This is a genomic window from Thermomonas sp., from assembly GCF_047606765.1.
Classification (GTDB): domain Bacteria; phylum Pseudomonadota; class Gammaproteobacteria; order Xanthomonadales; family Xanthomonadaceae; genus Thermomonas.
In genome coordinates this window covers 1-41,166 of record NZ_JASGED010000101.1, presented here as the reverse complement: position 1 = coordinate 41,166, position 41,166 = coordinate 1, and the positions used below count along the sequence as shown (strand labels likewise).

Genomic DNA, 41,166 nt, shown 5'->3' with positions numbered 1-41,166 from the left:
GGGCTATGGAGCAAATTGTAACGCTGAACTTGATTCCGGATGAACACTGCGCCGAAGCGTTGTGTTCATTCGTCTTCTGGCTAAGGCGCGGCGGCGAAGACAGTACAAGCGTACGGCAAGCCGTCGCGCCAACGCCAGAAGGCGAAGGAATCAGCGCTTCGAGAACTGCGTGGCGCGACGTGCCTTGTGCAGACCCACCTTCTTGCGCTCGACCTCGCGGGCGTCGCGGGTCATGAAACCGGCCTTGCGCAGTTCGGACTTCAGGGTTTCGTCGTACTCCACCAGCGCGCGGGCGATGCCGAGGCGGATGGCACCGGCCTGACCGGTGGTGCCACCGCCGGTGGTGGTAACCACGATGTCGAAGTTGTCGGTGTTCCTGGTCAGCTCAAGCGGCTGGCGCACGATCATGCGCGCGGTTTCGCGACCGAAGAACTCGTCCAGCGGACGGTCGTTGACGGTGATGTTGCCGCTGCCCTTGCGCAGGAACACGCGGGCGGTGGAGGACTTGCGGCGACCGGTGCTGTAATTCTGGGAAATAGCCATGGTATTCGTGCCTTAGAGTTCGAGCGGCTGCGGCTGCTGGGCGGCGTGCGGATGTTCCGTGCCGGCATAGACCTTGAGCTTGCGGTACATCGCGCGGCCCAGCGGGCCCTTCGGCAGCATGCCCTTGACCGCGATCTCGATCACGCGCTCCGGGTGGCGATCCAGCGCCTGCTGCAGGGATTCCGTCTTCAGGTTGCCGACGTAGCCGGTGAAGCGGTGGTACATCTTGTCCTGCAACTTCTTGCCGGTCACCGCGATCTTGTCGGCATTGATGACGACCAGATAGTCGCCGGTGTCAACGTGCGGGGTATAGACGGGCTTGTGCTTGCCGCGCAGGCGGTAGGCCAGTGCTGCGGCCAGGCGACCAAGGGTCTTGCCCTCGGCATCAACGACGTACCAGTCGCGCTGGACGGTCTCGTTCTTTGCAATGAAAGTCTTCATGACGAACTCTTCGGGGTGCATGGTCGGGCTGGTTCCGGCACCCCTTTGCAGGATGGGGAACGTCGCCTCGCGTTGTATCGCAACGGGCAAACCCGGCGCGAAAGAAGCGGGATGATAGCCCGCCCGCCCGCCCCGTGCAAGCCGCAGGCCCATCTACTGCCGCAGGCCTAGAATGCGCGGATGAACGCGACCCGCCATCTGACCGCGCTGGACCGGCTGCTGGATTCGGCCCAGAACGCCCTCGACACCGTGCTTGGCAGTCCGCGCGCAGAGCGCCGCAACCCCGGGCAGGACGTGCCCGAGGTGGTGCTGGATGAGTCCGAGCGCCGCCACGCCGCCGGGCTGATGCGGATCAACCACGTCGGCGAGGTCTGCGCGCAGGCGCTGTACATCGGCCAGGCCGCGGTGGCACGCGACCCCGCCACCCGCGCGCATCTGCTGGAAGCCGCGCAGGAGGAAACCGACCACCTCGCGTGGTGCGCCGACCGTCTGCGCGAACTGGACAGCCGCCCCAGCCTGCTCAACCCGCTGTGGTACGCCGGCAGCTACGCCATCGGCGCACTGGCCGGCCTGCGCGGCGACGGCTGGAACCTGGGCTTCGTGGTCGAAACCGAGCATCAGGTCGAAGCCCATCTGGAAGAACACCTGCAGACGCTGCCCGAGGCCGATGCCCGCAGCCGCGCGATCCTGCGGGTGATGAAGGATGACGAAGCCCGCCACGCCGACAATGCCGAGCACGCCGGCGCGCGCATACTGCCGCCGCCGATCCCGACCGTGATGGCGGGGATGTCGAAGCTGATGAAGGCGGTGGCGTACCGGGTTTGATTCCGAACCCGTAGGGGCAGGCCCTGTGCCTGCCCTTGGCTGGACAACCGCGATGATTGGCCCGGCGAAACGGGTTGGGCAACCACGGGGGGGTGCCCATGAAACGGACGTTGGGCAACCACAGGGGGTTGCCCCTACGGAACGGCGTCAATCGACCAGATTGCGCCCGTGGTACAGCTCTTCGATCTCGCGCTTGAGCCGCGCCTCGATCTTCATGCGCTCTTTGAAGGACAGGTTCTTGGCCTTCTCCTCGAACAGGTACTGGTCAAGGTCGAACTCCTTCAGGTGCATCTTGGTGTGGAACAGGTTTTCCTGATAGACGTTGACGTCCAGCATCTCGTAGCGCGACTTGACGTTCTTCGCCAGGTAATCCTGGATCGAATTGATCTTGTGGTCGATGTAGTGCTTCTTGCCCTTCACGTCGCGGGTGAAGCCGCGCACGCGGTAGTCCATCACCACGATGTCCGATTCCAGCGACTCGATCAGGTAATTCAACGCCTTCAGCGGCGAGATCACGCCGCAGGTGGACACGTCGATGTCGGCGCGGAAGGTGGCGATGCCGTTGTCCGGGTGGGTTTCCGGATAGGTGTGAACAGTGATGTGCGACTTGTCGAGGTGCGCGACCACCGCATCGGAAATCACGCCCTTGGCATCGGCCTTGTCGATCACCGGCTGCTCGGAAATCAGGATCGTCACCGAGGCCCCCTGCGGGTCGTAGTCCTGGCGGGCGATGTTGAGGATGTTGGCACCGATGATTTCCGCCACGTCCGTGAGGATCTGGGTCAGGCGGTCGGCGTTGTATTCCTCGTCGATGTACTCGATGTAGCGCCTGCGCTCGTCTTCAGACGCGGCATAGCACACGTCGTAGATGTTGAAGCTCAGCGACTTGGTGAGGTTGTTGAAGCCCTGGAGCTTCAGGCGCGGCAGCGGTTTGACCACGGCAGGCATTCCGGCAAGTACGAAACGAAGGCGGCGATTATGCGGCAAAGCGACGGGCAGCGCGCGGACTGCCGAAGTTTGCCCACCGTCACGGTTTCGGCCTAAGCTGCGGGCATCCCCCGGGGCCACCTTTGATGAGCGCCAATTTCCTCAAGCCCGCCATGCCGCGAGCCGCCAATCCGTTGAGCGCGGATCCCGCCACCATCGAGCGCTTCATCGCGCATTGCCATCGCCGCCGCTATCCATCGCGCGCGGACGTGTTCCGCCCCGGCGATCCCGCCGACGCCCTGTACTACATCATCTCGGGGTCAGTGAGCATCATTGCCGGCGAGGATGACGGCCGCGAACTGGTGCTGGGCTACATCGGCCCTGGCGAGTTCGTCGGCGAAATGGGCCTGTTCGTGGAAACCGAACGACGCGGCGTGGCCCTGCGCACCCGCACCGCCTGCGAGCTTGCCGAAATCAGCCACGACCGCCTGCAATCACTGCTGGCAACGCAGGCCAATGATGCAGCGCGCCTGCTCTACTCGATGGGTGCGCAGATCAGCCAGCGCCTGCTGGACACCAGCCGCAAGGCCGGACGGCTGGCCTTCCTCGACGTCAGCGACCGCATCTACCGCACCTTGTTCGACCTGGCCCGCGAGCCGGATTCGCTCAGTCATCCGCAGGGCACCCAGCTGCGGGTATCACGGCAGGAGCTGGCGCGGCTGGTGGGCTGCTCGCGCGAGATGGCCGGGCGCGTGCTGAAGAAACTGCAGGCCGATGGCAAGCTGCATGCGCGCGGCAAGACCGTGGTCGTGTACGGCACCCGCTGACCAAGCCCCTCGACAAAGAAAGGACGCCAAGCCAGATGAGCCAGGCATTTTCCCCGGGCCGGCATCCGCTGGGCACCGACCTGCGCAACGCGGTGCTGGCCGATGCCGACGACGTGGCCCGCCTGCTTGCCGAGCTGGGCTACCCCTGCGAAATCGATGAAGCCGCCGAGCGCATCAACACCATCCTCGCCAACGATCGCCAGGCATTGGTGGTCGCGCGCCGCAACGGCGCGGTATGCGGGCTGGTCGCGCTGGACTTCATGTACTACCTGCCGCTGGGCACCACCACCTGCCGCGTCACCGCGTTGGTGGTCACCCCGACCGCGCAGGGGCTGGGCATCGGGCGCGAACTGTTGAAGGAAGCCGAACGTCGCGCCCGCGCCGGCGGTGCCGCGCGCATTGAACTCACCAGCGGCTCGCAGCGCACCGAAGCGCATGCGTTCTATCGCGCCTGCGGCTACAAGGACAGCTCGGTGCGGTTTGTGAAGCCGTTGGGATCGGCATAAGCGCCATGTGCCGAGCAAGCTCGGCACCTACACGATCCTCGATTTGTAGATGCGGAGCTTGCTCCGCATATGCTCGTGCCGAGCAAGCTCGGCAGCTACGGAGTGTCGCCCGCGCGCCCCGGGCAACCCCAATTGAGGATCGGCGTGCCGGGCGGCAGCACGCGGCGGAACATCGCCACCCGTGACGCCTTCGGATTCACCACCACCGGATGCGTTGCCGCCTGCAGCAGCGGCAGGTCAGCACTGCTGTCGGAATAGGCGCGCTCGACGGTTTGCACGAAGCCGGCCTGGCGGATCATCGTCATCTTCATCGCATGATGGCAGTGGCGCAGTGCGCCCATGCCACCAAGCTTCGGGCCAAGCAGGGTGCCGATCACCGGCACGTCCTGATGGGCAACGAAGGACAGGATCGCCCGCGCCAGTTCCGGCGGCGCGCCGGTGGCGACCAGCACGCGGTCGCCGGCTTCGCGGTGAGCGCGAAAGACGTCCAGCGCGGTCGGCAGCAGGCGCGCCTTGATCGCATCCACGTGGGTGGCGACGTAGCGGTCGATCAGCACGTCCAGTTCGGCGCGATCACGCACGCCCAGCGTACCGATCCACACGAACACCGAAATCCCGGCGCGTCGGGTCGGCAGGAAGGCCACCATCGGTCCGGCCACGGGCGCGGCCAGCAGCGCCAGCAACACGCGCCACCACGCGCGCTGGATCAGCCACTTGATCAGGTGGCTGCCGGAGTCACCGTCGTACAGGGTGTGGTCGAAGTCGAACACAACCAGCGGCGCATCGGCGTGCTGCGCGGGGAAGCGCTCCGTCACGCGAACAGCCCACGCAATGCCGCGCCCGGATCGGGCTGGCGCATGAAGGCTTCGCCAACCAGGAAGGCATGCACGCCGTTGTCGCGCATCAGCGCCACGTCGGTTGGGGCGAGGATGCCGCTTTCGGTCACCAACACGCGGTCAGTCGGCACCATCGGCTTCAAATCCAGCGTGGTCTGCAGCGATACGTCGAAGCTGCGCAGGTTGCGATTGTTGATGCCGAGCAGGCGCGCCGGTACTGGCAATGCGCGCTCCAGTTCATCAAGGTCATGCACTTCCACCAGCACGTCCATGCCCAGCTCGCCAGCGATGAAGGCGAATTCGGACAACTGCGCGTCGTCCAGCGCGGCGGCGATCAGCAGCACGCAGTCGGCACCCAGCACGCGCGCCTCGTACAACTGGTAGGCATCGACGATGAAGTCCTTGCGCAGCACCGGCAGGCCGCAGGCATTGCGCGCGGCGATCAGGTATTCGTCCGCGCCCTGGAAGAAATCCACGTCGGTCAGCACCGACAGGCAGGCCGCGCCGCCGGCTTCGTAGCTGCGCGCGATGGCATCAGGTTGAAAGTCGGCGCGGATCACGCCCTTGCTGGGGCTGGCCTTCTTCACCTCGGCGATCACCGCAGGCAGGCCGGCGGCGATCTTCGCTTCGATGGCGTCAGCAAAGCCACGCAGCGGCGGTGCGCTGGCAGCGCGGGTCCTCAGTTCGAACTGCGAGATGCGCTCGCGGCGTTCGGCGACCTCGATCTGTTTGCGCGCGAGGATGCGCTTGAGTACATCGTGCATGGGAGCTGGGCGTTCGCGGGGGAGTGTCATTCTAGCCGTCGTCGAATATTCCTTCTCCCCCGCTTGCGGGGGAAAAGGTGCCCGCAGGGCGGATGAGGGGGTTCTGTGTTGGGTGCGCTGCAAAAGCACCCCTCACCCGCCTTCGGCACCCTTTCCCCATCTGCGATGGGGAGAGGGAAGCATCAGGCTTCCGGCAACGGAGTTCCCGCCCGCCAACCTTCCGCCTGCATGCGATCCAGCAGCGCCACCACATCGTCGCGATGCGCCGGCTCATGGATCGGCAGCACCAGCAGGTCGCCCGGCTGCGCCCAGAGCAGCGCCTGGCGTGCAGCCTGCGCCTCGTCCAGACAGACCGGCAAATCAACTTCGGCCATGCCTGCGCCCAGCAAGGCATCGCGCAGGATCGCGGCCACGTCGCCGGAGGCACGCCCGCGCAGGTAATCGCCGCCGATGTCCTTCAACCAGACGCGATCCGGTTTCGCCTGCGCTGCAACCGCAGCCAGTGCGCGGAAATCCTCCTCCAGCCGGTTGCCGGCGTGGCCCAGCAGCAGCGCCATCCGTCCACCACGTCGCAAACCGTCAGCAACAGCGAGCAGGCCACGCAGGCCATCCGGGTTGTGCGCGTAATCCAGCAGCACTTCCACATCGCCCAGCGTCCAGCGTTGCAGGCGACCGGGGTTGTCCGCATTCGACGCCCCGAAGCGCGCCAGCACGCCGGCGATGGCATCCGGCGCGATGCCCGTTGCATAGGCAGCCAGCGACGCAGCCGCGATGTTGGCGATGTTGTAGCGGGCCGCGCCGCCAACCGTAAGCGGCATCGCGGCGATGTCGCCAAGATCATGCTCGCCGCCCTCCAGCGCAAGGATCAGGCGACCTTCGCGCACGCCGCAGGCGGGCAGGCCGCGCGCGCGCGCATCGGCAAGATCGGGCGCGAACCAGCCGATGCGCCGCCCGGTGGACGGCCCATGCTTCACCAGCATCGCGTCCTCGGCGTTCAGCACCAGCAGCCCACCCGGCGTCAGCGCCTTCGCCACGGTCAGCTTCACCGCCGCAAGGTCGTCGAGGTCGTGGATGCCGTATTCGCCGAAATGATCCGGCGACACGTTGGTCACCACCGCCACGCGCGCATCCCGCGTCACCAGCCCGCGCCGCAGCAGGCCGCCACGCGCAGTTTCCAGCACGGCGGCCTGCACACGCGGATCGCGCAACACGGTGCGCGCGCCGACCGGGCCGGAATAGTCGCCGGCTTCGACGCGCACGCCGTCGATGAACAGGCCATCGGTGCTGCTGTAGCCGCAGGCGCGGCCGCTCGCACGCAGCATGGCGGCGAGCAGGCGCACGGTGGTGGTCTTGCCGTTGGAGCCTGTGATGACGAGCTTCGGGATGCCGTGCAGGCGCAGCCACAGCACGGCAACCGGTTCCGGCAATTCGGTGATCGGCCAGACCTGCGCGCCTACGCCTTCACCGATGGACAGCGCATCGTCGTCGGCATGGGCGGGAACGTCGTGTTCGCGCGCGGCATCGAGCAACGCCATCAGCGCGGGTTTCGCTTCCTCGCGCGCCAACGCGGCGAGTTGGCGCAAGGCCTCATCATCATCGAAATGCGCGACGTGCGGACGCGGCTGCTCCGCCTCGTCATCGACAGGGCTGTCATCCGCACGCAGGCCGAGTGCGGCATGCAGCGCCCACTCGTTTGCTTCGGTGGCGACGTAGAGCTGATCGATGGGTGCTTCGAACGCCAGCGATGCGCCGGTTGCATGTTCGCGCACCAGCACAGCGCCATCCGGCCAGCCCAGCGCCGCACGAACGCGGGCGATGTTTTCGCGCCAGCGTTGCAACGTGCCCGCATCGAAGGCCAAGCCGGGCGCGGTTTCCAACGCTGCACCCGCGCCATCGAAATGCAGGTTCGCGCCGGTCAGGCGGCGCGAATCCTCGAACGGCGCGCCGCTCAATCGCTTTCCTCGCGCTCGAAGCGCAGCCCGCGTTCGTCGCGCACCACGCCTTCCATCGCCGCGACCAACTGCTCATCGAGATTGGTTTCAAGCGTTGGCACTTCGGCGCGCGGCGCGGCCTTCTGCATGTCGCCGTCCGGCTTGAAGCGGATGATCTGCTTCCACGTGCGGGTCAGCGCGTCGGCGAACACCACCAGCAGGTCGCCCGGCTGGCCCATGCGCAGGGCGGCATCGACGGCTTCCTGCTCGTCGGGAATGATGCTGATGGCGTCCTTGCCCACGCCTGCGGCTTGCAGCGCCTTGGCGATGATGCGCGGCACTTCGTCGCCATCGCGGCCTCGCAGACCGTCATCGCGCTTGACCACGTAATGGTCGAACTTGCCGGCCACGGTGTGGGCGATGGCCTCGATGTCCTCGTCGCGGCGGTCGCCGGGCGCGGCCACTGCCACGATGCGGCGATTGGCATCCAGCCGCTGGGCGAGATCGGCCATCATCCCCACCGCGTGCGCGTTGTGGGCGTAGTCCATGATGACCTTGAACGGATGTTCGTTGAACACGTTCATCCGGCCCGGTGCCTGGAAGAAGGTGGTGTCGAAGGTGCGCAGGCCGTGGCGGATCGCGTCCAGCTTGATGCCCATCGAGAACGCCATCGACGCAGCGAACATCGCGTTCTGCACGTTGTGCATGGCGCGGCCTTCCAGCGTGGCCGGGATCAGGTGCGTCCACAGCAGCGGGATGTGGCTGCCCTTGTCGTACAGGGTAATCATGTGGCCGTTGACGCCGGCCTCCAGCGCGCAGGCGCGGCCACCGGCGCGGACGTGCTCGCGCACCAGCGGATGCGAGGGGTTCATCGTGACGTAACAGATGACCTTGGCATCGGTGTAGCCGGACATCTTCAGCACGTTGGGATCATCGGCATTGAGCACGGCGCAGTCGCGCGCGGCCTCGACCACGATCCGCTTCACTTCGGCCAGTTGCTCCAGCGTGTCGATGCCCTTCAGGCCGAGGTGATCGGAAGCGACGTTGAGCACCGCGCCCACATCGACTTCGCCCACGCCCATGCCGGCGCGCACCAGCCCGCCGCGCGCGGTTTCCAGCACGGCGAAGTCGATCTGCGGATCACGCAGCACCATCTGCGCGGAGACCGGGCCGGTCATGTCACCTTCCACCGTGCGCTGACCGTCGATATACACGCCGTCGGTGGTGGTCAGGCCCGGCGTGTAGCCGGCCATCTTGGCGATGTGCGCCAGCATGCGCGATGTCGTGGTCTTGCCGTTGGTGCCGGTGACGGCGGCGATCGGCACGCGCGAGGGCGTGCCCGGCGGGAACAGCATGTCGATGACGGGGCCGGCAGCGTCACGCGGGGCGCCTTCGCTGGGCGCGATGTGCATGCGGAAACCGGGCGCGGCGTTGACTTCGCAGATGCCACCGCCGATGGACTTGTAGCTTTCGGCGATGTTGGTCGAAAGGAAATCGACGCCGCCAACGTCAAGGCCAATCGCGCGCACCGCGCGTTCGGCCATCGCCCGGTTGTCGGGATGGATGATGTCGGTGACGTCGGTGGCGGTGCCGCCGGTGGAAAGATTCGCGGTGGAGCGCAGCGGCACCACTTCGCCATCCTTTGGAATGGAGTCGGCGGTGTAACCAACACGCTCCATCATCAGTTCGGCCTCGCGGTCGAGCTTGAGTTTGGTCAGCACCTTCTCGTGGCCGACGCCGCGGCGCGGGTCGCTGTTCACCACATCGACCAGCTGCGCGATTGTTGATTTTCCGTCGCCGACGACATGGCCGGGCGTGCGTTTGGTCGCAGCGATCAGTTCACCGTTGACCACCAGCAGGCGATGGTCATCGCCGGCCATGTAGGTTTCCACGATCACCGAGCGCGAATGCTCACGCGCGGCCTCGAACGCGGCGCGCACGTCGTCCTCTTCGCTGATGTTGATGGTGATGCCGCGTCCGTGGTTGCCGTTGTAGGGCTTGAGCACCACCGGCCCGCCAAGGCGGCGCGCGGCGCGCCATGCGGCATCGGCGGATTGCACCAGTTCCTGCCGCGGCACCGGCAGGCCCAGCGAGGCGAGGATCTTGTTGGTTTCTTCCTTGTCGCTGGCCAGTTCCACCGCGATATGCGGCGTGCGCCCGGTGACGGTGGCCTGGATGCGCTGCTGGTATTTGCCGTGGCCGAGCTGCACCAGTGACTGCTCGTTGAGGCGCAGCCACGGAATGCCGCGTTCCTCCGCCGCGCGCACCAGCGACATGGTCGATGGCCCCAGCGCGCGCCGCTGCGCATAGCGGATGAAGCCGTCGCGCTCTTCTTCCCAGTTCCAGCTTTCGTTGGTGGCTGTGCGCAGTTCCGCCGGCAACAGCGAGTCCAGCAGTTTCAGCGCAAGCTCGCCGGCAGCGATGCCTTCTTCCTTCTGCGTGTATTCGTACACCACCGAATACACGCCGGGACGGTCATCCGAAATGCTCCGCGTCTTGCCGAAGGTGACATCCTCGCCTGCGGTGTTCTGCAGTTCGATGGCGACGTGTTCCAGCACATGGCCCAGCCACGTGCCCTCGCCTTCGCGCATGCGGCGGACGAAGCCGCCCGGCTCGCGGTAGGAACAACCATGCTCGGCAAGGCCGGGCAGCGCGGCCAGCAGGCCGTCGATGAAGCCGTCGCCCAGCTTCGCGGTGGGCCATTGCTCCAGCGCGCCGAGGTCGAGTTCAAGGCGGATGACCGGGAACTTCGCGTATTGCGACGGCCCCACATAGACATTGCGATTGAGGATGCGCATCGAGCCCTCCGCCCGGTTGTGTGCTGCGTTTTTAGTCTTTTCTTGCGAGTAGCGTTCCCGGCGACGCCTGCCGCGTATGCAGGTTGAATGTCGCGCCCGCGGTCAGGATGTGCAACTGCAGGCCGATGATGCAGACCGCATCGCTGCCGCCCACCTGATCCATCGAGGTGAATTGCACCTGGCTGGCATCGACCACGGTGATCGCGCCGCTGCCTTCCACTTCCAGCGTGTTGTCCGGGCCGATGAAGGCGGCAGTGTCCTCGTCCAGCCCGATGCCGATGGCGAACGGGTTGTAGGCCAGCGCCGCCGTGAGCCGGCCCAGCCGGTCGCGCTGGCGGAAGTGCTGGTCAATGATGAAGCGGTTGGTCAGGCCGAAGCCGGGCGCAAGGTGAACGCTGTCGGCACGCGGCGAACTGCCCTCGCTGCCGAACGCGATCATGTGCTCGGACAGGATGCTGGCACCGGCACTGGTGCCGCCCACGTGTACGCCATCGGCATTGCGCGTGCGGATCAGCTTGGCCGCCGGGGTGCCGCCAATGATCGTGGACAGGCGCAACTGATTGCCGCCGGTGATGAAGATGCCGGTGCATTCGCGCAGGATCGCGAGGAAGTCCTCGCGCGAGCCGTCGGCGCGGCTTTCGAAATCCAGCGTGTCAACACGGCCTGCTTCAAGCCGGTCGAACAGTTCCTCGTAACGCTCGCCGGTATCGGCCAGCTTGCTGGCGGTCGGGATCACCGCGATGCGCGCATCGCGACCGCCGCACAGTTGCACGAAGCGCTTGAGGATGCGACGCCGGCTTTCCTTGTCTTCCGCCCCGCCGATGGGGACGATCCAGCCGCGCGTTTCGCCGTCGGCTACCTTGCTGGGACACATGTACTGCGACTTCCCCTGAAATATCGGAAAAAAACGTTCGATCAGCGCTCGAACATACCACGGCGCACCGCCGCACCGTCGCGCACATGCCAAGCGCCGCGTGCCAGCACATGGCGGGCGCTTCCGGCGGCATCCAGCGCCAGCAGATCGGCATCAAAACCGGTTTCGATCCTGCCCTTGCCCGGCAGCCGCAGCAGCGCGGCAGGGTTGCAGGTGAAGGCCGGCAGCGCGCGCGCCAGCGGCAGGCCGCGCGCCAGCAGGGCGTTCAAGGTGTCCAGCAACGAACCGGAATGGCCCACGTCCATGCCGCAGACACGCCCTTCGCCATCGAAACAGGGCAGGCAGCCGCCGGCATCGGAACTGATGCTGACCCGCTGCGGCGGCGCGCCGCTGTCCAGATAGCGGATCAGCGCTTCATCGGCAGGCCATGCGTCCTCGCCTTCTTCCACCGGGAAGGCAGTGATATCGACATGGCAGCCGCGCTTGGCCAGTTCCAGCGCTTCGGCGAACAGCGCCTTTTTCCGGTTGATGTGGGTGGGCTGGAACACGCGCGGCGGCAATTCACTGGTGGCAAGCGCCTGCCGCACCAGATCGAGGCCGCGTTCGCCATCGCCCAAGTGCAGATGCACGATGCCGGCCTTGCCGGTCATCAGGCCCGCGACATACGCTTCCGATGCGATGCGCAGCAATTCGTCCAGCGTCGGCTGACTGGAACGGTGGTCGCTGATCGCCAGTTCGCCAACGCCAATGACGGGTTCCACGAACACGATGTCGCCGCGCACGCTGCCGGTGAGCGTGACCGGTGGGACGTGATAGCCGCCGCACCAGCCCCATGCGGACAGGCCCTGTTCGCGCAGGCCATAGACGTGCGCCAGAAGTTCCGCAGGGCCGCGCGACACGTCGTCGGTGCCCAGCAGGCCAACCACCGTGGTCACACCGGCCAGCGTGTAGCGGGTGAGCATCGGCGCCGGCACGCGGCTGGCATAACCGGCCTCGCCGCCGCCGCCACTGACGTGGACATGGCCGTCGATGAAACCCGGCACCAGCCGCAGGCCATCGAGATCGACGATTTCCGCGCCCAGCGCCGCCGGCAGGGCGGGATCGCCCTCGCCCATCCACAGCACCTTGCCGCCGCCCAGCAGCAGGTGGCGGATGCCCAATGCTTCCGGGGCGAAGACGTTGGCGTTGCGCAGCAGGAGGAGCGGGGCGTTGGTCATCGCGGCAGGGTGCGGCGGGGCCGCGGTCGCGTCAAGCGCCAGCCAGCGCCTGCGTCGCCGCGACGTATTCGTCCAGCTTGGCCCGCGCCGAGCCATCGGCCAGCACCTTGCGCGCGCGCGCGATGCCGTCGGCAATGTCTTCCGCCACGCCCGCCGCATACAGCGCCGCGCCAGCGTTGTAGGCCACGATTTCGCGTGGCAGGCCGTCGCGGTTTTCCAGCGCGTCCAGCAGCATCGCCTTCGATTCCACCGCGTCGGCCACCTTCAGGTTGCGGCTGTGCGCCATCGCGATGCCGAAATCTTCCGGATGCAGCTCGTACTCGCGCACCTTGCCGTCGCGCAGTTCGCCGACCAGCGTGCCTGCGCCCAGCGACAGTTCGTCCATGCCATCGCGGCCCCAGACCACCAGCGCACGCTGCGCGCCCAGTTCCTGCAACACGCGCACCTGGATACCGACCAGATCGGGATGGAACACGCCCATCAGGATGCCCGGCGCACCGGCAGGATTGGTCAACGGCCCGAGGATGTTGAACAGGGTGCGCACGCCCATTTCCTTGCGCACCGGCGCAACCGCCTTCATCGCCGGGTGATGCACGGGCGCAAACATGAAGCCGATGCCGGTGCGCTCGATGCAGGCGGCAACCTGCTCCGGCTGCAACTCGATCTTCGCGCCCAGCGCTTCCAGCACGTCCGCGCTGCCGGACTTGGACGAAACGCTGCGGTTGCCGTGTTTGGCGACCTTCGCACCTGCCGCGGCCACAACAAACATGCTTGCGGTGGAGATGTTGAAGGTATGCGCGCCGTCACCGCCGGTGCCCACGATATCGACCATGTGATGGCGATCCATCACCTCCACGGGCCGCGCGAACTCGCGCAGCACGGTGGCGGCAGCGGCGATTTCGCCCACGGTTTCCTTCTTCACCCGCAGGCCGGTGAGGATGGCGGCAGTCATGGTTGGCGAGACTTCGCCGCGCATGATCTGGCGCATCAGTTCCACCATTTCGTCGAAGAAGATTTCGCGATGTTCGATGGCGCGTTGCAGGGCTTCTTGTGGGGTAATCGACATTTCTTTTTTGCTCATCCGGTCTTTTGCTCGTCATTCCGGCGAAAGCCGGCATCTTTTCGCGGACGAATGTCTGCGCATCCAGCTCTTGGCACCATTTAAAAACTGGATTCCGGCTTTCGCCGGAATGACGGCCATTATCTTTCCAGGAAGTTCTTCAGCAGCGCATGACCATGCTGGGTCAGGATGGACTCGGGATGGAACTGCACGCCCTCCACCGGATGCTCGCGGTGGCGCAGGCCCATGATTTCCTCCATTGAGCCGTCCTCGTTCTCCGTCCATGCGGTCACTTCCAGGCAGTCCGGCAGCGTGGTTTTCTCCACCACCAGCGAGTGGTAGCGGGTGGCCTCGAAGCCATCCGGCAGGCCGGCGAACACGCCCTTGCCCTCGTGCCGGATGGGTGAGGTCTTGCCATGCATGATCCGCCCGGCGCGCACCACGTCGCCGCCATACACCTGCCCCATGCTCTGATGGCCCAGGCACACACCAAAAATCGGCGTGGTCGGCCCCAGCCGACGGATCAATTCCAGCGACACGCCCGCCTCGTTCGGCGTGCATGGCCCCGGTGAAATCACGATGCGCTGCGGCGCGAGTTTTTCGATCTCATCGACGGTCAGCGCATCGTTGCGCTCCACCCGCACCTCGGCACCCAGCTCCTGCAAATACTGGACGAGGTTGAAGGTGAAGGAATCGTAGTTATCGAGCATCAGCAACACGTCATGCCTCCTGGTATCCGAATATTTCAACAGCCAGATGCGTCAATTCGTCCTGACGCGCTGCAATGGCGGCGCTCGTCCATTGCGGATGTTCCTGATTCGGATACGCCCGCAACAGGCTTGCGGCACGAGTGAACGATGTATTTCCGACGTTCTGCTGCTTGGCGAAACTCCGTGTCATGAACAGACTCGATTTCTCGTATTCGGGCTGCTTTTTCTCCAGAAAATCCTGCCCGACCTTGATGTTGATGGGCTTCTCGAGCAACAGCAGATTCCCCATCCGCTGTTTGTGTTCGTGATATTTGTCCACCGCATCGAACGCATCCAGTATTTCCGGAGTTGGCGTGTTTGGCAGCACATGCTCGACCTCGTGCTCCCAGTACTGCTGGATCGGCTTGTCTATACCGGTGGCCTTGTACTCGACGTATTGCGCCAGCCTGGACAAGACGAAGCGAACCATCGTCTTGCGTTCCAGCCCCAGCGTGAGCAACCCGACCCGGGCCTGCGCCGAGCGCTTCCTGATTTCCGGCTGGATCTCGTTCTGAATGAAGGACTCGAATGCCTCGGCATCATCCGCCTTCACGTCACGCAACTTCGGGGCGGCGTTGGAGAAAATCTGATCGAGTGATTTTGTTGGCTCTTTCGCCAGCACGAAGGCCACGAACAACGATTCGAGTTTTTCCGACAGGATACGTACCTGCTCCTCCCGCAAATGTCTGGACGCGAGCATCACGATCAAATGCTGCCTCGCACGCCCGGACAGCCGGCTGATATTGGCGAGACTTGCATTCGGATTGCGCACGAACTCGCGGTAGTCGCGCGCGGCCTCCAGCAAATCCTTGGCAAACACCCCGGGATTCGCGCTGATGCCAAGGCTCTCCTGATTGGCGTCTATCCATTCGTACAGGTCGTCTTCGGTCAACGGCTTGCTCGACTTGCGGGCATCGGGCCACCGTGAAAGCACGAAATAACGCAGGAACCGCAACGGCTTCTCGCCTGCGCCCGTCTTCTGTTCCTGCACGGTGCGCACCATCTCCTGCCAGTCCTTGTTGAGCGCGTCGTACTTCTCCCTCTTGGCGCGCATGAACAACAGGTTCTTCAACAAATCCATCGCATTGAGGCCAATGCCACGATCATTGATCGTCTCGAAAATGCGCAGGGCTTCCACAACGTTGGCCGTCTCGATCTTCACGAGGCGGACGCGCTTGGTCAGCCTGGCCTGAAATTGGCGAATCTTGTCCGCGTTCCCACTGAACCTTTCCAGGAATTCGCTGGCCGTCTCGTAGGCATCCAGCATGTTGCGCGCCGACACGGGCAACTTCTTGCGATCCAGCCGCGACACATCGCGCGATGCGATTTTCTGCAGGGCATCGCCCGCGTCCTCGTACAACGGCAAGAGGCGCAAGCGCTCCTGCGTCTTGCCGTCATCATCCTGATACGTGGCGCGAATCAGTTTGTTCAGGTGCGACAGTTCCTCGCCGGGCAACTTTTCCAGAGCATCCCGGATCGCGCACAGGATCAGATACAGGGTTGTGATGCGCTGCTGGCCATCGATCAGCTGCAACACATCGTTTTCCTTGTAGGCGACGATGCTGCCGATGAAATACTCCATGTCTATCGCCGAGCCGTTTTCGTCGAACAAGGCGTCAAAGGCGTCGTCGAGCAAAGCCTGCACCTGCTCTTCCTGCCACACGTATTCGCGCTGGAAGGCCGGAATTGCATAGAAATCGTTGAATATCTCTTCAACTGTCGGGTGGGTGACGTTCAATTTCATGGCCGATCCCTACAAGCCCTTCGCCGCTTCGGCCACCGCGCGGAACAATGCGCGGCCCTTGTTCATGGTTTCCTGCCATTCGGCGTCCGGGTCGGAGTCGAAGACCACGCCGCCGCCGGCCTGCACGTGCAGGCGGCCGTCCTGGATGACGGCGGTGCGGATGGCGATGGCGGTATCGGCATCGCCATGCCAGCCGATGTAGCCAACCGCGCCGGAATAGACGTTGCGCTTGACCGGCTCCAGCTCACGGATGATTTCCAGCGCGCGGATCTTGGGCGCGCCGGACACGGTGCCAGCCGGGAATGTTGCACGCAGCACGTCGGCATAGGACAGGCCCGGTTTCAGGGTGCCGGTGACCTCGCTGACGATGTGCATGACGTGGCTGTAGCGCTCGATCACGAACTGCTCGCCCACCTGCACGCTGCCGGCATCGCTGATGCGGCCAACGTCGTTGCGGCCAAGATCGATCAGCATCAGGTGTTCGGCGCGTTCCTTGGGGTCGGCCAGCAGTTCGGCTTCCAGCGCGTTGTCCTCTTCAACCGTCTTGCCGCGCGGGCGCGTGCCGGCGATGGGCCGCACGGTCACCACCCCAGCCTGCAAACGCGCGAGGATTTCCGGCGAGGAACCGACCACCTGGGTTGACCCGGTATCGAGGAAATACATGTACGGCGACGGGTTCAGCGCACGCAAGGCGCGATAGACATCGACCGGGCGCGCGTGGAAGGGCACGCTCAGGCGCTGGCTGGGCACGACCTGGAAGATGTCGCCGGCGCGGATGTACTCCTGCGCCTTGCGCACGACATCGTGGTACTGCTCGCGGGTGAAGCTGGAGCGGAAATCGGATTCGTCGATGGCTGCCGGACGCAGCGTTTCCGGATACGGCGCGCCCCCGTGACGCAGGCGATGCACCAGCGCATCAAGGCGGCGATTGGCGCGCGCGAACGCCTGCGGCTGGCGCGGATCGGCGTGTACGATCAGGTACAGCCGGCCCTTGAGGTTGTCGAATACAGCCAGCTCTTCCGACAGCATCAGCAGGATGTCGGGCGTGCCCAGCTCATCCGGTTTCGCGTTCGCCTTCAGGCGCGGCTCGATGTACTCGATGCACTCAAAACCGAACCAGCCCACCAGCCCGCCGGTGAAGCCGGGCAGGCCGTCGATCTGCGGCACCTTGTGCAGCGCGCGCAGGCGTTCGACTTCGGCCAGCGGGTCTTCGACCTCGCGCGTTTCCACCACCTCGCCGTGTTCGCGCACTTCCAGCGCATGCCCTCGGAACTCGTACACCTGCCGCGCCGGCAGGCCGATGATCGAATAGCGACCGAAGCGCTCGCCGCCTTCTACGGACTCGAACAGGTAGGTATGCGGGCCGTCGGCCAGTTTCAGATAGACGGACAGCGGCGTGTCGAGATCGGACAGGACCTCGCGCACCACGGGGACAAGGGTGAAACCGTCAGATGCCGTCTGTTGAACGGCTTGTTGCTGGAACCGAGCCTGCGTGGTCACGGGGAACATCCTTCGAGTAAGGCATGGAAACGAACGGGGCGGCATTGCCACGCCACCATCGCCAGCCATGCTCATTCGAGGAAATCGCCCGGTTCATGCGCCCAACTGTAGCGGCAGGCGGTGCAAACGTGCAAACACCATTTCGTTATGGGCTTGTCACTCTGCCCCCGCGATTACGCCGCCACCTGCGCCCGCTCCGGCCTGACCTCCTGCACGATGCGCCCGCCGGCCATCACCAGCACGCGGTCGGCACTGGCAATCGTCTCGGGCCGATGCGCCACGATCACGCGGGTCACGTCCAGTTGCTTCACCGCCGCGTTGACCAACTGCTCGTTGCCCACGTCCAGATGGCTGGTCGCCTCGTCCAGGAACAGCAGCTTCGGCTGCCGGTACAAGGCCCGCGCCAGGATCACCCGCTGCTTCTGCCCGCCCGACAGGCTGCTGCCCATGTCCCCGATCAGGCTGTGGTAGCCCATCGGCATCGCCGCGATCTCCTCATGCACCGCCGCCATCCGCGCCGCCTGCTCCACCCGCGCCTGATCCGCCTGCGGGTCGAAGAAGCTGATGTTGTCGGCGATGCTGCCGCCAAACAGCTGGTCGTCCTGCATCACCGCGCCCACGATCCGGCGGATATTGGCTGGCCCCACCTTGTGCAGGTCCTGCCCGCCGATGCGGATGCTGCCCTCGCTGGGCTTCAACAGCCCCAGCAACAACTTGACCAGCGTGGTCTTGCCGCAGCCGGACGCACCGACGATGGCCACCGATTCACCCGGCGTGATGCTGAAACTGCACGCCTTCAGCACCCACGGCTCACCGTCTGCATAACGGAAGCCGAGGTTTTCGACTTCGATGGACGCCTGTTCCGGCGGTAGCAGTTCCGGTTTGGTTTCCACATCCTCCGGCGGCGTCAGCACGATGTCGGCCAGCCGTTCGCCATGCAGGCGCAGCAGCTTGAAGCCGATGAAGGTGTCGATCAGGCTGGTGATGCGCCCACTGAACTGCCCCTTGTAGGACAGGTATGCCACCAGCATGCCGATGGAAAACACGTTGCCCAGCACCAGATGCGCGCCCATCGCCAGCACGACGATGTTTTCGATGCCGAAGATCAGCCCGTTCACCGTGCCGTAGAGCATGTTCATCTTGGCGATGCGCACGGCCTGATTCTGGGTGGCCACCGCATGGTTCATCCACGCGCCGTGCCGCTGCCGTTCGTGGCCCAGCAGCTTGATGCTGGTGACGCCGCGCAGGGTCTCCAGCAGATAGGTCTGCTGCTTGGCCGACAACACCAGTTGTTCCTCGTTGGCTTGCCGGAACCAGCGATAGGTCGCCAGCCGGATACCGAAGTACAACAGCAAGGCCACCACGCTGACCAGCATCAGCTTGGGGCTGTATTTCAGCATCACCACCAGCGTGGTGATGGTCATCATCCCGTCCAGCACCACACTCACGGCGCTGGAGGTCACCATGCCCTGAATGGCCCCGACCGAGCCCATGCGCGAGGTGATATCGCCCAGGTGGCGTTTCTCGAAAAACTCAACGGGCAAGCGCAGCAGGTGTGCCAGCACGTTGCCGTTCCATTGCAGGCTCAGGTGCATGGACAGGTGGATGCCTGCCCAGGTGCGCATCAGGCCAATGGCGGTTTGCAGCACCAGGAACAAGGAGAACGCGATGATCAGGACGGTCAGCAAGTCCGTATCGGCACAGACCAGCACGTGATCCATGATGCCCTGCGTCAGCAGCGGCGAAACCAGCGTGAACGCCTGCAGAGCCAGCGACAGCAGCAATATCTGCAGCAGCGAGCGTTTCAACCCGCCGATGGAGCCAGCCAACTGGCGGAATGAAACAGAAGGCTTCGGCTTTTCTTCCTTGAACTCCAGCCCCGGCAACAACTCCAGCGCGACGCCTGTGAATTTGCCCGAGGCTTCTTCCAGCGATAGCTTGCGCAGTCCCGCTGCCGGATCCTTGATCGTCAGCGTCTTTCCCCTGACCCGGGTCAGCACCACGAAGTGGTTCAATTCCCAATGCAGGATGCAGGGCAGCTTCAACTCGCCAAGTTCATCCAGCTCCAACCGCAACGGGCGTGAGACCAGCCCGTATCGCCCCGCCACTTCAATCAGGTGCTGAAGCGTGGCCCCTTTGAGCGAAAGACTGTTCTGGCTGCGCAGCGTCGCAAGATCAAGATGGCGGCCATGGTGCGCCAGCACCATTGCCACACAGGCAAGACCGCACTCGGCGGCCTCGGATTGGTGGATCACGCTCACTGCGGCAGACGGTATCGAGCGACACCCTTGCAATCACTCGCTTGGAAACAAGAAAGCTCCCCGGTTTTCGTATTCAAGCCAAATGACATGTATTCCGTAATCTCGACATCAAGCTGATCCGCTCTCACGGTCGCATCGAAATATTGCTTAAGATCAGGGACATAAATAAGCACGTGATCGAAATAACCTGGCATCGGTATCCCCGGGTCAAACAAATATAATTTTTTGTTCTCTGAATCCAATCTTGTCAATACCACTTCAGAACGGATCCCTTGATTGGCCAAAAGCGCTTCGAGGAGAGTCACCATACCCTTGCAATCTGCTTTTCTCGAAGCGAGAACCCCACTTAAATCAGGCGGAGACCAAAGATCTGCGATAGTCAGCCATCTTTTCTGATAAGTGATATTTTTCGACACCCATTCTCGTGCGATCCTGATGGCCTCATCTTTCCGACCTACTTCGCGAAATATCTCCTTGGCGACGTCATCGACAGCATGATAATTGGCCGTCGCCGGCCATTTCTCTGCAACATACTGCCAACTTGGAACCTCAGATGCGATCAGGCTTCCCGCGGTCGCCGCATCTCCGGAAGCCTCAAAAACGATGCTAGCGCCATCTTTTTTCACGACCGCCCCGCTAGCCAGATAGCTTCCGTTGAAATTTCTCAATACAACCCGTGTATGCAGCTTCGGAAGGAAGCTGACGGCAACGAATCGCGCAAGCCCATAAGCCGATTGGTACTGCAAATCGAACTCGAGCGTCATTACATCCCCTGATTCGAATGTTCGACCATGCGCAGGCAGGGTGCAGATTCGCTGCTTGCTGGAGATGCATTCATTGACTTCCGAGATATCATCTGCTCGCGCCCTGTACGTCTCCTTGCCCTTGGAATCAATTACGACCGACGTATATTTCTGGAGAATGGCGGGCGCATAGCCGACCTTAGGTAAGGGCAGACGCTCTGGAACAGGATTCCCAAGGTCACCCAATACCATCTCGTATCGCGAATGCTGGATTGCCTGTGCCGGATTGGAGAAATCCACATCCTCTATAACGCATGGCCTTTTACACACGGGATAATCCGAAGCGCCGCATTTGATTGGCAATACAAGCGCAAGCACAAGTACTTTTCTCATGAATCTCTCCAGGCCCATTCCCCGCCACATGCGGAGAAAGATTTGCGGATGAACTAGCATCAAGAGCCAAAGTCAGCAATATCGCAATTCTCATTCAGACTATCAGCCTGCGGTGTTCTAAGGAAGGCTTGGACAAGCCACTATTGCTCGTCATTCCCGCGAAAGCGGGAATGACATGTTCAGAGCTTCCATAATGCCCCGCGGCTTGCCGCGGGGCATCCATATATTTGAATGCATCGACACGCAGACATTCGCCCGCGTATCGGATCATTCGTCACATGTTTTGTTCAATCGCGTCTTTCGTTTTCTGGTTATGTGTTTCGATCACGTCAGCTGCGACCCTGCCTGCCGCGATTGCAACATCGCACTCAGCTGATATATAGTCGCCAAGTATCGGAATGTAGCCGAGAAGATCGCACGCATCTTGCAGAACATCGAATGCATCACGAGGATCGCGGATATCCTGCTCCTGATCGGGCTTCTCTCCACCATCGGGCGGCGAGGGCTCAGGTGCGGGGGCAGGTGCAGGTGCAGGCTTGTCTTGCCCACCCGCAACAAATCCGATTTCCATCAAGCAAAGCTCACGCATTTCACTTCTCCCTCGATATAGCACAGTCCCCCTGCGCCTTGGGGCCGGGACACACCCGGCGGTCTGGTTGCTCCGGTGAAGGTCAGCTGCTGCCCACCTTCCCCTTGAGCGAATACAAAGGCTCGAACACCCATTCGATGAGTTTTCGCTTCTCGCCCAGCACATCTGCTTCCAGTGCCATGCCGGGTTTCAGCGGTTCGGGTTTGCCGTAGGCGGTGATGGCCTGTTTCGCCAGCCGCACGGTCACGCGGTACAGCGGTTCTGCCTGCGCTGCGCTGCCCAGCAGTGCCTGCAATTCGGACTGGTTCAATGCACTGCGGCTGATCCGGGCCACGGTGCCGCGCTGGTGGCCAAACTTCTGGTACGGGTAAGCCTGATAGCGCAACAGCACCGTATCGCCCTGTTCCACGAAGCCAATCGCACGGCTGGGTACCAGCAATTCCGCTTCCAGCGTGCCGTCCCCCGGCAGCAGGGCGAACAGTGGTTGCCCCGCCTGCACGGCCTGCCCCGGTTTGACCAGTTGGGTGGCAACCACGCCCGTCACTGGCGCGGCCACTGCCAATGCGCCGCGTGCTTCGGTTTCCACCTGTTCCTGTTCCAGCGTGGCAAGGTCGCGGCGGTAGCCGGCGTCGCTGGCAAGCCGCTGCCCCGGCAGTTCCTGCCGGGCCTGTTGCAGTTGGGCCAAGCTCCTGCGCGCTGCGCTGGCCTGCCGTTGCAGGGCCTGCACGTTGCCGATGGTTTGCAGCCAAGCCGCTTCCTGCTGCTTGACCTGCAGTTCGCTGACGTACTTTTCCGCCTGCACCAGACGCAGGCGTTGCAGGGTGTCTGCGGCAATCTGGACCTGCTGCTGGCCGGTGGCGATCTGCTGCTCCAGCTCTGCCAGCTCACGGCGGGCAGCAGCCAGTTGTGCGTTCAGACCGCCGGCCTGCGCGTCCAGCAATTGCTGTTGCGCGCGCTGTGCATCCTGCAGGCCCTGCTGGCGGCGCAGCAGGCGCTGGGCCATGGCCGTGGCGGTGTCCCCTTCGCTGACGGTGGCGCGCGGCAAAGCCACCACGGCCAGCGGCTGTCCCGCACGTACCTGTGCGCCTTCGGCGATGTGCAGGCGCGCGACCACACCGGTTGCGGGCGCCAGCACCGTTGCCATGCCCTGTGATGGCACCAGTTGCCCCACCACGGTGGAGCGACGCGTGTAACTGCCCAGCACCAGCAACAGCACGATCAGCAACCCCGCCAGCGCCGCAAAGCCGGTCATCACCCACAGCGGCAGCGGCTGTGCCAGCGAGATGCTGCCCAGCCAACTGCCGCGCTTGGCATCAAGGGCTTCCGGGCGGAACAGGGGCTCTGTCATGAGATCGCCTCGTGCATATCGCGAAACGCAGCCCGCCCGACGGGAATAGAGCGCTATCTGGGCGTAGCCAGACCTATATGACCATCGAATCTAGCCACATAAAGACGAAATAGCAAGCACCAAGTGGCTAGATCGTTTTGGGACTCTAGCCATATGAGGCTAGGCGACTCGAACAAGGCGTTGACGGCACGCCTGAATCAGCTGCTTGAAGGTGAGGCGTTGTCGCGGATGGCCTTGTCCAAGCGCATCGGTGTGGCCGATGGCACGCTGGGGCGGATCAGGTACGGCACCGCGAACCCAACTATCGACGTGATCGACAAGATCGCGCGTTATTTCAGGATCAGTCCTTGGGAACTGCTGCGCCCACCCGATGCAACGCCAGCCGCCAGCGATGACACAGCCGGGAAGATGATTCCCGGCTTGCAGCAAGCAATCACGGCGCTGAATCCCGATCAGCAACAGGCGTTGCTTGCCATGATTCGTGCGCTGGAAAACGGGAAGTAAGCGCGGCGTTATGCTTCAGCGCACCGCCGCGACCGCCGCCTTCATCTGCGCAACGATGGCGGCATAGTCCGGCTTGCCGAAGATCGCGCTGCCGGCAACGAAGGTATCCGCGCCGGCCTTCGCGATTTCGCCGATGTTGTCCGGCTTCACGCCGCCGTCGATTTCAAGGCGGATGGGCCTGCCGCTGGCATCGATCATCGCCCGCACCTTGCGCAGCTTGTCCAGCGCCGAGGGAATGAAGGCCTGCCCGCCAAAGCCGGGATTCACCGACATCAGCAGCACGTAGTCGATTTCGGCCAGCATGTACGCCAGCACATCCAGCGGGGTGGCCGGGTTGAACACCAGGCCCGCCTGGCAACCCAGCGACTTGATGAGTTGCACGCTGCGATGGACGTGCTTGCTGGCTTCCGGGTGGAAGCTGATGTGGGTGGCACCGGCGGCGGCGAAGTCCGGGATAAGCCTGTCCACCGGCTCCACCATCAGATGCACGTCGATGGGCGCGGTCACGCCATGCTTGCGCAGCGCCTCGCAGACCAGCGGGCCGATGGTGAGGTTGGGGACGTAGTGGTTGTCCATCACGTCGAAATGCACCCAGTCCGCGCCGGCGGCCAGCACGTTGTCCACTTCCTCGCCGAGCTTGGCGAAGTTGGCGGAAAGGATGGAAGGTGCGATCACCGTGTTTTGGAGCAGGGTACTTTGCATGGTCATTTCTTGCGCAGGGTCTGGATGCGGTCGTAGGCCGCGTTGATTTCGCGCGCCTTTTGCTCCGCCTGTTGTTGCAACTCCGGCGCTGCACCGGCAAGGCGGTCGGGGTGGTATTGCGAGATCAGGCGGCGGTAGGCCTGCTCGATTTCGGCGTCGGTGGCGTCGCTGGTCAGGCCGAACACACGATAGGGATTGTCAGCCGGCGACTTGAACCAGTCGGCATCGAAGGCATGCCCGATCAGCAGGCCCAGCAAGCCGCCCGCCGGGTGCCGCAGCAGCAGCCAGCCGGCGATCAGGCCGAAGAACTTTCCGTACCAGCGTTTCATGCCATGCAGTTTACAGGGCGCACGGCCTTAAACTGTGCATCCCCACGATTCCCGGCACGCCCATGGCCACCACCCTGCTCAGCTCCGACCTGCCCGGCCTGAACCTGATCCATCGCGGCAAGGTGCGCGACGTGTTCGACCTTGGCGACAACACCTTGCTGATGGTCGCCACCGACCGCCTTTCCGCCTTCGACGTGGTGCTGCCCGACCCGATCCCCGGCAAGGGCGAGATGCTCTGCCAGATCAGCAATTTCTGGTTCGGCAAGACCACGCACATCATCGCCAACCACCTGACCGGGATCGACGTGGCCGATGTGCTGCCCGCAGGCGTGGATGCCGCGCTGTACGCCAAGCGCGCCGTGGTGACGAAGAAGCTGACCCCGGTGCCGGTGGAATGCATCGCACGCGGCTACATCATCGGCAGCGGCTGGAAGGACTACCAGCGCAGCGGCGCGGTGGGCGGCATCGTCCTGCCTGCGAGTCTGCAACAGGCGCAGCAGTTGCCGGAACCCATCTTCACGCCTTCGACCAAGGCAGCGGTGGGCGACCATGACGAGAACATCGACTTCGCCGCCGCCGTGAATCTGGTGGGCCGCGAACGTGCCGAACAGGTGCGCGATGCCACGCTGGCGCTGTACGCCTTCGCCCGCGACTACGCCGCGCAGCGCGGGATCATCCTTGCCGATACCAAGTTCGAGTTCGGCACCGATGCCGACGGCAAGCTACACGTGATGGATGAAATGCTCACCCCGGATTCCAGCCGCTACTGGCCAGCGGATCAGTACGCAGTCGGCACCAGCCCGCCGAGCTACGACAAGCAGTTCGTGCGCGACTATCTGGAAACACTGGACTGGGACAAGACCCCGCCCGGCCCGACGCTGCCGGCGGAGGTGATCGAAAAGACCCGCGCCAAGTACGCCGAGGCCTTGCAGAAGCTGGCGGGGATTTCCGTCGATTGACGCCCGTCTGCCGTGATGTAGAGCCGAGCTTGCTCGGCTGACTCCTCCTTACTGACTGAACCCCACGGTGAGAGCGGAGGACAAAAGGCCGCTGATCAGCAGCATGAAGAACGGGAACCCCGCGATCAGCAGCAGCCGAAACGCTGCCCAGAAGCCTATCTGCCTGGCGTTGTCGAATACCTTCGGTATCGTGATGTTCCACAACCACTGGAAGATGGCCGTGAAGATCATGAACACACCAAAGGTGATCATGATGCCGACAGTGATTTGAACGATGGCCATGTTGTGATGTTTATCCCGTTTGCGTTGGCTCTAATGCAAAACTGGCTTCAATCAGCATTGATTGAACCCAGTTGCATCATCTTGCTCAGAAATCCTGGACACCATTTGCTTCTTCCGGAATCGGCCTGGGGTCAAGCTTGATTGGATGGCCAGACTGCGCCATCCGCGCCACTTTGCGCGCCGCTTCCGTATAGACAGCAGGCGGGACGGCGCCCGACCCTTCGTACGAGAACATCTTGGTTCCGATCTGCGACCCCCGATAGTCCCCCAGCAGGTATGCGGCAAAATAGTCCGATGCGACGTCGATCTTGGAACGGCTGCTCTCAAACGCCGCATCTCGCCATTGCCAACTATCCGTCGGCAGTTCACTCGGCACTTCCACGACCTTTGATGTCTTGTAGCGAGCGCGCAGATGCAGAGCAGGGATCGAAGCCTCCTTATCGATGAGATGGTTCAGCGCCCTGACGACCAGATCACCGCGACCATCCTTGATGAGTTGATCACCGAGGAACAGGATCGCATCGCGATTGCCCGCACGCGCCAGGCGTTCGACCTCGGCAGGCCCGAGACTCTTCAGGTAATCGATCTTGCTGCGCGTCAGGAAACCCTGCCGCTGCAGCCACTGCGCCTCTTCCACCGAGCGCGCTGTCGAAATGGAGGTTCGCCCGTCGACCATGGCACCTTCATCCACCCATGCCAACTCCCGCTCCCAATTCGCATCCGAGATCGGGGCTTCCACATTGGCGCGCGAGGCAGGCTTGCCGACTTGCTTCAGGGGTTCAGCCTCGGGCTGGGCTTTGGCTTCAGAGGGAGCCTGTGCTTCTTGCTGACAGCCTGCAACCGCAAGAGCCGCCATCACCAGTAGCGTGAACTTCTTCATTCATTACATCCTGATTGTTTCAAGGCATCAGGCGATTGGGCAACCTGCGGCTCGCCTTTCATCCCGCACCTGCTTGCAAGCCCGGTCTCTGAAGACATTGTCCTTGTAGCTTGGAATCGCACTGGGGATGGACTCGAACCCAAATGACGAGGATGCCCCTTTATACGAAAACGAGAAGTTGACTCCACTCCACGTCGGTCGGATCTGCAACGTATCGGCCAACACCTGATCAATCCAGGTATTTCGCGTCTGTGGATTGATGAATTGCGCCATTTCAACCAGGAACTGTCCGCCAGCACGAATGCATGCGTTGACATTCGCCTGTGCAGCTCCGCCTGTGTACTGTGAGTCGCATATACGGTGAATTTCCTCGAAGAACTCCTGCGAAATCTGTTGAAGATCGCTGCCCGTGGCCCACTGTAGTTCAAACGCGTTCAATGCGCTGCCAAAATCACTTGCTGCCCACAAGCCTGTATCACTGCGCCCCTGATATTCGAGCAGTTGATACATGCTGCTTCCAGCGGCATACGAATTTCTTGCTGCGCAGCGTATCGCGCTCTTGTATCCCGTTCGCACTGCATCCCAGCATGAAGGTCATGCTCTGAAGTCTTTCGCAATTTGTTTCTTCGCCTGCCTCAACAGGAGCTGCCGTATCACTAAAAAACTCATATTCGCCACTGCCACTGCCCGCACCAACACTGTACAAATCCAATAAATCCGGGGCGATACCGACCACCACGACACCGTCCAGGTCGGTTGGCGGATCTTCTTCGTCATCACTCGCCCAACTTGGTGGCGCGCACGTGACAACCATCGCTACAAGAGCCATTGCAAGCTTCTTCCGAATCATGTGTCCTCTCCCTTGTTGAAGAAATGACGGGACTCGTGGCGTATCCCATGGCTATCGCACGCCCTTTCAGTGCAGTTTGCACCATCCCCATGGCATTGTTTCCATACAGAAACGGCATTGTCAATACAGGGAAACGACAGGCTTTGCAGGGCTTCCCAGAATGCCCGCATGGAGCATTTCGGCACACGCCTGAAGCGGTTTCGCGAAGCCCGTGCCTGGTCGCAGGAGCAGCTTGGGTTTGAGTTGGACGTGAGCAAGGCCACGATTTCAAAATGGGAATCCGGGCGCGCCCAACCCCGGCTCGCAAACCTGCCGCAACTGCGCAGGCTTTGCGCCCTTCATGGGCTGACGCTGGACGAACTCCTTGATGCAACGGATCCAAAGGCCTCCGGTGCCACCACGGCTTCAGCGCATGGCGCAGGGTTCCCCGTTGTCCAAAATGCAGATGAAGCCCTGCTTCTGTCGCACTACCGCGCACTGAAACCAGCGCGACGCAAGGCGCTGCTGACATTGCTCAGGCAGTAGGGATTGCCTCGTTCCACTCCATCCGCTGCGGTATCCTCACCGGGTACACAGCGGGAACGGCCATGAACGCAAGCACTGATCGCCCCATCGACCACTGGTTCGCCCACTATTCGGACGACCATCGCAATGCGGTCAACCAGCGCATCCATGTGATCGCGGTGCCGCTGATCCTGTGGAGCGTGATCGGGCTGCTGTGGTGCATCCCTTCCGCCGGGCCGTGGACGCGGCAGGGGCTGTGGGCGGCGCTGGCGATGTTCGGGGCGTGGATGTTCTATTACCGCGCATCGCGACCCATCGGCTTCGGCATGTTGGCGGTGTTCGTGTCGATGGCATGGCTGACCCGCTTCCTGCACGACGCCTATGGCACGCCGGGGCTGCTGAAGCTGGCGGTGGGCGTGTTCGTGGTGGGCTGGATCGCGCAGTTCATCGGCCACAGCAAGCTGTACGAGGGCAAGAAGCCGAGTTTCTTCACCGACCTGAAATACCTGCTGATCGGGCCGGCGTGGGTGCTGGCGAAGCTCTACCGGAAGCTGGGCGTGCGCTGGTGAGAGTCCTCACTGCGATGGTGAGACCGCCGTGCGTTCGCGCAGCCGCATTTCGAGCGGCGTAGCGAATGCGCGACGGTAGGCACCATCGCCCGAACAGCGTCACAAACCGAACATCCCCGCATCCGGCCTGAACGCACGCGGCGCGTAGCCGAAATCCCTGCGCGCTGGCTCGGCGTCGAACGCCAGATCCTCGCGCATGCGCGCCAGTGCGGCATCGCCGAAGCCCGACGCGAGCCCGGCCATGCGTGCCACCCGCAGCAAGGCGCGGAACAACAGCGGCGGCAGCACGAACAACCGTGGCCGCGCAGGCAACGCCGCCAGCACGCGCAGCACCATGTCGCGATAGGTCATGGTGTCACCACCCGGCACGGCATAGGTGCGTCCGTGGGTGGCAGGCGCATCGACGCAGGCAAGCGCCGCAATGGCCAGGTCATCGGCATGCACCGGCTGGCGCAAGCCGGTTGCGTCCGACGGTAGCGCGAAGCCGTGCAAACGCGTTGCCAGTGCCGCAATGCGGCTGAGATTGGCATCGCGCCCGAGACCATAGACCAGCGTGGGGCGCAGCACGGTAGCGGCGATGCCACGGCGCTGCGCCACTTCAAACAGTCGCGCTTCCGCAGCGCGCAGGCTGGCCGCGACTTCGCGCTCGGCGGCATCGCTGGAATCCTGCTTGGTGTCGGCACTGGTGGAACCAAAGGCGATCACACGCGGTGCGGTGATATCGGCATCGGCTAACCACTGCGCGAACAAGCCCAGCGGCCCGCAACTGAAGATCGCATCCACCTGCGTGGGCGCGCCTTCGAGATTCGACAGGTCACCGCGCAGCCAGCGCACGCCGGGCAAAGCCGCATGCTCGCTGCGCGAAACCGCGACCGCGTTCCAGCCCGCTTCGTGCAGCCGCACCAGCAGGCATTCGCCAATCTGCGCGCTGCCGCCGAATACCAGTGCGGTTTTTTTCGTGGCACGCATCATCAAGATGCCGATTTTTTTGGCAACACCAGATGCAGCCACGCGCAACCAACGATGGCAGCGATGCACGAAGCCGCCAGCACGCCGGCCACGCTGCCTGCGTACTGCGCCGGCGCCTGTGCGAACGCCAACCCGCCGACGAACAGGCTCATGGTGAAGCCGATGCCGCACAACACGCCAAGCCCCAGCATCGAGCGCAGATCCATGCCATCCGGGAAGCGCGCAAAGCCGGCAGCACGCATCAACAACGCGGCCAGCACGATGCCGACCGGCTTGCCAACCAGCAGCCCCAGCGCGATACCCAGCGGCAGCGGTGCCAACAAATCGGACACCTGCATGCCCCCCAATGCAAGCCCGGCATTGACGAAGGCGAACAGCGGCAGGATGGCGTAGGCCACCCACGAGTGCAGCGCGTGCTCCAGCGTTTCAAGAGCCGAGTGTTCGATCTCGTCATCGATGTCGTTGCGAGTGTCGATATGGGGAATCATCAACCCAGTCACCACCCCGGCCAGCGTCGCGTGCACGCCGGATTTCAGCACCAGCGCCCATAACACAGCGCCCAGCAGCAGGTAGGGCATGAGCCGCGTGACCTGCATCCGGTTGAGCAGGCCCATCGCCGCAATCACCACCGCCGCGCCGGTCAGCGCCGGCCACCACAGGCCCTGCGAATAGAACAGCGCGATGATGAGGATGGCGATCATGTCGTCGGCTACCGCAATCGTCGAAAGCAGCAGCTTCATGCCCAGCGGCACGCGCGAGCCCAGCAACGCCAGCACGCCCAGCGCGAAGGCGATATCGGTAGCGGTGGGAATGGCCCAGCCGCGCATGGCGTCGGCATCGCCATGATTCAGTGCGGTGAACAGCAACGCAGGCATGGCAACGCCGGCGATCGCGCACACCACCGGCAGCACCAGTTGGTCGCGGTTGGACAACTGCCCGGACAGCGCCTCGCGCTTGATCTCCAGCGCCACCAGCAGGAAGAACACCGCCATCAAGCCGTCGTTGACCCACCAGTGCAGCGATTTGCCCAAATCGGCACTACCCAGCGGCGTGTCGCGGAAGATTTCGTAGGCATGCACCAACGGCGAATTGGCAAACAGCATCGCCATCGCGGCGGCGGCGATCAGCAATAACCCACCCGCTGCTTCCAGTCGGAAGAACTCGGACAGCGCACGACGTGCGCGGGCAAGGATGGGCGGGCGCGGATGCATCCGCGCCAGTTTAGCGTGGCGGTGCGAAGTGCTTTTGCAGCCCCGCCCAGCAGGCCTGGTAGTCGCGCTGGCGATGCGTGGCCTCCAGCGCATGCGCGGTCGGGCGGATCACGTTGCGCGCCTCGAACATGAAAGCCATGGTGCCGGTGACGTAGTCGGGCTTGCTGGTGTCCGCGTTGCTGGCCTTGTCGAAGGTGGCGGCATCCGGCCCGTGCCCGGTCATGCAGTTGTGCAGCGAGCAGCCGCCGGGCGCGAAGCCTTCGGCCTTGGCGTCGTACTCACCACAGATCAGCCCCATGAACTCGCTGGCGATGTTGCGATGGAACCACGGCGGGCGGAACGTGTCCTGCGCCGCAAGGATGCGCGGCGGGAAGATCACGAAATCCATGTTGCCCACGCCGGGCGTGTCGCAGGGCGATGTGAGCACAAGGAAGATCGACGGATCGGGGTGATCGAAGCTGATCGAACCGATCGTGTTGAAGTGGCGCAAGTCGTATTTGTACGGCGCGTGGCTGCCATGCCATGCCACCACGTCCAGCGGCGAATGCCCGATGTCCGCACGCCACAGATGCCCCTGGAACTTGGCGATCAACTCGAAGCTGCCCTCGGCGTCTTCATATGCCGCATTCGGGGTGAGGAAGTCGCGCGGATTCGCCAACCCGTTGCTGCCAATGGGGCCAAGATCGGGGATGCGCATGAACGCGCCGAAGTTCTCGCAGATGTAGCCACGTGCCACGCCATCCGGCAGCGCCACCCGGAAGCGGATGCCGCGCGGGATCACCGCGATTTCCTGCGGCGCAACGTCCAACACGCCAAGCTCGGTTTCGATATGCAGGTGACCTTGTTGCGGAACGATCAGCAACTCGCCATCGGCGTCGTAGAAGAAGCGGCCCTGCATGTCGCGGTTGGCCGCATACAGGTGGATTCCGATGCCGGACTGCAAGGCCGGCGCGCCGTTGCCTGCCATCGTCAGCAGGCCGTCGATGAAGTCCGTCGGCGCGTCCGGCAGCGGCAACGGATCCCAGCGCAACTGATCCGGCGTGACCGGGCCGTTGCCGAAATCATTGTGAAACATGCCTTTTGAGAGCGGATCCTGCGCGAACGGCTGGAACGGGCCATGCATCGCCGCCGGGCGGATGCGGTACAGCCAGCTGCGGCGGTTCTGGTGGCGCGGCGCGGTGAACGCGGTGCCGCTGATCTGCTCCGCATACAGGCCATGCGCAACCTTCTGCGGCGAGTTGCGGCCCTGCGGCAACGCGCCGGGGATGGCTTCGCTGGCGAACTCGTTGCCGAAGCCGGACTGGTAGCCGTTGCTCTGGATCGACATGGCTGATCGCTCTTAAAGCCCCTCTCCCTTCGGGAGAGGGGTTGGGGTGAGGGTTCGGTGGCCAGCGACGTTCCAGATCGCCTCCACCACGCTTTCGATGTTCAACAGGACATCGTTGTCCCAAAACCGCAGAACGCTCCAGCCCTGCGCTTCAAGCTGGCGTGTGCGAATCCCATCAACCTCCGGGGTGTGCTGTCCGCCATCCAACTCGACGATCAATTTGTGTTCGACACAGCAGAAATCCGCGATGTAGGGCGGAACCGGATGCTGGCGGCGGAACTTGAGGCCATCAAGACGACCAGCTCGCAAGCATTCCCAGAGTTTGCGCTCGGCATCCGTGGATTCGTGGCGCATGCGCCGGGCATGTTGCCGGGCCGTGGTGGGCAGTGGTGGTTTGACTGTCTTCACTTCGCCGAACCCTCTCCCCAACCCCTCTCCCGAAGGGAGAGGGGCTCAAAAGCCTTACAACACGCCGCGCTTCATCTGGTCGCGTTCGATGCTCTCGAACAGCGCCTGGAAGTTGCCCTCGCCGAAGCCTTCATTGCCCTTGCGCTGGATGATCTCGAAGAAGATCGGCCCCAGCGCGTTCTGGGTGAAGATTTGCAACAGCTTGCGCTGCTTGGTTTCCGGGTCGGCGTCGATCAGGATCGCGTTGCGGCGCAGGCGTTCCACATCCTCACCGTGGTTCGGGATGCGCTCGTCGATGTAGTCGAAATAGACATCCGGCGTGTCGAGGAACTGGACGCCCGCTTCGCGCATCGCTTCGACCGTGGTGTAGATATCGTCGGTGAAGCAGGCGATGTGCTGGATGCCCTCGCCCTGATAGCTGTCGAGGTATTCATTGATCTGCGACCTCGGATCGGACGATTCATTCAGCGGGATGCGCACCATGCCATCCGGCGCGGTCATCGCCTTCGACAGCAGGCCGGTCTTGGCACCCTTGATGTCGAAGTAGCGGATCTCGCGGAAGTTGAACAGGCGCTCGTAGTAATCCGACCACTTCGCCATGTTGCCCTGGTAGAGGTTGTGGGTCAGGTGGTCGATGAAGGTCAGGCCAAAGCCCTTCGGCATTTTTTCTGCGCCCGGCAGCCATTCGTAGTCCGGGTCGTGGATGGTGCCTTCGCTGTCGTAGCGATCCACCAGATACAGCATGCAGCCGCCGATGCCCTTGATGACTGGCGCAGCCACCGCCTTGCTCAGTTCGTCATTGGCATCGAAGGATTCCGCGCCATTCTTCAACGCCTGCACGCGCACCCACTCGGCCAGCTTGCTGAAACGGATCGCGAAGCCGCAGGCCGACGGCCCATGCTGCGCGGCAAAACGCGCGGCGAAGCTATCCGGGTCTTCGTTGATGAGGAAGGTGCAATCGCCCTGCCGGTAGGTGCTGATCGGGCGCGTTTTGTGGCGCGCAACCTGCACGAAGCCGAGGCGCTTGAAGTAGTCATGCAGGTGGCCGGCCTGGCCCTGCGGTGCGGCATATTCGACGAACTCGAAGCCGTCGATACCCATCGGATTTTCGAAGGTGGTCGGCAGCATGCCAAGATTGGGCTGTGCGCTCATGGCGGGGATCCTCGGCTGTGAGGCGGACATTCTATGGTTTCAAGTGCAACCATCTCAAGTCACCCCTTCCAACCCGCCAGGCCACCCCATGCCCGACCACGCCCAGCTTGACCTAGACCGCTTCCTCCCCTATCGCCTGAGCGTGTTGTCCAACCGCATCAGCAGCGCGATTGCGCGCGAGTATTCGCAGCGTTTCGGGATGGCGATCCCCGAATGGCGGGTGATGGCGGTGCTGGGCCGCTTCCCCGGCCTGTCCGCCAATCAGGTGGCGCAGCGCACGGCGATGGACAAGGTGGCGGTCAGCCGCGCGGTGGCAAGCCTGCTGGAAGCGGGCCGCTTGCTGCGCGAATTCGACGACGACGACCGCCGGCGCTCGGTGCTGAAGCTGTCCGAAGCCGGTTTTGCGGTGTATGACCAGATCGTGCCGCTGGCGCTGGGCTTCGAGCGCCACCTGCTGGGCGAAATGCCGGCCGACGAACGCGACCTGCTGTTCCGCCTGCTTGACCGGCTGGACGAACTGGAACTGCGGGCGGAATCCGGATCGGCGGAAGACTGAGGCACGCATCCAGCCGAGCAAGCTCGGCTGCTACGAAAACATCACGCACTCTGTAGAAGCGGAGCTTGCTCCGCTTGCCCGTCACGCAGCGCCCATCTCAATAACGATCATCCAGCGCGAAGATCGGCCTGCGCGTCTTCCACTTGCCTTCGGTGAAATCCGGGAAGGCCAGCGTGCGGTAGTCCTCCGCGATGGACTGCTCCGACAGCGGCGTGATCGCGCTCCACGCCACGGCGTCATAGATGTCGATTGGCATGGGCGCGCTGGCCTTCAGTGCTTCGATGAAGGCATGCACCACGAACCAGTCCATGCCGCCATGGCCCGCGCCGGCAGCCTTGTCGGCGTACTTGCGCCACAGCGGGTGGTCGTATTCGTCGAAGTATTTCTGAGCGTCTTCCCACTTGTGCGGTGGGCTCCTGCCTTCGATGTGGATCGACTTGTTCACGTCCATCCACAGCCCGTCCGTGCCCTGCACGCGGAAACCCAGCGAATACGGGCGCGGCAGCGAGGTATCGTGCTGCAGGAGGATGGTCTCGCCGTTCTCGCAGCGCAGCGTGGTGGTCACCACGTCGCCCAGCTTGAACGCGACGTTCGCATTCGGATGACCGGCACCGCCCTTCGGATGCTTGAGGATGTAGTCATGCAGCCCGCGTGCCTTGGTCGCAAACGCATTGATATGGGTGAAGCGATTGCCGCGATGGATGTTGGCGACCATCGCGCAAGGGCCGATGCCGTGGCTGGGATACAACTCGCCGTTGCGCTCAATCGAATGCCGGGTGCGCCACTGCGCTTCGGAAAAGCCCTTGGCGCCAAACTCGACGCCACTGTCGTACGGCTCATCGGGATTGCCGGAATTGAACTTCACCCCGCGCAGGTCGTGCTGGTAGCCGGCCTGCATGTGGACGAGTTCCCCGAACAGGCCGGCGCGCACCATCTGCAGCACCGCCATCACGTCACGGCGGTAGCAGACGTTTTCCAGCAGCATGTACGGCGTGCCGGTGCGCTGCTGCGCGCGCAACACGTCCCAATGGTCCTGCAGGGTGATGCCGGCCACGACTTCGCAGCCCACCGCAACGCCCGCCTCCATCGCCGCGATCGCCATCGGTGCATGCCATTCCCACGGGGTGACGATGAACACCGCATCCAGCCCCTTCTGCGCCAGCAGCGCCTTCCATGCGTTCGCATCGCCATTGCCGCCATACACCTTCGGCCTGCGACGCCCGGCCTTGTCGATGATCGCCAGCGCCCTGTCCAGCATCACCTGCTGGGTGTCGCAGATCGCCACCAGTTCCACATCGTCACGGCTCAGCAGTGGCCCAAGCTGCGATTGCCCGCGCAGGCCGGTGCCGATCATCGCCACCCGCAGCTTGTCGCTGCTGCGAGTTTTCGCAAATGCGGACGGCAGCGTGGCGACTGCGCCGGCAGCGGCGGTGGACAGCAGGAAATCGCGTCGGTTCATGGTGTGGCCTCGCGTGGCGATGGAAGGCAACATTGTCGCAAACGAAAACGGCGGCCCGCAGGCCGCCGTTTCGATACTCCCGCGTTCCCTCTCCCCGCAACGCGGGGAGAGGGTGCCGAAGAGCCTGCCCCCGAGTGCTTTAGTCGGGGGCGGGTGAGGAGTGCGATTACTTCACGCCGTGCATCAGCTTCTGGATCAGCGGGGCGATCAGGAACAGCACCACACCACCAATCAACAAAATCCAGAACCCGCTGGTGTAGGCCGCATGCGCGGACGCCACGGTCATGCCGCCCTCGCCGCTGGCTTCCGCCGCGAACAGGCCGGACAGGTTGTTGCCGATGCCGGTGGACAGGAACCAGCCGCCCATGCCGAAGCCGACCAGCTTCACCGGGGCCAGCTTGGTGGTCATCGACAAGCCGATCGGCGACAGGCACAACTCACCGATGGACTGGATCCAATAGACCGCGAACAACGTCCAGAACGGAATCTTGCCGGTGTCCGGCGCAACCAGCGAGGACAGCGCGAACATCAACAGCAGGAAGGCCAGGCCGTTGAAGATGATGCCCAGGCCGAACTTGCGCGGGATCGACGGATTGGCCCGACCCATCTTCACCCAGATCCATGCAACCAGCGGCGCCAGGGTGATGATCGCCACCGAGTTCACCGACTGGAACCAGGCATTCGGGAAGGTCATGAAACCAAGATCGCGATCCACGATCTTGTCGGCGAGGAAGGTGAAGCTGCTGCCTGCCTGTTCGAAGAACATCCAGAACAGGATGTTGAACAGGAAGATCACCAGCATCGCGATCACCTTGTCGCGCGCTACCGCGCCATTGCGGACGCCTTCCACCAGCAGCAGCGCGCACAGGGCGAGGAACATCGGCATCAGCACGTACCACTGCAACGCCTTGGCCGGAATGGTGAGCAGGAAGTAGAACACCGGGATCGCCAACAGCGCGCCCACGGCCACCATCGCGATGCGGGCGACGCCCTCGTTGCCGGGGTTGGGCAGGCCGATGCCCTTGAGCTGCTTGCGGCCGAACCAGAACCACAGGAAGCTCAGGATCATGCCCACGCCGGAGGCGATGAACACGACCTTGTAGGCCGGCATGTCCTGCACGCCGAACACGTTCTGGGCCAGGTACTGGGTGATGATCGGGGCGATGAACGCGCCCGCATTGATGCCCATGTAGAAGATGGTGAAACCGGAATCGCGGCGCTCATCGCCGGTGGCATAGAGCTTGCCCACCAGCGTGGAGATGATCGGCTTGAACATGCCGTTGCCGACGATCACCGTGGCCAAACCGAGCTTGAACAATTGCTCGTTGGGCAGCGCGATCATGAACAAGCCGGCTGCCATGAAGATCGCACCCAGCAGGATCGAACGCTGGTAGCCCAGAATCCTGTCGGCGACGTAGCCGCCGAAAATCGCGCCGGCATACACCAGCGCCAGATACGCGCCGTACAACCGGCCCGCCGGTGCTTCGCCCGAGGCATCGCCGTTGTAGAACTGCGCGACGATGTACAGCACCAGCGCCCAGCGGATGCCGTAGAACGCGAAGCGCTCCCAGAACTCGGTCATGAACAGCATCCACAGCGGACGCGGATGGCCCATTACCTGTGCGTATTCCGGGATCTTCGTCTCCGGTGTTGTCGTTGCGGCACCGCTCATGCGGTCTCCCCCGTGTTGATCGTGGATGGTGGTTGCATGCCCGCGCGGGGCGCGGAACCGGGCGAGGATTACCGACCGGCGGCAGCGGCGTCAAACCTTGCGCATTCAGGCAAAACCTGCCGCAGTGACCGGCTCAACGCTCCGACTGATCCGGCGCGGCGTAGTCACGGGTGGGGCCGATGGCGGTGCGCACCTCGAACAGTTCCGGGAAGAACGTGAGTTCCAGCGCCTTGCGCAGGAAGGCCACGCCGCTGGAACCGCCAGTGCCGGGCTTGAAGCCGATGATCCGCATCACCGTGCGCATGTGGCGGAAGCGCCACGTCTGGAATTGCGTTTCAAGGTCCACCAGGTCTTCGCACAGCGCGTATTCGCGCCAGTAGCGGTCGGTGTCTTCGTAGATGCGCTCGAACACCGCCACCAGTTCCACGTCCAGCGCATGCGGCTGCGACCAGTCACGCTGCAGGTGACGCTCCGGCACCGCATGGCCCCAGCGCGCCAGATAGCGCAGGAACTCGTCGTACAGGCTGGGCGCGCGCAGCACCGCTTCCAGCGCGGCGTGGCCGGCTTCGTCGTGGCGGAACACCTTCAGCATCGCCGCGTTCTTGTTGCCCAGCAGGAACTCCACCGTGCGGTACTGCAGGGACTGGAAGCCGGACGATGGCCCCAGCACGTCGCGGAACTGCATGTATTCCGACGGAGTGAGCGTCTCCAGCACCGACCACTGCGCGGTGAGCTGATCCAGCACCCGCTTGCAGCGCGCGGCGACCTTGCCGAACTGCCAGGCGCGGTCATTGCGGATGTGTTCGGTGGCCGCGCTCAACTCGTGGATCAGCAGCTTCAGCCACAGCTCGCTGGTCTGGTGCTGGACGATGAACAGCATCTCGTCGTGATGCGGCGGGTTGGACAACGGCTGCTGCGCGGACAGCAACTGATCCAGCCGCAGGTAGCCGCCATAGGTCAGCCGACCATCCAGATCGGTGTGGATGCTGTCTTCCAGCGGACGTTGGTTGCGCTCGATGCTCATGGGCGGATTCTCGCATGCGGGTTCATGACGCACTGCGCAATGGCTCGGCGCGACGCCGAAAGTATCATCGGAAACCAAATCAGCCATGGACGCGCAGATGAGCATCGCCGCGAGATTCCAGATCGAACACCTGCAATACCTGAAACCGGACGGCACCCTTGCCGGCCCGCTGCCGCCCGCCGTGGCGGACGCGGCGGCCCTGCTGCCGCTGTTCAAGCGCATGCTGTTCGTGCGCACCTTCGACGGCAAGGCGATTGCCCTGCAACGCACCGGCAAGCTGGGCACCTATGCCGCCTGCCTTGGGCATGAGGCGACGCATGTCGGCATCGGCGCATCGATGCGGCCCGAGGACGTGTTCGCGCCCAGCTACCGCGAATACGGCGCGCAGTTCGAACGCGGCGTGCGCCCGCGCGACGTGCTGCTGTACTGGGGCGGCGACGAACGCGGCAACGACTTCGAGATCCCGCGCAACGACTATCCGTGGTGCGTGCCGATTTCAACCCAATGCCTGATGGCGTCCGGTGCGGCGCTGGCGTTCAAGCTGCGCGGCGAACAGCGCGTCGCGGTGGCGACCTGCGGTGATGGCGGTTCGTCCAAGACCGATTTCTACGCCGCGATCAATTCCGCCGGTGCCTTCGATCTGCCGCTGGTGCTGTGCGTCATCAACAACGGCTGGGCGATCAGCGTGCCACGCAAGGCGCAGACCGGTGCGCAGACGCTGGCACAGAAAGGCCTGGCCGGTGGCCTGCATTGCCTGCAGGTCGATGGCAACGACCTGATCGCCGTGCTGGAAGCCATGCGCCGCGCCACCGAGCGCGCCCGCAACTTTGATGGCGGCAGCGTCATCGAGTTCATCACCTATCGCCTGCACGACCACACCACCGCCGACGACGCCCGCCGCTATCGCGACGAGGCCGAAGTGAAAGCCGCATGGGAGAAGGAACCCTTCCTGCGCCTGCGCAAGTTCCTGACCGATGCCGGCCTGTGGGACGACGCGCAGGAAAAGGCATGGATCGAGGAGTGCGGCAAGAAGGTGGACGAGGACATCAACGCCTACCTCAATACCCCGGTGCAGCCGGTGGAAGCGATGTTCGACTACCTCTATGCCGACATGCCGGCGGACCTGCGCGCACAACGTGATGCGGCCATCGCGCTGGAGGGCCGGGCATGAGCGCGCAGCCGATCACCCTCATCGAAGCAATCACGCAGGCCTTGGCATGGGAAATCCAGCACGACGAATCCGTCGTGGTGCTGGGCGAGGACGTGGGCGTCAACGGCGGCGTGTTCCGCGCCACCGCCGGCCTGTCCGCGCGCTTTGGCCCGGAGCGCATCCTCGACACCCCGCTGGACGAAACCACGATTGCCGGTTTGACCGTCGGCATGGCCTCGCAGGGTATGAAGCCGGTGGCCGAGGCGCAGTTCGACGGCTTCATGTACCCGATGGTGGACTTCATCGTCTGCCACGCCGCGCGCATGCGCACCCGCACCCGTGGCCGCCTGCACTGCCCGATGGTGCTGCGCGTGCCGTGGGGCGGCGGCATCCGCGCGCCGGAGCATCATTCCGAGGCCAACGAAGCCATCTTCACCAACGTCCCCGGCCTGCGCGTGGTGATGCCCAGCTCCCCGCAGCGCGCCTACGGCCTGCTGCTGGCCGCAATCCGCGACCCGGACCCGGTCATCTACATGGAGCCCAAGCGCATCTATCGCCAGTACAAGGAACTGGTGCCGGACGATGGCGAAGCGTTGCCGCTGGACGTGTGCTACGTGCTGCGCGACGGTTCCGACGTGACCTTGGTGACGTGGGGCGCGCAGGTGAAGGAAACGCTGGAAGCCGCCGAGAAACTGGCGCTTGATGGCATCAGCGCCGAGGTCATCGACGTTGCCACGCTGAAGCCGCTGGACTTCCCGACCATCGCCGAATCGGTGGCGAAGACGGGCCGCTGCGTGATCGCGCACGAAGCCGCCAAGACCGCAGGCTTCGGCGCGGAAGTCGCCGCCCGTGTGGCCGAGGAATGCCTGTTCGACCTGCTTGCCCCGGTCGAGCGCGTCACCGGCTACGACACCCACATCCCGCTGTTCCGGCTGGAAATGAAATACCTGCCGAGCACCGACAAGATCGTCGCCGCCGCGAAGCGTGCGATGACCTACCGCTGACTTTCGTCATCCCGGCGCAGGCCGGGATCCGGGTTCTTTACATCGTTGCAACCATCATCAAAACCGCCGGATACGCGGACATCCGTCCGCGAAAAGATGCCCGCTCTCGCGGCAATGACGGCAAAAAACGAGAAGCCGATATGACCAAGACGTTCCTGCTCCCCGACCTCGGCGAAGGCCTGCCGGACGCGACCATCGTCGAGTGGTACGTCAAGGAAGGCGACGTGATCCGTCTGGACGAAAACCTCGTCTCGATGGAAACCGCCAAGGCCGTTGTCGATGTGCCCTCGCCAGTCAGCGGCAAGGTGCTGAAGCTGGCCGGCGCGGCGGGTGACGTGATCGTCACCGGCAGTTGGCTTGCCGAGTTCGAAATCGACCCCAGCCTGCCGCAGCGCGCGGAAGGACAGGACACCGGCCATCACCACGGCCCCACGCACGACACACCTGCTTCTCCTTCTCCCCGTAATGACGGGGAGAAGGTGCCGAAGGCGGATGAGGGGCAACAAGCCGATGCCGGCACCGTGGTCGGCGCGATGCAGGTCGGCGATGCGGTGGTCAACGAAGCGGCGGTCGCGGTCGGCGGCATCAAGGCCGTACCGGCGGTGCGCGCGATGGCCCGCAAGCTGGGCGTTGATCTGGCCCGCGTGCGTGCAAGCGGGCCGGATGGCACGGTGAGCATGGACGATGTGAAGCGCGCGGCAGCGGACGGGTCGGCGAAAGCCGGTGTTTCCCCCTCACCCTCGCACGCTGCGCGTGCTCTTCCCTCTCCCCCGCTGGCG

Annotated in this window: 42 protein-coding genes; 11 read left to right on the top strand and 31 right to left on the bottom strand. The window is 63.7% G+C overall.

Features of this window, described 5'->3' with window-relative positions; genetic code table 11:
- Positions 1 to 150: 150 nt before the first annotated feature.
- The gene (gene rpsI / locus QM612_RS09860) at positions 151 to 543 is read right to left on the bottom strand and encodes a 30S ribosomal protein S9 (RefSeq protein ID WP_415253723.1); all 393 of its coding nucleotides are present in this window, start codon (positions 541 to 543) and stop codon (positions 151 to 153) included.
- A gap of 12 nt (positions 544 to 555) precedes the next feature.
- Positions 556 to 984 (bottom strand): 50S ribosomal protein L13, encoded by a 429-nt coding sequence (gene rplM / locus QM612_RS09855; protein ID WP_415253722.1) that lies wholly within the window; start codon positions 982 to 984, stop codon positions 556 to 558.
- Between the two features lie 180 nt (positions 985 to 1,164).
- On the opposite strand from rplM, the gene coq7 reads away from it, so the two are divergent.
- The gene (coq7, locus tag QM612_RS09850; protein WP_415253721.1) at positions 1,165 to 1,809 is read left to right on the top strand and encodes a 2-polyprenyl-3-methyl-6-methoxy-1,4-benzoquinone monooxygenase; all 645 of its coding nucleotides are present in this window, start codon (positions 1,165 to 1,167) and stop codon (positions 1,807 to 1,809) included.
- Positions 1,810 to 1,956: 147 nt separating this feature from the next.
- Here the strand turns inward: coq7 and speD are convergent, their stop codons facing one another.
- Positions 1,957 to 2,748: an adenosylmethionine decarboxylase gene (speD, locus tag QM612_RS09845; protein ID WP_415253720.1), complete on the bottom strand. Its 792-nt coding sequence runs from the start codon at positions 2,746 to 2,748 to the stop codon at positions 1,957 to 1,959.
- A gap of 134 nt (positions 2,749 to 2,882) precedes the next feature.
- Between speD and crp the strand changes: the two genes are divergently transcribed.
- Together crp and QM612_RS09835 are read left to right on the top strand one after the other, a co-directional pair.
- Positions 2,883 to 3,563, top strand: coding sequence for a cAMP-activated global transcriptional regulator CRP (gene crp / locus QM612_RS09840; RefSeq protein ID WP_415253719.1), 681 nt, complete (start codon positions 2,883 to 2,885; stop codon positions 3,561 to 3,563).
- Positions 3,564 to 3,598: 35 nt separating this feature from the next.
- The gene (locus QM612_RS09835; RefSeq protein WP_415253718.1) at positions 3,599 to 4,069 is read left to right on the top strand and encodes a GNAT family N-acetyltransferase; all 471 of its coding nucleotides are present in this window, start codon (positions 3,599 to 3,601) and stop codon (positions 4,067 to 4,069) included.
- Positions 4,070 to 4,164: 95 nt separating this feature from the next.
- Here the strand turns inward: QM612_RS09835 and QM612_RS09830 are convergent, their stop codons facing one another.
- The 14 genes from QM612_RS09830 to QM612_RS09765 all read right to left on the bottom strand — a co-directional run bounded on the left by QM612_RS09830 (position 4,165) and on the right by QM612_RS09765 (position 22,876).
- Complete coding sequence (locus tag QM612_RS09830) at positions 4,165 to 4,884, bottom strand: haloacid dehalogenase-like hydrolase (RefSeq protein WP_415253717.1); 720 nt, start codon at positions 4,882 to 4,884, stop codon at positions 4,165 to 4,167.
- Entirely contained in the window at positions 4,881 to 5,669 is a 789-nt protein-coding gene (gene trpC, locus QM612_RS09825) for an indole-3-glycerol phosphate synthase TrpC (RefSeq protein WP_415253716.1), read from the bottom strand. Before trpC ends, QM612_RS09830 begins: the two co-directional genes overlap by 4 nt.
- 182 nt (positions 5,670 to 5,851) lie before the next feature.
- A complete protein-coding gene (locus QM612_RS09820; RefSeq protein ID WP_415253715.1) occupies positions 5,852 to 7,621 on the bottom strand; it encodes a Mur ligase family protein in 1,770 nt (589 codons plus the stop codon).
- The gene (gene cphA / locus QM612_RS09815) at positions 7,618 to 10,398 is read right to left on the bottom strand and encodes a cyanophycin synthetase (RefSeq protein ID WP_415253714.1); all 2,781 of its coding nucleotides are present in this window, start codon (positions 10,396 to 10,398) and stop codon (positions 7,618 to 7,620) included. The genes QM612_RS09820 and cphA overlap by 4 nt, the downstream gene beginning before the upstream one ends.
- A gap of 31 nt (positions 10,399 to 10,429) precedes the next feature.
- On the bottom strand, positions 10,430 to 11,272 hold the full coding sequence (locus QM612_RS09810) for a cyanophycinase (RefSeq protein WP_415253713.1): 843 nt from the start codon (positions 11,270 to 11,272) through the stop codon (positions 10,430 to 10,432).
- A gap of 41 nt (positions 11,273 to 11,313) precedes the next feature.
- Positions 11,314 to 12,489: a beta-aspartyl-peptidase gene (gene iadA / locus QM612_RS09805; protein ID WP_415253712.1), complete on the bottom strand. Its 1,176-nt coding sequence runs from the start codon at positions 12,487 to 12,489 to the stop codon at positions 11,314 to 11,316.
- 31 nt (positions 12,490 to 12,520) lie between these two features.
- Complete coding sequence (gene trpD, locus QM612_RS09800; RefSeq protein WP_415253711.1) at positions 12,521 to 13,555, bottom strand: anthranilate phosphoribosyltransferase; 1,035 nt, start codon at positions 13,553 to 13,555, stop codon at positions 12,521 to 12,523.
- A 134-nt stretch (positions 13,556 to 13,689) separates the two neighbouring features.
- Positions 13,690 to 14,268: an anthranilate synthase component II gene (locus QM612_RS09795; protein WP_415253710.1), complete on the bottom strand. Its 579-nt coding sequence runs from the start codon at positions 14,266 to 14,268 to the stop codon at positions 13,690 to 13,692.
- A 1-nt stretch (position 14,269) separates the two neighbouring features.
- Positions 14,270 to 16,042, bottom strand: coding sequence for a DUF262 domain-containing protein (locus tag QM612_RS09790; protein ID WP_415253709.1), 1,773 nt, complete (start codon positions 16,040 to 16,042; stop codon positions 14,270 to 14,272).
- Between the two features lie 9 nt (positions 16,043 to 16,051).
- Positions 16,052 to 17,551: an anthranilate synthase component I gene (trpE, locus tag QM612_RS09785; protein WP_415253708.1), complete on the bottom strand. Its 1,500-nt coding sequence runs from the start codon at positions 17,549 to 17,551 to the stop codon at positions 16,052 to 16,054.
- Positions 17,552 to 17,715: 164 nt separating this feature from the next.
- Positions 17,716 to 19,803, bottom strand: a complete 2,088-nt coding sequence (locus tag QM612_RS09780) for a peptidase domain-containing ABC transporter (RefSeq protein ID WP_415253707.1) — start codon at positions 19,801 to 19,803, stop codon at positions 17,716 to 17,718.
- Entirely contained in the window at positions 19,800 to 20,939 is a 1,140-nt protein-coding gene (locus QM612_RS09775; RefSeq protein ID WP_415253706.1) for a transglutaminase domain-containing protein, read from the bottom strand. Before QM612_RS09775 ends, QM612_RS09780 begins: the two co-directional genes overlap by 4 nt.
- A gap of 274 nt (positions 20,940 to 21,213) precedes the next feature.
- A complete protein-coding gene (locus QM612_RS09770; protein WP_415253705.1) occupies positions 21,214 to 21,528 on the bottom strand; it encodes a hypothetical protein in 315 nt (104 codons plus the stop codon).
- An 82-nt stretch (positions 21,529 to 21,610) separates the two neighbouring features.
- A complete protein-coding gene (locus QM612_RS09765; RefSeq protein ID WP_415253704.1) occupies positions 21,611 to 22,876 on the bottom strand; it encodes an HlyD family efflux transporter periplasmic adaptor subunit in 1,266 nt (421 codons plus the stop codon).
- 123 nt (positions 22,877 to 22,999) lie between these two features.
- Between QM612_RS09765 and QM612_RS09760 the strand changes: the two genes are divergently transcribed.
- Positions 23,000 to 23,380 (top strand): helix-turn-helix domain-containing protein, encoded by a 381-nt coding sequence (locus QM612_RS09760; protein ID WP_415253703.1) that lies wholly within the window; start codon positions 23,000 to 23,002, stop codon positions 23,378 to 23,380.
- A gap of 15 nt (positions 23,381 to 23,395) precedes the next feature.
- Here the strand turns inward: QM612_RS09760 and rpe are convergent, their stop codons facing one another.
- Entirely contained in the window at positions 23,396 to 24,088 is a 693-nt protein-coding gene (rpe, locus tag QM612_RS09755; RefSeq protein WP_415253702.1) for a ribulose-phosphate 3-epimerase, read from the bottom strand.
- Positions 24,085 to 24,411, bottom strand: coding sequence for a J domain-containing protein (locus tag QM612_RS09750; protein WP_415253701.1), 327 nt, complete (start codon positions 24,409 to 24,411; stop codon positions 24,085 to 24,087). Before QM612_RS09750 ends, rpe begins: the two co-directional genes overlap by 4 nt.
- A gap of 62 nt (positions 24,412 to 24,473) precedes the next feature.
- On the opposite strand from QM612_RS09750, the gene QM612_RS09745 reads away from it, so the two are divergent.
- Entirely contained in the window at positions 24,474 to 25,370 is an 897-nt protein-coding gene (locus QM612_RS09745; RefSeq protein WP_415253700.1) for a phosphoribosylaminoimidazolesuccinocarboxamide synthase, read from the top strand.
- 48 nt (positions 25,371 to 25,418) lie between these two features.
- Here the strand turns inward: QM612_RS09745 and QM612_RS09740 are convergent, their stop codons facing one another.
- The 4 genes from QM612_RS09740 to QM612_RS09725 form a co-directional block, all read right to left on the bottom strand.
- On the bottom strand, positions 25,419 to 25,652 hold the full coding sequence (locus QM612_RS09740) for a hypothetical protein (protein ID WP_415253699.1): 234 nt from the start codon (positions 25,650 to 25,652) through the stop codon (positions 25,419 to 25,421).
- 85 nt (positions 25,653 to 25,737) lie between these two features.
- Complete coding sequence (locus tag QM612_RS09735) at positions 25,738 to 26,532, bottom strand: hypothetical protein (protein WP_415253698.1); 795 nt, start codon at positions 26,530 to 26,532, stop codon at positions 25,738 to 25,740.
- A 27-nt stretch (positions 26,533 to 26,559) separates the two neighbouring features.
- A complete protein-coding gene (locus QM612_RS09730) occupies positions 26,560 to 27,042 on the bottom strand; it encodes a hypothetical protein (protein ID WP_415253697.1) in 483 nt (160 codons plus the stop codon).
- Positions 27,008 to 27,382 carry a hypothetical protein gene (locus QM612_RS09725; RefSeq protein ID WP_415253696.1) on the bottom strand — a complete coding sequence of 125 codons (375 nt, stop codon included), beginning with the start codon at positions 27,380 to 27,382 and terminating at the stop codon, positions 27,008 to 27,010. The genes QM612_RS09730 and QM612_RS09725 overlap by 35 nt, the downstream gene beginning before the upstream one ends.
- 168 nt (positions 27,383 to 27,550) lie before the next feature.
- Here QM612_RS09725 and QM612_RS09720 point away from each other — a divergent pair, with 168 nt between their 5' ends.
- The gene (locus QM612_RS09720; RefSeq protein WP_415253695.1) at positions 27,551 to 27,907 is read left to right on the top strand and encodes a helix-turn-helix domain-containing protein; all 357 of its coding nucleotides are present in this window, start codon (positions 27,551 to 27,553) and stop codon (positions 27,905 to 27,907) included.
- Between the two features lie 62 nt (positions 27,908 to 27,969).
- Entirely contained in the window at positions 27,970 to 28,455 is a 486-nt protein-coding gene (locus tag QM612_RS09715; protein ID WP_415253694.1) for a DUF962 domain-containing protein, read from the top strand.
- A gap of 99 nt (positions 28,456 to 28,554) precedes the next feature.
- Here QM612_RS09715 and QM612_RS09710 read toward each other — a convergent pair whose 3' ends face one another.
- The 5 genes from QM612_RS09710 to hppD all read right to left on the bottom strand — a co-directional run bounded on the left by QM612_RS09710 (position 28,555) and on the right by hppD (position 33,522).
- Entirely contained in the window at positions 28,555 to 29,424 is an 870-nt protein-coding gene (locus QM612_RS09710; RefSeq protein WP_415253693.1) for an NAD-dependent epimerase/dehydratase family protein, read from the bottom strand.
- A gap of 2 nt (positions 29,425 to 29,426) precedes the next feature.
- Positions 29,427 to 30,635 carry a Na+/H+ antiporter NhaA gene (gene nhaA / locus QM612_RS09705; protein WP_415253692.1) on the bottom strand — a complete coding sequence of 403 codons (1,209 nt, stop codon included), beginning with the start codon at positions 30,633 to 30,635 and terminating at the stop codon, positions 29,427 to 29,429.
- A gap of 10 nt (positions 30,636 to 30,645) precedes the next feature.
- A complete protein-coding gene (hmgA, locus tag QM612_RS09700) occupies positions 30,646 to 31,962 on the bottom strand; it encodes a homogentisate 1,2-dioxygenase (protein ID WP_415253691.1) in 1,317 nt (438 codons plus the stop codon).
- Positions 31,963 to 31,974: 12 nt separating this feature from the next.
- A complete protein-coding gene (locus tag QM612_RS09695; protein ID WP_415253690.1) occupies positions 31,975 to 32,316 on the bottom strand; it encodes an endonuclease domain-containing protein in 342 nt (113 codons plus the stop codon).
- 108 nt (positions 32,317 to 32,424) lie between these two features.
- Complete coding sequence (gene hppD, locus QM612_RS09690) at positions 32,425 to 33,522, bottom strand: 4-hydroxyphenylpyruvate dioxygenase (RefSeq protein WP_415253689.1); 1,098 nt, start codon at positions 33,520 to 33,522, stop codon at positions 32,425 to 32,427.
- 88 nt (positions 33,523 to 33,610) lie between these two features.
- Here hppD and QM612_RS09685 point away from each other — a divergent pair, with 88 nt between their 5' ends.
- A complete protein-coding gene (locus tag QM612_RS09685) occupies positions 33,611 to 34,078 on the top strand; it encodes a MarR family winged helix-turn-helix transcriptional regulator (RefSeq protein WP_415253688.1) in 468 nt (155 codons plus the stop codon).
- Positions 34,079 to 34,175: 97 nt separating this feature from the next.
- On the opposite strand, the gene QM612_RS09680 is transcribed toward QM612_RS09685, so the two are convergent.
- The 3 genes from QM612_RS09680 to QM612_RS09670 form a co-directional block, all read right to left on the bottom strand.
- Complete coding sequence (locus QM612_RS09680) at positions 34,176 to 35,537, bottom strand: Gfo/Idh/MocA family oxidoreductase (RefSeq protein WP_415253687.1); 1,362 nt, start codon at positions 35,535 to 35,537, stop codon at positions 34,176 to 34,178.
- A gap of 166 nt (positions 35,538 to 35,703) precedes the next feature.
- Complete coding sequence (locus tag QM612_RS09675; RefSeq protein WP_415253686.1) at positions 35,704 to 37,209, bottom strand: peptide MFS transporter; 1,506 nt, start codon at positions 37,207 to 37,209, stop codon at positions 35,704 to 35,706.
- A 133-nt stretch (positions 37,210 to 37,342) separates the two neighbouring features.
- Positions 37,343 to 38,233: a tryptophan 2,3-dioxygenase gene (locus tag QM612_RS09670; RefSeq protein ID WP_415253685.1), complete on the bottom strand. Its 891-nt coding sequence runs from the start codon at positions 38,231 to 38,233 to the stop codon at positions 37,343 to 37,345.
- A gap of 97 nt (positions 38,234 to 38,330) precedes the next feature.
- On the opposite strand from QM612_RS09670, the gene pdhA reads away from it, so the two are divergent.
- The 3 genes from pdhA to QM612_RS09655 all read left to right on the top strand — a co-directional run.
- On the top strand, positions 38,331 to 39,404 hold the full coding sequence (gene pdhA / locus QM612_RS09665) for a pyruvate dehydrogenase (acetyl-transferring) E1 component subunit alpha (protein WP_415253724.1): 1,074 nt from the start codon (positions 38,331 to 38,333) through the stop codon (positions 39,402 to 39,404).
- Positions 39,401 to 40,387: an alpha-ketoacid dehydrogenase subunit beta gene (locus tag QM612_RS09660; RefSeq protein WP_415253684.1), complete on the top strand. Its 987-nt coding sequence runs from the start codon at positions 39,401 to 39,403 to the stop codon at positions 40,385 to 40,387. Before pdhA ends, QM612_RS09660 begins: the two co-directional genes overlap by 4 nt.
- Before the next feature lie 140 nt (positions 40,388 to 40,527).
- Positions 40,528 to 41,166, top strand: a 639-nt coding sequence (locus QM612_RS09655; protein WP_415253683.1) for a biotin/lipoyl-containing protein, incomplete at its 3' end; no start/stop codon positions are given.

Coding starts and splice junctions, on each gene's coding strand:
- QM612_RS09740 (WP_415253699.1), bottom strand. CDS start 25,652: ATGGCCATCGTTCAAATCACTGTCGGCATCATGATCACCTTTGGTGTG.
- trpD (WP_415253711.1), bottom strand. CDS start 13,555: ATGTCGATTACCCCACAAGAAGCCCTGCAACGCGCCATCGAACATCGC.
- crp (WP_415253719.1), top strand. CDS start 2,883: ATGAGCGCCAATTTCCTCAAGCCCGCCATGCCGCGAGCCGCCAATCCG.
- nhaA (WP_415253692.1), bottom strand. CDS start 30,635: ATGCATCCGCGCCCGCCCATCCTTGCCCGCGCACGTCGTGCGCTGTCC.
- QM612_RS09770 (WP_415253705.1), bottom strand. CDS start 21,528: ATGCGTGAGCTTTGCTTGATGGAAATCGGATTTGTTGCGGGTGGGCAA.
- cphA (WP_415253714.1), bottom strand. CDS start 10,398: ATGCGCATCCTCAATCGCAATGTCTATGTGGGGCCGTCGCAATACGCG.
- QM612_RS09735 (WP_415253698.1), bottom strand. CDS start 26,532: ATGAAGAAGTTCACGCTACTGGTGATGGCGGCTCTTGCGGTTGCAGGC.
- QM612_RS09680 (WP_415253687.1), bottom strand. CDS start 35,537: ATGAACCGACGCGATTTCCTGCTGTCCACCGCCGCTGCCGGCGCAGTC.
- QM612_RS09810 (WP_415253713.1), bottom strand. CDS start 11,272: ATGTGTCCCAGCAAGGTAGCCGACGGCGAAACGCGCGGCTGGATCGTC.
- QM612_RS09675 (WP_415253686.1), bottom strand. CDS start 37,209: ATGAGCGGTGCCGCAACGACAACACCGGAGACGAAGATCCCGGAATAC.
- hppD (WP_415253689.1), bottom strand. CDS start 33,522: ATGAGCGCACAGCCCAATCTTGGCATGCTGCCGACCACCTTCGAAAAT.
- QM612_RS09710 (WP_415253693.1), bottom strand. CDS start 29,424: ATGCGTGCCACGAAAAAAACCGCACTGGTATTCGGCGGCAGCGCGCAG.
- trpE (WP_415253708.1), bottom strand. CDS start 17,551: ATGTTCCCCGTGACCACGCAGGCTCGGTTCCAGCAACAAGCCGTTCAA.
- QM612_RS09670 (WP_415253685.1), bottom strand. CDS start 38,233: ATGAGCATCGAGCGCAACCAACGTCCGCTGGAAGACAGCATCCACACC.
- rplM (WP_415253722.1), bottom strand. CDS start 984: ATGAAGACTTTCATTGCAAAGAACGAGACCGTCCAGCGCGACTGGTAC.
- trpC (WP_415253716.1), bottom strand. CDS start 5,669: ATGCACGATGTACTCAAGCGCATCCTCGCGCGCAAACAGATCGAGGTC.
- QM612_RS09730 (WP_415253697.1), bottom strand. CDS start 27,042: ATGTATCAACTGCTCGAATATCAGGGGCGCAGTGATACAGGCTTGTGG.
- hmgA (WP_415253691.1), bottom strand. CDS start 31,962: ATGTCGATCCAGAGCAACGGCTACCAGTCCGGCTTCGGCAACGAGTTC.
- QM612_RS09750 (WP_415253701.1), bottom strand. CDS start 24,411: ATGAAACGCTGGTACGGAAAGTTCTTCGGCCTGATCGCCGGCTGGCTG.
- QM612_RS09765 (WP_415253704.1), bottom strand. CDS start 22,876: ATGACAGAGCCCCTGTTCCGCCCGGAAGCCCTTGATGCCAAGCGCGGC.
- QM612_RS09835 (WP_415253718.1), top strand. CDS start 3,599: ATGAGCCAGGCATTTTCCCCGGGCCGGCATCCGCTGGGCACCGACCTG.
- QM612_RS09725 (WP_415253696.1), bottom strand. CDS start 27,382: ATGATTCGGAAGAAGCTTGCAATGGCTCTTGTAGCGATGGTTGTCACG.
- QM612_RS09660 (WP_415253684.1), top strand. CDS start 39,401: ATGAGCGCGCAGCCGATCACCCTCATCGAAGCAATCACGCAGGCCTTG.
- QM612_RS09685 (WP_415253688.1), top strand. CDS start 33,611: ATGCCCGACCACGCCCAGCTTGACCTAGACCGCTTCCTCCCCTATCGC.
- rpsI (WP_415253723.1), bottom strand. CDS start 543: ATGGCTATTTCCCAGAATTACAGCACCGGTCGCCGCAAGTCCTCCACC.
- QM612_RS09745 (WP_415253700.1), top strand. CDS start 24,474: ATGGCCACCACCCTGCTCAGCTCCGACCTGCCCGGCCTGAACCTGATC.
- coq7 (WP_415253721.1), top strand. CDS start 1,165: ATGAACGCGACCCGCCATCTGACCGCGCTGGACCGGCTGCTGGATTCG.
- pdhA (WP_415253724.1), top strand. CDS start 38,331: ATGAGCATCGCCGCGAGATTCCAGATCGAACACCTGCAATACCTGAAA.
- QM612_RS09775 (WP_415253706.1), bottom strand. CDS start 20,939: ATGAGAAAAGTACTTGTGCTTGCGCTTGTATTGCCAATCAAATGCGGC.
- QM612_RS09790 (WP_415253709.1), bottom strand. CDS start 16,042: ATGAAATTGAACGTCACCCACCCGACAGTTGAAGAGATATTCAACGAT.
- QM612_RS09720 (WP_415253695.1), top strand. CDS start 27,551: ATGGAGCATTTCGGCACACGCCTGAAGCGGTTTCGCGAAGCCCGTGCC.
- QM612_RS09695 (WP_415253690.1), bottom strand. CDS start 32,316: ATGCGCCACGAATCCACGGATGCCGAGCGCAAACTCTGGGAATGCTTG.
- iadA (WP_415253712.1), bottom strand. CDS start 12,489: ATGACCAACGCCCCGCTCCTCCTGCTGCGCAACGCCAACGTCTTCGCC.
- QM612_RS09715 (WP_415253694.1), top strand. CDS start 27,970: ATGAACGCAAGCACTGATCGCCCCATCGACCACTGGTTCGCCCACTAT.
- rpe (WP_415253702.1), bottom strand. CDS start 24,088: ATGACCATGCAAAGTACCCTGCTCCAAAACACGGTGATCGCACCTTCC.